Origin of the sequence: Mobiluncus porci (assembly GCF_009695935.1) — a bacterium.
Taxonomy (GTDB): Bacteria; Actinomycetota; Actinomycetes; order Actinomycetales; family Actinomycetaceae; genus Mobiluncus; species Mobiluncus porci.
Map to the genome: position 1 here is coordinate 1 of NZ_VUMY01000020.1, position 41,067 is coordinate 41,067.

Genomic DNA, 41,067 nt, shown 5'->3' on the forward strand with positions numbered 1-41,067 from the left:
AGCACATCACCAGGCGAAGCCTCCCCGGATGGGGCGACGGAATCATCTGGAACGAACTCCACCACACCACCCCCTACAACAACACCTGGGACTAACCGGCCAGACACACAATTTGTCCTTTAACCCTTCTCATCCGGTCAAGTTAGGCCAGAATTTCATGAAGAACAATTATGCTAATAGCGAAATTGCCCTGTCAGGCCGGTCGTGATTCCTCTCACCCTAGCTTTCGCTTCATAATGAAAACTCGCTGATAAACGCGGTTTTAGGATTTTTACGTTCAAGAGATAACTGTCACTTGAGAGTTTTCATTAATTTACTTTAACTCAATTTTTCCCTCTCTTCTTTCAATTCCCAGCCCCAGCACTTCCAAAAACAGCTCGAATTTGTCTAAATTTTTCCTGGTGGTAAGTTGTAAGCAAGCTGAATATAACCTGACAAAATGCTTTGACAAGGACGTTAGATTTGCCGGAAATGTTCAGTCTTGAATGCAATCACTTACAAAAACGGAGAAACTGAATGAAAACCAAGCACGTACTTGCCTCGGTTGCTGGAGCTGCCCTCTTGGGTACCGCCATGATTATTCCGGCAAACGCTGACACTTTCCAGAACTACGGACCGGAAACCGTGATCAACAACGCGAATCTGCCCTTGATCAACACCTACCGCTCCGCGAGCTACTTGAAGCCGAACGTTTTGAACGCCTACCCAGTTTGTAACGCCGGCGAGGATCTTCGCACTGTGGTTTACAAGGTGACCACCGAATTCGAGCCCAAGGGCACGATTTCCTCCACCAACCGCACGGCTGAGGCGATTCCCTTGACCCAGACCTTGTCCAAGACGGAGTCCATCTCCTTCACCTACAAGAGCGAGTTGAACGCGGGCTTGAGTGCCACCGCCTCGACGAATAACGCTCCGGGAACCCCGAATGCCTCCATTACGGCCTCTCTGGCGAAGACCATGGGCTACTCGATTTCCTACGCCCTGTCCTACACCGCAGGACAACAGATTGGCCCGTACATGGTTCCGGCAGGAAACACTGGCGAAGCCACCTACGGTTTCCGCACCATCAAGATGTCCGGCACCCAGCAAGCCTGCAAGCCCAACGGCACGTGGGGACCAGCCTTCGCTTGGTCTTCCAAGGCTCCGGTGAAGAATGAAGTGGTCGTCAAGATGTACGCAACCCCTGACGGCGCTATCGGTGGAGTGGGTGACACCAATCCTTCCGATAATGCAGGCTTCCCGGCTCCGACCGAGCAGTTCCAGGCTTCTACCGAGCTCCCGACTGTGGATCCGAGCAAGGGCGACCCAAGCCTCGATCTCAAGCCGTACTTGACGGTTTCCGCCTTGAAGTCCCCCGGCTTTGCTGGAGCGGTGGCTTTGCGCGTGAAGAACGTTGGTTCCGCGAACTACTACGGCGAGTTCCCAACTGTGTCCTTCCTCGTGAAGGTGCACCGCGCCTCCGGCCCTGAAGGCGTGGATCGTCTCATCACGCCGGGCCAGTTCAAGGGCTCCACCGTAGAAGATTTGGGCTTCGACAAGGCCACTTCCACCCGCACCTTCCGCGTGACGGTTTCCAACCTCATCAAGCCCGGCGACACGATGCTCATTGCTAACTTCAACTTCGGCGATGGCTACATCGGGACGGCAAACGACAAGGACAAGCGTTTGAAGAACTGGATTGAGGTTTCTCAACTCGGTCGCCTCTCCGGAGACGTCTCGGTAACCAATGACCGCAACCTGGATTCTCGCGTGGCGAATCCGGCTGACGCGAAGGACTGGGTTACCACCACCGACTTAGGGAACCGCAACGCCGGTTTGTTCTAAACCATGAAGTTCTAGAACTAGAACACGGACACTTTGGGGATGTGAAGTTTCGACTTCACATCCCCGAAAGTTTTTAACCATGATTTAACGCTTTATCCTCTGCGCTCCGCGAGATTGCATAGCTAAGATGGACTTATGGCTACTACACATTTACAAGGTAATCCCGTCCAAACTGTTGGGGAACTTCCCGCTCTCGGTTCCGAGACTCCCAACTTCATGACCACCAAGTCAGATTTGAGCGATTTGCGCCTAGCTGATTTTGCTGGCAAAACCGTTCTGTTGAACATTTTTCCTTCGATTGACACCGGCGTTTGCGCGGCTTCCGTGAGGCGCTTCAATGTCGAGGCGGCATCCCGACCCGAGGTTCAAGTTATCGGGGTCTCGATGGATCTTCCTTTCGCGCTGGATCGCTTCTGCGCAGCGGAAGGAATCGACCATGTCATCACGACCTCCGCGTTCCGCTCCGATTTCGGCGATGTCTACGGCGTAAAACTCGCCGACTCCCCCATGGCCGGTCTGCTCGCTCGCGCCGTCATCGTGATTGATCCGGAAGGCAAGGTGAAATACACCCAGCTCGTGGATGAAATCACCACCGACCCTGATTTCGACGCGGCCCTCGCGGCGCTCTAGTCTAGCGGGCTGAGTTGTACCTCTAGATCACAGGCATCTGCCACATTGCGATCGTGGGTAACAACAATAAGAGATTTGTGATATTCGTGCTGAAGCTGGAGTATCTCTCGAAGCACGACATTTGCTAGTTTCGGATCGAGTGCACCGGTAGGTTCATCAGCAAGGATGAGCCTACCGGGTTTTAATATGCACCTAGCCAGGGCTACCCGCTGTTGCTCACCACCAGAGAGGGTGAAAACCTTTTCATGGACAATTTGCGATAGCCCGAGCCGGTTGACAGGAGCACCAACGGATAAGCAGCGAGACCGCGCATACACTGGTCCCAGTCACGGAGCGCAACAATATAGATGCGATTATACTGACTGAACCGACTGGCATGACTCTGTAATTTAGGTCCGTTTGTTTTGAGAGTTCTTGATGGCCGTTTTTGGCAGAATGGAGGTCATGGTGAGTAAGCGACGGGGTTATAGTTCGGAAGATGTTGTGAAAGCGCTGGAGAAGGCGGCGTTGAGGGAGTTGGCTGAGGGAAACTTCTGAGCCCGGCTAGGCGCCGGGCGGGCGTGGTTTGTTTGATGGAACGCCTTGATATTAGCGAGGGTAAGGCCTGTAAGCTTGCGGGTTTGTCGCGTAGCGCGTTTCGTCGTAAACCGAACCGGGAACGGGTCGATGACCCGGACAAGGCCCTGCGTGAGAAGCTGCGTCAATGGGCTAAGACTCATCCGCGTCTTGGATAACCGCGGCCCTGTCCTGGGTGGCCACTTTCATGGCCATTTTTGCGCTAGCACAACATCTCGAATTGCTTTGACCTGGGATTATAAAATCAGAGTCCCTATAAATTGGATTCGTTGTGGCCACCCAGAACGCGGATCTGACATTAAGCGCGAGAATGCTGCGCGGAGGCAGTGAGCCAAAGCGCCAGAGTGGCGGCTTGAGTAACATTCAAAGACTCCGCGCGGCCGAACATGGGGATCGACACCAGAGTGTCACAAAGCGCGAGTTCAGCGGCGCTGAGCCCGTGGGCCTCATTGCCCATCATCCACGCGATTTTCTTGTCAGCAAACTGCCGCGCTGTTTCTGGGCCTAGCTCTAGGGTTGCTTCGAGGGCGGTTCCGGCGATCACCCAGCCCTCCGCGTGAAGAACCCCAGCCAACTCAGCGAGGTCAGTAAAACGCGGGGTCGGCAAGTGAAAAACGCTGCCGACCGAAGCGCGGATAACCTTTGGTGAAGTCGAATCGGCAGAATCCGAACCCAGGAAAACCGCACTCGCCCCGCAAGCATCAGCCAGCCGAATCAACGTCCCGACGTTGCCGGGATCCTGGGTGGCCGGCAGGATAAGAGCCAGCCTTCCAGACAGCTCCGAGAGCGCCGGAAAAGCCGAGAGCCTCGCTACCCCAATCCATCCCTGGGCCGCATCAGCCACAGCCTTCGCGACCCGCTCGCTCACAATATGGCCATGAACCGGGGAACTTTCCAATAAGCTCCCGAGTTCAGGATCTCCCAAAAGCGCCGACTCACTCGCGTAGACGTCAACCAAAGACTCCGGCGCAAAACGCAGGGCTTCGCGCAGGGCTTGCGGGCCTTCCACCCTTGTCAGGCCGGTTTTGAGACGCAAAGAGCGCCGCGAGAGGCTCTCGATTTTCCTCATCTTTTCGGAAGTGGGATTGTCAAGAATCTCGCGGCGCTCCAGCATCGTATCGGCCAAAGAAGCCTAGGCGGCTTTCTGGTTCACGTCGGCAGGCAGAGCGTCCTTCGCGACCTTCACCAAAGCGTTGAAAGCCTCGATATCGCTCACCGCGAGCTCAGCGAGCATCCGGCGATCGACTTCTACCTCGGCCAGGCGCAATCCCTGCATGAAACGGTTGTAGGTCATGCCCTCCGCGCGGCACGCGGCATTGATGCGGGTGATCCAGAGTTTCCGGAAATCACCCTTGCGAGCCTTACGGTCACGGTAGTTATAAACGAAAGAGTGAGTGACCTGTTCCTTCGCCTTGCGGTAGAGGCGAGAGCGCTGGCCACGATAGCCTTCGGCGCGCTCCATAGTGGTGCGGCGTTTCTTGTGAGCATTTACTGCGCGCTTTACACGAGCCATGATTTATCTCCTTTTCCTAACTTCCCTTAAATTCCCAAGAGCTTCTTGACGCGCTTGACGTCAGCGGGAGCCACGACCTGATCTTGGCTCAAGCGACGGGTGCGACGGGAGGACTTGTGCTCCAACAGGTGGCGCTTATTGGCGCTTTCACGCATGAGCTTTCCCGAACCGGTAACGCGGAAGCGCTTCTTAGTCCCCGAGTGGGTCTTATTCTTTGGCATTTTTTATTTCTCCTCTGTTTCGGCCTTGGCTGACCTGGCAGCCTTCGGTTTTTCGGTTTTGCCCGCAGTGGACGTTTCGCTCTTTGGGGCAGTCTTTTTGGCGGTGCTTCGAGCCGTGGTTCCGGTCTTCGCGCCCGCAGTCTTAGCGGCGGGTTTCCGCGCCGTGGTTTTCGCGGTGGTCCGTGAAGTGGTGGTCTTCTTGGGGGTCGCTTTCGTTTCCGCGCCCTCCGTGGTCTTTGTTCCAGCAGTTGATTTAGCCGGAGTTTTCGCAGTAGTCCGCGCCGAAGTTCTTGCCGGCGCCGGCTTCTCGGCAGCAGGTTTCTCCGCGGTCTTTTCGGTTGCGTCCGCTTTGACACCAGCAGTCTTCGTCGCTGCGGGTTTCGGAGAGCTCGAAGTTGGCAGAGTCGGTGGAGTGTCACTGGCGGAACTCATGTTTTCCGCCGCAATAGCAGCCGCACCGAGGTTGCCCTCCCCCAACTGTGAGAAAGTCAACGGCTTCAAAACCGGAGCATTGGCCTGTTCCGCGACACGCTGCTGGTTTCGAAGCGCCCGCTCCGCCTTCGCGTCTCGCTTCGCTTGACGCTCATCTTCGCGGCGTTTGCGCTGGGCAGACACCGCGTCAGTCTTCTTCTTCACCGGACCGATGACCATCGTCATGTTGCGACCGTCTTGGCGCGGGGAGGATTCAACAATCCCGTCCTCAGCAATGTCCTCAGCCAAGCGTTCCATAAGCTTAATTCCCATTTCCGGACGGGACTGTTCGCGACCGCGGAACTTGATCATGATCTTGACCTTGTCGCCGCCGTCCAAGAAACGCTTGATGTGGCCGAGTTTCACCTCGTAGTCATGTTGGTCAATCTTGAGGCCGAGACGGATTTCTTTCAACTGGGTGGCAGCTTGATTGCGACGCTGGTCGCGGGCTTTCTGGGCGGCTTCGTATTTGTATTTGCCGTAGTCCATCAGTTTGCAGACCGGAGGATGCGCTTCGGGGGCCACCTCGACCAGGTCCAAACCGGCGTCTTCGGCCATCATCAAGGCCTTGCCGATAGCAACTACCCCGATTTGTTCACCTTCTTTGCCAACCAAGCGCACTTCACGCACCCGAATTTGGTCATTAATCCTTACGTCTGAAATGAGGACTCCTAGTTTGTTTCTTTACCTTTGGAGCGCGCGCAGAGACTCCCCGCACCTTTAGTGCAAGTTCAAGACCATTACCCAAGACGTGCCGAGCACCGGGATGAGGTGGGAAAGAGTTTCCGCTTCGCGCCGACCATCGGCCGGACCGAATAAGTTTAGCAATAAACCGCGGAAAAGCCTAATCGGAGGTTTTTTTCACGACCCTCCAGTCATGAATCGCGGAGATTCCGACAGCCCCGAAATAGAGCGTCAAAAGCACCAAGGCCTGCAAGATGACCGGCCAGGGGGTAGGAAGCGGGTTGGCTATGGCAGAAAAAATGAAGGCGACCATGACCGCCCAGCGCCAGCCTTTGAGCATCTGTCGGGCTTTCAAAACACCCACGAAGTTCAACATTACGAGGATTTCGGGAATCAGGAAAGACACCCCGAAGGCTAATACCAGGTGAATATAGAAACGAATATAGGAGTCCGCCTGGAGATACATGGCAGAGTTAGGTGGGGTGAAAGAAGAGAGAATATCGACCGCGCGCGGCGCAGTCCAATCCCCGAAGACCGCTCCGGCGAGAAACAACACTACCCCGACCAAGCCGAAGATAGCGAGCCATTTTCTCTCGCGCTTCTTCAATCCTGGCCACAGGAATGCCAGTAGCTGGGAGATCCACCACGGGGAAGCCAGCAGAAGGCCGAGCCACAGGGCCACGCGAATTTTCAGGTCGAAAGCAGCGCCAATGGTCTGGAAATTCAGTTCGGCTCCCCCGATGGTTTTCATTGGGGCGGTGATGTGACCGAGCGCCGGGTCGTAGAGGAACCAGCCACCGATGGCGGCCACACCGATGCCGATGAATGCCGAGATGAGACGTTTCCGGAGCTCCTTTAGATGCGCCGCAATCGTCATCACCCCGGGCTGAGGGCTTTTGTCCTCACTCAATTATTCTGCTCGGGAATGGTGGAAGTGTCCGCAGACTGGGGCTTCGGAGCCGCCTGCGTCGGAGATTGCACCTGCGGGGGCTCTTTTTGAGCCGGAGGTGTCTGGGTGGCCTGGGGAGTGTCATCCGTCAAATCGTTTAGCTCTTCTTTGAGAACCTTGGCGGACTTGCCGACATTGCGCGCAATATCGGGAAGCTTCGCGGCTCCAAAAACCACCACCAGAATAAGAATGACAGTAATCCATACCCAGGGGCTCACACTCATCATGACTACGTGCGCGGGGACCATATTTCTCCTTTGAATCGCTTGACTTTCAGTTTAGCTTATTTTCAGTATCGGTATTATTTCCAGTTGAAGTTTCGGTCTCGTCTCCGGTGGGGCTGCCTTCCGCTGCGGCCTGTTCGCTGCGGCGTTTATCTTCCAAAGCCTGAAGCTGGGGCTCGAATAGTTTCAGGCTCTCCGGAATCGTCTTTTCGGGGCTGGATTCGTAAGGGGCGTTCTTGGAAGTTCCGGAAGCGGCCTGCATCCACAGTTCCATTTCTTCTGCGACAGCCTCTTTGACCAAACGCCTGGGGTCATAAAGGCGCGGGTCAAAAGCGGAGAGGTCAACTTTCAAGCCCTCTTCGGTGGCGGTGGTTTCTTCCCTCAACCTAGCAGACCAGCCCCGCAGCGAATCCAGGGCTTTTTTCAACCACATGATTCCCTGGGCGGCATGGCGCGGCCCGATAATGACGACCCCCACGACCAAGATCAAGAGCAGCTCCGAGCCACTAATCCCAAAGAATTCCACGCCTTTAATCCTAAGGATTTTGTGGCGCCCCTCAAAAACACGGTGCGCTAGTGAATTTTTGAGAGCAAGCGAAAAGACTCATTTTCAAAATAGCACAGCAAAGTCCCCCCAGACCCGAGAGGAAAAACTAGACTTAAAACATCGGTAAAGCCCTAGTGAAACGAGGTCAACTGATGTTTGTAGGATTCCCTCTCTTCGGATTTTCTCCCGCGACCACGGATGTGTCGCCAACTGCAGGTGAAATGGGAGGGGGTGAAGCGAATCTCATCTTGCCGGATTTATCCCTGGCTTCCATCCACGGCATAGCCGGCACGACGCTACTGCTGCTTGGTATGTTGGTTTGTGTCGCCGGACTGATTTTCGGGTTCCTCACTTTCGTGAGACTCCGTTCCCTACCGGTCCATAAATCGATGCTGGAAGTCGCGGAGCTAATCTATTCCACCTGCAAGGCTTACCTCGTGAAACAAGGCAAATTCCTGCTGTTGCTGTGGGTGTTTATCACCGTCATCATCTTTATCTACTACAAGCTTCTCGTGGGCTTCACCTGGGGTAAGGTCGCAATCGTTATCGGCTTCAGCCTGCTCGGGATGGGCGGATCCTTCGCGGTCGCCTGGTTCGGGATTCGCGTCAACACTTTTGCCAACGCCCGCACCGCTTTCGCTTCTCTCAAAGGACGCCCCTACCCCGTCCACGTCATCCCGCTCCAGGCCGGTATGTCCATCGGGACCGTGCTGATTTCCCTGGAACTGTTGATGATGCTCGTGATTCTGGTCTTCCTCCCCGCAGACGTGGCCGGAGCCTGCTTCATCGGCTTCGCCATTGGTGAATCCCTGGGCGCCTCAGCGCTGCGTATCGCCGGCGGTATCTTCACCAAGATTGCCGACATCGGTGCGGACCTCATGAAAATCGTGTTCAAGATTGATGAAGACGATCCGCGAAACCCCGGGGTTATCGCCGACTGTACCGGTGACAATGCCGGTGACTCGGTGGGGCCTTCCGCCGATGGGTTCGAAACCTACGGCGTGACCGGCGTAGCGCTTGTGACCTTCGTGATTCTCGCGGTTCCCGATCCGAGCCTCCAGGCGCTGATTCTCGTGTGGATTTTCACGGTTCGCGCCGCCATGATTATCGGCGCGGCTCTGGCCTACGCGATTAATGCGGCGTGGGTACGCGGGAAATACCGCGAGGCTCCCCGCATGAACTTTGAGACTCCACTGACGAGTCTGGTGTGGATTACCTCGCTCATGTGTATCGTTCTCATTTATGCAGTGACCTGGTTCGTTATGGGAGATCAGCCGGATTTGCTTTGGGCTAAACTCGCGACGATTATTACCTGTGGAACCTTGGCGGGGGCGCTTATCCCCGAACTCGTGAAAGTCTTCACCTCCACGAAGTCACATTTCGTGCGTGAAACCGTCAAGTCCTCCCGCGAAGGCGGCTCGTCACTAAACATTCTTTCGGGCATGGTTGCGGGCAACATGAGCGGCTACTGGCTCGGCATGACGATTGTGGGGCTCATGGGGATTGCTTTCCTCATCTCGACAATGGGCTTGGATCAATTCATGGCCGCACCCGCTGTCTTTGCCTTCGGGCTGGTCGCTTTTGGTTTCCTCGGCATGGGACCGGTAACTATCGCGGTAGACTCCTACGGGCCGGTGACCGACAATGCCCAGTCTGTCTATGAGCTCTCCCGTATTGAGGCAGTCCCCGGGATCGAGGGCGAACTCATGCAGGAGTATTCCGTGAACCCGATTTGGGACAAGGCAAAGTTGATGCTGGAGGACAATGATGGAGCGGGAAACACCTTCAAGGCCACCGCTAAGCCGGTTCTGATTGGGACGGCGGTTGTGGGCGCGACCACCATGATTTTCTCCATCATCATGTCGCTCACAAATGCTTTGCAAAACCAAGAAGCCGTGGCGCAACTCTCGCTTCTCCACGCGCCGTTCCTCTTGGGTCTGATTACCGGCGGAGCCGTGATTTACTGGTTCTCCGGAGCCTCTATCCAGGCCGTCACCACCGGTGCGAACCGAGCGGTGGCCTTCATCAAGGACAATATCCACCTGGATGAATCGAGTGAAAGAGCCAGCGAATCCGACTCGCGTCGGGTCGTGGAAATCTGCACCCAATACGCCCAGCAAGGGATGCTGCTTATCTTCCTCGCCGTGTTCTTCGCGACTCTGTCTTTCGCCTTTGTGGAGCCCTACTTCTTCATCGGCTACCTGATTTCCATCGCCATCTTCGGGCTTTATCAAGCCATTTTCATGGCGAACGCCGGCGGGGCTTGGGATAACGCAAAGAAGGTTGTGGAAGTTGACCTCCACATGAAAGGCACCGAGCTCCACGACGCGACGATTGTCGGCGACACCGTTGGTGACCCCTTCAAAGACACGTCATCGGTGGCTTTGAACCCCATCATCAAGTTCACGACCCTGTTTGGGCTCTTAGCGGTGGAACTCGCGGTGAGCCTCACGAACCAGGGACAGGCGCGGCTGGTGCATATTCTCGCCGGTGTCTTGTTCGTGGCTTCGGTCTACTTCGTCTGGGCGAGTTTCTATCGGATGCGGATTCGCGGAGCCTCCAAGGACTCCATGAACGACCACGAGCCGCCGGTTGATACGGCGATTCGGGGCATCCGCAATGTGAAGAGCCTCGTTATTGGGTCTTCTTCCCCGACTCTTCCCTACAGTGGCGTGGATGCCCCGATTGATGCCTCAACTTTGGATGCCATCCCCGATTTGGAGCCAGTGGAGGCGGATTCCGGCTCCAGCATTAGCGAGGGAGAAACTGAAACCAGCTCGAATGCGAGCGAATCGAAAGGAGCCTGAAATGAAACTCGCGATTAAATGGGATGCTGTAAAAATCGATGAAACGGGACGCGTGTCCGGTCACTCTGCCGGAGACACCTTGGTGCGCCGGATCTTGCGGAACTTCCCCGATTCCATTCTTATCGGCAGTCCGGCTCGGCGCGCCGACGGGTTTTCGGTCTCTCCCCTGGAGATTCTTGACCCGAACGAGATTGCGGTCATCAATATGGATGTCGTTGACTCTCCGCGTTTGTGGCAGAAAATGCACGCGGCGGGAGCTAGCAAACCGCGCATCATGAACTTCATGTGGTGGCCACCTCGTGACATGAAAACCGTGGAGGGCATCGCCTCGATGGCGCTTTCTTGCGCCTTGTTCCCGACCTTTGCGAACTCGGAGCGAACCGCCTCGGAAGTGCGGGAAATCGCCCAGAAATGGACGGTGAAACCGCTGCATGAACAGATGCAACTGGGCTGGGTGAACCTCGGGTTCCGCCTCGCTCACGTCCAGCCTCGCCAAGAACCGGAAATTCCCGTTGTCCTCTATCCCTCGATTTATCTCTCCGCGCGCAAACGCCCCGAGATTTTCTTGGAAGTCGTGCAGTGGGTGCGTCGGCAAACCCCGATTCGAGTCGAGATGCGCTTGCACGAGACCCACCTGGTGAGCGAGGCGGCAATGAAGTTCTCCCACCGCGACTGGATTTGGGTCGGGCCCCTGACCGCGACACGACAGTCCTACTGGGAGGCGCTGGCGCGCACTACTGCATTCCTGGCAACGACTTCCGAGGAGTCTTACGGGATTGAGTATGTGGAGGCGCTGGGCGCCGGCGTTATCGGAATTTTCCCCGATCTCCCCTGGGCTCACGCTCTGGTTCCGGAAGGGTATCCGTTCTTCTATAAAACCATTGATGAAGCCAAAAACATGCTGTGGCGGGCGGTCGTGAACCCCAAAGAGGCACGGGCCGAGTTGGATGCTTGCGCCGGAGGCTCGATTCAAAAATGGATCGGCGACCACCACTCCGACGATGCCTTTGATGACGCCCTGATTGCGGCCGTAACCGACTGGCTCGGCGACATCCCCCACGCGTAGCTTCCTCTTGCCGCAACCCCCAAAAGTTAGCTAAAATTACTCCGTAAAACTTAGCTAACTTTTTTGGGGGTGTTTCTTTTGCCAGTCGCAACCGCAACGCAAGTGAAAAACAAATTCGGGGAATATCTTCGGATTGCTGAATCCGGCGAGCCCGTTGTGATTACCCGCAATGGTCGCGAAGTGGCGCGCATTCTTGGCAAAAACCAGGCCCAGGCTTTCTTGATTGATTCTCTTGTCGGAATCGCAAAGGGAGACGTGGATTACGTGCGTGACCGGGACAAACTGCGCGATGAGCGCCTAGCGAAATATCTCCTATCACGGTCTGATGCGGACGGTGAGTAATGGCAACGCCAGGGTTCAGCACCCGATATTCGTTCTTTGTTGACACCAATGTGGTTGTTGATTTGCTTTCAAACAGAGAGCCTTTCGCGGCTCCCGCTCAAGAACTTTTTCATCTGTTTGAAACTGAACAGGCAACAGGAGCAATTTCTGCTCTTACCATCCCAAATTCGGTTTACATACTGCGAAAACTGGTAGATCTCGTGCAAGTAAGTTCCATCGTTAGCGTGCTACAGCGCGTGGTGAATATCGTCGAGTTGAACTCCGAGATTTTGACTAAAGCAACTTCTCTGGGATTCTCAGATTTCGAGGATGCCATTCAAACGGTAAGCGCCATGCAGTTTCAAGCCGACTACATTGTGACCCGAGATAAGCGAGATTCCGTGAAATCCCCAATACCCACGATTCCTCCGGAAACTGCTTTAGAACTTATTAGGGCCGACTTGTAGTCATTCGTTTCCACCTGTTTGAGAGCCCGGAATCAAGCTAATTTCCTCGCGGTTGCCCCCTAGGCTTCAATGCCACTGAGAAAATCTTTGGCGGTTTTGGCAAAGGATACTCCCGGGAAATGCTTGAGGTTCCCGGTCACTAGGGGTGCGCCGGTGGCATAGGCGACTTCGACGAATTTGATGTCGTCCGGATCCGGGAACTGGGTGCGCTTGAATCCCGGAATACGGTCAATATTGCCAGGCTCGATAATAAGCCATCCTTTTTTACGGATTTCCTCAAGGATGACAGTGACTTCGTCGAGGTCGAAGTGAAATTTGGGACGGTTTAATACACTTACATATTCAGCCATAATGCGGCGGTCATAACAAGGAATTAACCGCCCGATTTCGCCCAAATATCCGAGGATTTTTGCTGGTATACCGTTAGGAGACCACAAAGCGGACACGAGAATATTCGTGTCAATCACAACGAGTTTCCCAGGGCTATCAGGCCGCATCGTGCATTTCCTCGCGGGCGGCAGCGATCTCAGCCTCGATTTCTTCATCGGTCATGAACCCCATCGATTCGGCACGCACGCGCATTTTACGAAGTGTCTCGTTGAAACGCACTTGCCGTACTGCCCAGGCTGTTTCTTCCAAAGTCCGCCCATCAACTTTGAACATTAAAGCCGCCGGCTTACCGTTTTTAGTGATGACTGCCATGCCGTCATCCTCGAGATCCTTCCACAGTTCCTTCGGGGTGTTACGCAGTTCTCGGGCAGTATAAAAATTCATTTTGTCCTCCTTTTGCCCTCATTCAGGATACCTTTATCGAGGACAAGAGGTCAATGGTTAAAACGAGAATCGGGGCTGCGAGGCAAAGTCCGCAACCCCCGATTCTTCTAGCGTCCCTCAGCTAACCGTGGTACTTTTCCAGCAACTCACCGAGAGTCGGCAATTCGCTCGCATCATAGGAGGCAAGCCATTCCGATAAGTCTCCGCCCTTGAAATCCGCGGCGTGAGTCGGAATCTTTTCCACCGGCAAGAGCCTGTCATCTGTGATTTTCACGTCGATTACAACCGGGTCTTTCGTGTCCTTGACCTCGTCAATCACCTTGGTGAACTCCGCGCCGCTTCTCACGGTGTACCCTTTCACACCGAAGCCCTCCGCGACTTTCGCGAAATCGACGTCAGACAGGTCAATCCCCGAATGCGGCTGTTTGGTGTCGTCTTGTTCAGCCTCAATAAAACCGAGAGTCTTATTGGTGAACACCACGTTGATGATCGACAGATGCTGTTCCGCCTGGGTGACCAGGTCTTGGCTCATCATCGCGAAACCGCCGTCCCCCGACAGCGTCCAAACTTGGCGTCCCGGGTAGGCCAGGGCAGCCGCAATTCCCGCGGGAAGCCCAAAGCCCATCGTGGCGTATAGCGGCGAGGTCACAAAGCGCTTGTCGTGGTCAAGATGCAGGAAGCGTCCGGTGGCGATATTGACGTTGCCAACATCGACTCCAAAGATTGCGTCATTGGCGGCAACTTTATTGATGGCCTCGTAAATCGGCTCGAAACGGGCGGGAGTGTCGTCGGCACGCTTTGCCTGACGGCTCATCCATTCGTCCCACAGGCGCCGGTTTTCAACATTGGCTTGGTACCAGCCTTCGTGGGCTGTTTTCACATCCGTACCGGCAGCAGCCTTTGCCTTTACCGCCTCCAATAACTGCTTCAAGAAAGTAGGGGCATCAGCCAAAATCCCGACGGTCGCGGTGTGACGCTCCCCCACTACGGTAGGCTTCAAGTTCACGTCGATAAAGGTGGCTTTGGGGTTAAAGGCCGGAAACTCGTAGTTCGTCCCAATAAACAGGACGGTATCCGCAGCCTTCGCCACGTCCACGCCAGGCTTCGTCGCAATCCGACCGGTCGAAAGCATCCATGCGGGCTCATCGCCTTCGAGAATCCCCTTAGCGAGGTAGGTGGAGCCCATCGGGGCGTGCAGCAGGTCAGAGAGTTCCCGCAGTTCCTCGGCAGCGCCACCGACCCCAGTTCCGAAATACAACAGCGGCCGTTTGGCGTTAATCAGCAGGTCAGCAACTTGCTGAACCTTATCTTCGGGAGCAGAAACCGGAGCATACGGGAAGTTGAGCACCCCGTCTTTGTTGACGAAGTTTGTCCCTGCCGAAACGTACCCGTCCTCGATCTCAGCCCAGGCAAGATCTTTGGGAATCGTCACGACCGCGACACCCTTGAGCTCGTAGGCGGCAGCAATAGCTTTGTCGATGACGAGTGGCAACTGCTCGGCAGTCATAACCGTGCGGTTATATACGGAGACATCATCGAACATGGGGTGTTCATCAAGTTCCTGGAAGAAATCCGTGTTCATCCGACTCGTGGGAACCTGTCCGATAATCGCGAGGACTGGAATATGGTCGGTTTTCGCATCATAGAGGCCATTCAGCAAGTGGGCTGCCCCAGGTCCAGCAGAGCCTAAAGCCACCGCTAACTGTCCGGTCAGTTTCGCTTCCGCTACCGCCGCTAAAGCACCGGCCTCTTCGTGGCGCACCCCGACATAGTGGATCGTGTCGCGGAAGTTATAGATCGCATTCATGGTCGAATCGAGCGAACCTCCGGGGAGCCCATAAATACGCTTCACTCCCCAGTCTTTCAACACTTTCATCATGGCATCGCCAGCGGCAATCTTAGTCATTTGGCACTTCCTTCATCCCAGAGTCGCGTTACTTTTGGGCCCTGTATCTTTCAGATTTCCTTTACATGTCTAATAACCTTGAGGACCCGAGTTTTATTCCCCCGCTTGATTTCAAAGTGGTCTCATCAGGAGCTTCTGGGAACAAATGCAAATTTCGCGAAGGCAATTTTTCGTTCCTAGGTCTGGTCTACGCTGGTAGATATGGAATACGAACACGTTGCGGCCCTGCGAAAGGTGCATCCTGCCTGGAAGTTGTTGCGCGCCGATAATGCTGCGCTGATTCTGTGCTTTCTCGGTGAAGTATTTGCCGATGGTAATCGCGGTTCCGTGCCCGCACCTGAGCTCGAGGCTGCCCTTGATGAATTCCTCTACCAGATTAACGACCCCCAAAATCCCGATTATCCCAAGAGCGCTAAGGACTACCTAGCGGATTGGGCGGACGGGAGTGCAGGTTTTCTGCGCCGATTCTATCCTCTGGAGGACGAAGTGCTGCATTATGAAGTGACACCGGCCTTCGAAAAGGCCTATTCCTGGGTGAGGAGTCTGGGGAAAAGAGAATTCGTGGGGACTCAATCTCGGTTGGAAACGGTAGTGGAGATGCTGCGTTCCATCGTTCGCGGGACTGAAACCAGCCCAGAGAAGCGTCTCGAGGATCTGAAAGCCCAAAGAGAAGCCATCAATGCTCAGATTGCTGCAGTGGAAGCCGGAGAACTCGAGTTTATGGATGAAACGAAAATTCGGGAACTCTATCAACAAATCGGTATTACCGCGCGGGAGCTACTTTCCGATTTCCGCCAAGTTGAAGAAAACTTTCGGGAACAATATCGGACGAACCGCGAACATATCGTGAGTTCGGTTGGAAAATCTCAAAAAGAAGTTCTTGATGACCTCGTCAGGTCTCGAAGTGAAATCAATCAAACAGACGAGGGGAAAAGCTTCGGCGCGTTCTGGAAGTTCTCGCTTTCAGCCAGCAGCCAAGAAGAGCTAAGGGATTTACTTGCGAAAGTGTCCGCGTTGTCTGCGGTGGACACGGATCGGAGACTGCTCGCGATTCCCAATGATTGGGCGGAGGCTGCCGACCGGACCCAACGTGCGGTGCGGAAGATGTCCGAGCAGTTGCGGCGCTTCCTTGATGACTGGCTGCGTTTCAAAAATCGACGCGTGCTGGATTTAGCGAATTCGATAACGGCTAACGCCTTGAAAATGCGGGACAATCCGCCCGAAATCGGTATGTACATAGACATTCCCGGAATCGCCATCTCGTTACCTTTTGAACGCCCGCTGTACCAGAAACCAGCCCAGACTTCGGTTGATTCTCAGGGCATCACTGAAGGGGAGCTGCCCGATGACGAAGCGCTTTTCAACCAAATGTTTGTCGACCAGATGCGTCTGCTGGATAATCTCCGTCAAGTCATCCCGCCACGGGCTAGCGCCGAACTGGAAGATATCTTAGAGGTATATCCCATTGAACAGGGTGTCGAGGAAGTTTTGGGTTATATGACCCTGGATGATGATGCCCTGGAGATCGAAATTGAAGCGGAAGAGACCCGGATTCAGGTAAAAACGAACGAAGGCGACTTGAAAACTCTGAAAATGCCGAAAGTGAAGGTAACACGGAAATGAGCGAAACCGTCGATATTGGAGCCACCATCATTAGCCTCATGAGGGGTGTTATCTATCGAGAAGATGATGAAGATATCTGGCTGAATCTTCACGAAAAACGCGGCGCCATCATGGATCATTTCGCCACCATCGGGGTGGAAGTAGTGGTGGATGACGCCGAAGGATACGCCTATCTGCGGGCCCACGAGCCAGCCGAAGGAGAAACCGTACTGCCCCGATTGGTAAGGCGCCGTCCCCTCTCGCGAAATTTGAGCCTTCTGCTGGTCTTGTTACGCAAAAGGCTCATGGAGTTCGAGACCACGGACGAGGGGCGTCTGGTGCTTTCGACCGAGGAGATTCAACAACTGTATTCAGTGTTTTTCCCGAATACATCCAACGAGGCAAAAGAAGCGGATAGAGTAAAACGTCTGATTCGGGATGCGGCCGAGCTCAGATTTTTGAAGCAGCTTAGCTCCAACCCGAATTCGTGGGAAGTGCGTCGCATCATCAAGGCTTATGTGGATGCTGAAACAATGCAAGATTTTGCGGCACGGCTGGAGGAATACGCTCAAACCTATCAGGAAGCCAGTCCCGCCAGTGACTCCATAGAAAGCGCCGGAACGGAGGAAGAAAATGAGTGATGCCTTGTTTTCCATGCTGGAGGTCAGCCCCGCGCAAGCTCCGGGGTACCGGCTAAATCGTTTTGAAGTCTACAACTGGGGAACTTTCAACGGTGCGGTATATGAATTTACTCCGGGCGGTGAGACTGCCCTTTTAACCGGAGATATCGGGTCGGGAAAATCCACTCTTATCGACGGCATCACCACTCTCCTTTTCCCAGCGAATCGGATTTCCTATAACCGTGCCGCCGGCGCAGATAGAGACGAGAGATCCTTGCGAAGCTACGTACAAGGAACCTATAAATCGGAACGTTCCGAGAATGCTTCCCGCAGCCGGAAACGGGGGCTACGGGAAGGCTCCCAATACTATTCGGTTCTACTTGCGGTTTTCACAAATGAGTCTTTAGGCGAAGTGGTGAGCCTCGCCGGCGTGTTCCAACAACGCCAAGATACCGGTCAGCCCTACCGTTTCTATGTCACTTCTAAAGCTGACCTGCGGATTAAACGCGACTTCCAAGATTTCGGAAATGACCTCAACAATCTACGAAAACGGCTGCGGGAACATGACTGCGAAATTCACGATGAGTTCACAAAATACGAAACCACCATGCGCCGGCTGCTCGGAATCCATTCGAAACAGGCTCTGGAGCTCTTCCACCAAACAGTTTCTATGAAAACCGTAGGGGATTTGAATGAGTTTGTGCGCGAACATATGCTCGAACCCAGCAAGGTGGAGGAAAAAATTCGTCCGGTAGTAGCCCACTTTGAGGATCTTAACATTGCCTATGAGAATGTGGTGCGGGCTCGCGAACAGTTGGAAGCCCTGGAGCCTATTGCTGTTGTCAGCGCGAAATATGACAAGACCCTACAGGCGCGGGACTCTTTGGAAAAGTTGAGCGAGGCGCTGGGAGTATATTTTATTGACTTACGGTTGACACTTCTGGACTCAGAGCTACGTGAATTGGCTCTGGAGCAGGCTAAACAGGAGGGTCGCCGCGACGAGTTGGATCGAAAATTAGAACAGCTCTCTTCCCTTGGTGACCAGTTGCACAAGGATTTGGACAGCGCCGGCGGTGGACGCTTGAGCGACCTGGAAGCATTGGAGGCTTCCGCCCGTAAAGAAGAATCCCTGCGGTCAAAGGCTTATGCTTCATTTTCTGGCCTCTTGGAACAGCTTCAGGAAACTCCAGTCAAAAATAGTCGGGACTTTTCGCTATTCTTGCAAGCCCTGCCCAGCAAACACCAAGAGCTCTGGGCACAAAAAGAGGAAAAAAGCCACTTGGGGAATGCTGCCGGTGTGGAGGAAAATCGAGCCCTGGAGAAGGTGAAGCAACTTGAGGCGGAAATCGCGGATTTGTCCTCCCGTACTTCAAACCTGCCAAGCGCTCAGATCCAGATTCGAGCGCGACTGTGTGACGCCCTGGGGCTTAGTCAAGAAGAATTACCCTTCGCGGGAGAACTGATTGATGTCAAAGCGGAGTTTGCGCCGTGGCGCGGAGCTGCGGAAAGAGTGCTGCGGCCTTTTGCGCTGTCGCTTTTAGTTCCCACAGAGTTCTATCCGCAAGTATCACAGTGGGTAAACGAAAACCACCTGGAGTTCGTGGACTCGAAGCAGAGAACCCGTGGAGCGAGGCTGGTCTATGAGAAGATTTCCTCCCGCCAAGTCCCCCTGCAAAGCTTAGAATCAGACAGTTTGTCGGTGGTTTTCGAGGTGAAAGAAGGGCCCTTCGAATCATATTTGCGCAATGCTCTGGCACACCGAGCTGACTATCACATGGCACAAAATCTAGACGAATTCCGTAATCCGGAGATTTCCAGAGCAGTGACCAAAGAAGGTCAGGTACGCGCTAACAATCGCCACGAAAAGGATGACCGGATTGCCGTTGATGACCCCAGACAGTGGGTTTTGGGATGGGTAAACACCCGCAAAGTTGCCGCCTTGGAAGCGGATTTGGTGGCAGCCAAAGCACAACTGGAAAAAGCCAAAGAAAAGGCGAAACAAGCCACCGACGTGTCAAACGAGATTGACGCGAGGCTGCAACTGTGGGCCAAGATTGAGCAGTTTCAAGAATGGGAACAGCTCGACTATGAGTCATCGCGTCAACGTGCCGAAGAGTACGTCGCCGAGCAGGAACAGATTCGCAGGGGTTCCACGTCTTTGAGAGATATCCAAGCGAGGATTGATGCTAATAAGGCCGCACGTAAAACCTTGAGTACCGAACGGGATGAAGTAATTGGGAAACTCACCACAGTCGAAAACCAGATTAACCAGGCACACGTTCAAGAGAACCAGGACCGTAGAGAGCTGGAACAGTTTGGAGAATTGTTAGATGGATTCCGGGAACAGGCCAATCGGCTCAATGAAATTCTAGGTAGTGAAAAACCAACCGCCTCCGGTGGAATTGAGAAGTCACGACGCCAAACCACTGAGCGCATTTCTAGAGACATCGATGCCTGTAACCGCGAAATGAATAGTTACACCAATGCGCTGGGGAAATATATGCAAGAGATGCGTTCGCGCTGGCCAGAGGCGACTCAGGATATGGATACCACGGTTGAATCCCGCGGAGAATACCTCGGTTTCCGTGACCAGTTATTGAGCGACGGACTGCCTCGGTTTGAAAAAGAGTTCCAAGAACAGCTTCACACCAAATCCATTCAAGAACTGGCCAATTTGAACGGTTGGCTAAATCGCCAGTCGGAGTCAATCGGGGATCGTATAGACAAGATTAACGAGGCTCTCCGGGCGGTTCCATACAATCCCAACCGCTATCTGCGACTGGAAAAGGAACGTTCTACTAATCCAGATATTTCAGATTTTAGGGCCTCTTTACGTAATTTGACTGATGATGCGCTTGCTGGAGATACCAATAATGGCGCCTATTCTGAACAGCGCTATCTGGAAGTGAAAGCCATTATCGACCGTTTCAAGGGGCGCGAGGGACACAGCGAGAAGGATAAAGCCTGGACTGCTAGAGTCACCGATGTCCGTAACTGGTTTGTTTTTTCCGCTTCAGAACGATGGACTGAGACTGACGAGGAGTTTGAACATTTCAGTGACTCCGATGGCAAGTCAGGTGGCCAAAAAGAGAAACTCGCCTACACGATTTTGGCTGCTTCCCTGGCCTACCAGTTCGGATTGGAGTGGGGCGCCAAGACCTCCAAGGCGTTCCAGTTCGTTTTGATTGATGAAGCCTTCGGGAGAGGCTCGGATTCTTCGGCCCGCTACGCTTTGGAATTATTTCAAAAACTCGGATTGCAGCTCTTGATAGCGACCCCGTTGACGAAAGTGCATGTGATTGAGCCCTTTGTGAAAGCTATCGGATTTGTGGATAATCCGGAGGGCTCCAACTCCAGATTACATACTTTGACTCAGGAAGAATATCGGCAGCGATCTCAGGCTCGGTCACAAGCCACGACTGTATCCCCGGGAGGTAGCGAATGAGTCCGCTAACTTCCAAAGATATCGCCAAAAAGTTACTCCGCCATTGGAATAACGGAGAGCTGCTATCGCGGTGGGCTCAAAGCGAGGATTTTCCAGTTTTTTCTCTCGGACTCCAACCCCCTAAACCTCGCGAAATTTCACGCGATTTCACCGCCGCACAGTCCTGGGTATCCGAGCTGCGGGAATCCAGCAAGGGCCGTTACCAGCTGGAATATGCCCATATCGGGGGAAGACTCATTGGTGAGAACGAGATTCCCGTTCGGGCCATCGTCAGTTCCTGGGACGAGGCGTGGAAACTATTAGGGGTACAGTCGCAAGTGGCGGATTTTTCCCACATTTTGGAGGAGTCGCAAACCTGCCTAGCCGCGAGGCAATGGGCCGTGAGACATCCGCTAAGAGCCTTGGCTATTAAGGAAGACTTCCCCACATTGGTGCGAGCCTACCAGTGGCTAGACGCCGCACGCGACTCCGGTCGCTATTTGCGAGAAATCGCGGCTCCCGGTTTGGACACTAAATTTGTCGAAAACCACCGGGGAATTCTGGCACAAATGCTTGCTGTCAGCCGCGCTCCCGGGAAATTCGAGACTGATCTGGGTCTGGCGATTCCTCCTTCTCTGATTCGAATTCGCGGGGTAATTCCACTAGCGGGTGCAGCAAAAGCCGGCGAGGTAGCGCTTCGAGAAGAAGACTGGAGACACTGGGAGGTTCCTTCCTGGGTTACGCAGGCTTTGGTAGTGGAAAACCTCGCCACCTATTTGAGTGTTCCCCTACCTGAAAACGCGATAGCGATTTGGGGAAAAGGTTTCGCCGTAAATAAACTCAGTGGCTTCCCTTGGCTCTCTGAGCTCCAACTTTGGTACTGGGGTGACCTGGACGGGGCCGGTTTCGAAATTTTGCACCGCTTACGCATTCATTTCCCCACCGTTCGTTCCGTCTTGATGGATGAGGAAACTCTGCTGGCACACCGAGAGAAATGGGTTAGAGAAACCAAGCCGCCGTCTGGAAAAAATTTGGGTCAGCTCACGGCGAGAGAAGCGGAGGTTTATCGGGCTTTGGTGGAGGATCGTTTTGGGGAAAAGGTTCGTCTGGAACAAGAGCGCCTGAACTGGGAGTGGGCGTTGGATCATTTGCCTTGGAAGTAGGAATCCCCCGCAGCGCGTTGCTCCTTTCTAGACTTCAGCGGGGTGAGAGAAAAATACGCCACCCGAGCCACGAGCTTGTCATCGCGGGAGAGCGCCTTGTTGAAACGGCTCAGCGCCGTGCGGGCCGCGGTCGAACCCGGCGGGACTCGCAGTTTCAAGTTCAGGCCTCCCGCTGGATAGGCCTCTACGGCCTCGATCTCACAGCCGGTATGCGCCGCGGCGCGCTCTAAGAGGCCCGGAATTTCCGGGTCATCCCAAGGCGCGAGCCACTCGTCCCCGCTGGCTAGGGCCGTCAGAGCCGCTCGTCCCAAAAGAATTCCCTTGCAGCAGCCCAGCGGATTGGCCAAAAACGCTGCTTTAGCCAGCGTGGAATTGCCGAAATTTGTTTGTGGATCCAGCCACAAGACTCCGCCTTGAGTTAGCACCGCCAAAGCCACACGTGGCGGATTCATTAGCACAGGTCGATCAAATTCGCTCCCGTACTCCTGCAGAGATGCTGCCGAAGAATAGACCCCTACCGCAGCGCCGAAAGGAGAGAAGAGAACCGGAAAGCTCTGCGAAGCACAGTTTTGTCCGCTACCGTATTCTTGAGCTAACGCGGATAGAATCTCCTCAGTGCTGTCACCGGGCAGTTCACCGACAAAACGGCTATAGGTCGAAAACTGCGCTGGCGAGGGTAGTGGCACGGGCGCGGGCACGACCAAGCGCTCTGTGGCTAACGCCCGGCACAAAGCCACCTGCGCCCCGCCAGCATCTCCCGCATCCGCCAGTTCCAAAGCACGAGCCGTCTGGGGCAGCAACTCACCGGTGTCCCCGGCGTAGCGGCTTTGTGGGATTTGTTTCACTCGTGTTTTCTCCTTCGCGCAGGCTCTATCTCATAGTATTTTCGCCACTAGCCCAGGGTTTTCAGGGCTTGCTCCACGGTAAATCGGCCCTCGTAAATCGCTTTGCCGACAATGACACCTTCGAGGTTTGGGCGTTGCGCCGCTACGTCACGCAGGGCTTCGAGGTCTCCGAGCGTTGATACTCCCCCGCTGGCGACGACTTTCGCCGGTGTCGCTTCGCAAACCCGGGCGAGCAAATCCAGGTTCGGCCCGGTCAAGGTCCCGTCTTTAGACACATCTGTCACCACGTAGCGCGAACACCCGTCGCTATCGAGTCGCGTGAGAATCTCGGTCAACAAGGGGCCCTCGGCTACCCAGCCACGCCCATAGACCCGAGCCCCGCGAACATCGAGACCGACCGCGATTTTTTCACCAAAGCGCGCAATGGTCCCAGCGCACCATTCGGGATTTTCAATCGCGGCGGTCCCGAGGTTGACCCTGGCTGCTCCCGCGTCGAGCATCCGCCCTAGGGACTCCCCGTCGCGCAAACCCCCACTGACCTCTACTTTCAACTCAGGATTCGCCTGAACCAAGGAGGCCACCAAATCCGCATTTGACCCGCGCCCAAAAGCCGCGTCCAGATCCACCAGGTGAAGCCACTCGGCTCCGGCCTCCACAAATTCGCGGGCAACCTCCGCGGGCTCACCGTAGGTTTTCTCCGTACCGGCCTTCCCTTCAGTCAATCGCGTAGCCTTCCCGTTCACGAGGTCGATGGCAGGCAAAAGTGTCAATTTCTCATTCACCAGCCCAGTTTACCGTCTAGCTGGATGGCTGTGCCAAGATCCCCCGCGTCTACAGGGTAGCGAGCCAGTTAGTGAACAGCTTCGACCCCGCTTCTCCGGACTTTTCCGGATGAAACTGGGTCGCCGTAAGCGGGCCGTTTTCGACCGCCGCTACGAAATCCGCCCCGTAGTGGGCCCAGCTCATCAAAGGCGCGCGAAAAAGTTTACTCTCCCCCAGGTCCGCAGCCGGATCGGTTAAACACCCGTAAGAATGCACAAAATAAAACCGTTCCCCGTCCAAGCCCTCCAAAAGCCTTGACCCGGAAGCCGCATGCACGCGCGACCAGCCCATATGAGGCAGCCGCGAAGCGGGTAAGGAGGTCACTGTCCCCGGCCACTGGCCCAGTCCAGTTGTGACAACCCCGTTTTCATCTCCAGACTCAAACATGACCTGCAGCCCGACGCAAATCCCGAGAACCGCACGTCCTCCGGCGAGACGCCGCTCAATCATGGCTCCAGCGCGTTTAGCCAGCAAAGCCTCCATAACTGCCGCGAAAGCTCCGACTCCGGGAACCACGAGCCCGTCCGCGGCCGCGACCTGTGCGGGATCGTCCGACAAAGAAACACTGGCTCCGGCGCGTTCCAAGGCATGTGCGGCGGAGTTCACATTGCCAGAACCATAATCGAGGATGACAATTTTCGGCGCCACGGTCATAGGTCTTCGTCCTTTTCGCGAGCTTCTCGCCTCGCGTTCTTCAAGCCCTTGCCGAGCATCCGCAGGGCCTTCCACCTGGCAATACCCTTGGTTTCCACGGCTCCCTTTTGGTCAATCGCCTCCACTCGCCCCAACACCAAGTCCTCAACTTGCAGCGGCATCTGCGCCACTACTAGACCGGCGGGGAGGTCAGTTTCAAACTCGCCACCCACCCAGCGCGCCGCCAAAACTTGACCGGTTACCCCCGGCTCCATCTCGGTTCCGGGAGCCAACAAGCCCACAATCGCCACGACGGGCATCTTGGTGAGCTGGTTCAACTCGGCGATGATTCCGTCCAGTTTCGGATCGAAGTCCTCCAGAGTTTCCGCCAGGAGAGCCATCCCGAAGGCTTCCTCGTTTATCTCCAGTGTCGAAACTCCCACGGCTCCCACCTCGGTCGGGACGATAACGAGATCTATTCCGCTCAAAGCACACAGCGCGGCGAGAGCCTCCGCAGAAGCGACCGGGGTGAGGAAAACGGCTCGCGCTTGGGGGGAAATGATGAGGGGATCAACCTGTTGGGGCTGGTCAAGGTCTGAACTCCCGGGCTCTGGCTCCAGATCATCTAAGTCTCCGAGCTTGGAAATCAGGTCCTCAAATTGGGCATCGAATTGCGCCTGATCCGCTTGGTCGAAATCAAACCCCGCGTTATCACCGTGCGGTTCCGGGCCACGATTCGCGTCTTCATCGAACAGATTTTTGTCGTTCATCAAGTGACTCCCCGTCTACAGCGCGCCCTTGGTGGAGGGCACCCCAGTCACTCGCGGATCGTATTCTACGGCTTGTTTCAGAGCCCTTGCCACAGCTTTGAACTGGGCCTCCACAATGTGATGCGGGTCACGGCCGGACAAAAGTCTCAGATGGAGGCAAATCCCTGCGTTCAGAGCCAGAGATTCGAAGACATGATAGGTGAGCGAGCCCGTGAAATGCCCGCCAATGAGGTGGTATTGCTGACCTTCCGGTTCCCCTTCGCAAACGACATAGGGGCGTCCGGCAAGGTCGACTACCGCGTGAGCCAGTGCTTCATCAAGGGGCACGGTCGCATCACCAAAACGGCGAATCCCCCGCTTGTCACCGAGCGCTTCTCTGAGGGCTTGTCCGATGACAATTGCAGTGTCTTCCACCGTGTGGTGCACATCGATCTCGGTGTCACCGCTGGCTTCCACCTCGAGGTCAATCAGGGAGTGGCGTGAAAGCGCAGTTAGCATGTGGTCATAGAAAGGCACAGTGGTCGAGATCTTCGCCTCGCCTGTCCCGTCGAGGTTTAGGCGCACCCGCACTTTGGACTCGCTCGTCTCGCGGGTGATTTCAGCGATTCTTGCTTCGTTTGTCATCAGATGACCTCCTTCAGAGCGCTCAAGAAACGCTCGGTTTCTTCCTCGGTACCTACACTAGCCCGCAACCAACCATCGGGGCCGACGGATCGGATTAAAACCCCGCGGTCAAGTAAATCCTGCCAGATTTTTTGGCGGTCTTTGAACTTTCCGAAGAAAACGAAATTCGTGTCGGACTCGGCGACTGTGAGCCCCATTCCGCGCAAGGTCGCAACCATGTGGTCGCGAGTGACCCGCATCCGAGCCACTTGGGCCTGCAACAGGTCCGCTTTGGAAAGCGCGGCGAGGGCCGCTGCCTGGGTCACTGCCGAGAGGTGATACGGCAGGCGCACAATCATGAGCTTCGTCGCCACCTCAGGGTGAGCCGCCAGGTAACCGAGGCGAAGTCCCGCCATCGCGAAAGCCTTGGACATGGTGCGAGAAACCACTAAGTGCTGGTTGTCGGCCAAGAGCTCCAAGGCGGAAGGCACGCCGTCGCGCCGAAACTCACCGTAAGCCTCATCAATCACGACGACGGTTGCGGCTCCATCCGGACCGGTTTCTCGGGTCTCTGCCAAGATTTCGTGAATATCATCTTGCGGAAGGTGCGTACCGGTCGGGTTATTCGGGGAAGCCAACACGAGCAATGCCGGGCGGAGTCGCTTCACTTCAGCAAGAAGCGCTGGAACATCGACTGAGAAATCCTCGCGCCGCGGCACGTCAAAGAGTTCCGTCAGGGTGTTGCGGGCATATTCGGGATACATTGAATAAGTCGGACTTGACGAGAGCGCGGGATGCCCCGGACCGCCAAAAGCCGTGAACAAATGGTGCATGACCTCGTTTGATCCATTCGCTGCCCAAATCCATTCCGGAGGAACTTTTACCCCGGACTCTCCCGCGAGATAATCCGCCAGAGCGCCCCGCAAAGCCGGAAAATCCCGATCCGGGTAGCGATTTAACCCCCCCGCCACCTCGCGCACCGCTTGCGTGATGGCCTCGATTACGGGTTCGGGAACCGGATAGGGATTTTCGTTCACATTAATGGTCACCGCGACATCCAGTTGCGGCGCCCCATAAGGCTCCATCCCCGCCAAGTCCGCCCGCAGCGGCAACTTCAAGCTGGCATTTACTGCACTCATCAGTTTCCCTCCCGGCGGGCGAGCAGCGACGCGCCGTGACCCTCGAGGTCTTCGGCGCGGGCGAAAGTCACCAGACGATCGGTAAGTGCGTCGGCGGCCTCGCGGGTGTAGTGAATCTCCTGCACTGATTTGAGGAAGGCGTGGACATTCAACCCGGAGTGGTAGCGCGCAGTGCCACCGGTCGGCAGGACATGGTTCGAGCCCGCGAGGTAATCCCCGAGCGGCACGGGAGTGTAGTCTCCGACAAAGATGGCTCCCGCGTTGTGGATTCTCCCTGCAACCGCAGCGGCGTCCTCGGTTTGGATCTCCAGGTGTTCGGCAGCGTAGGCGTTAGCGACCTCGATAGATTGTGCCACGTCGCGGGTGAGGATTGCGCCGGACTGCTGGCCAGTCAAAGCGGTGTGAATGCGTTCGTGGTGGTCACGCAGCGGAACCTGGCATTCAAGTTCGTCTTGCACCGCCGCTACCAAGTCGCGCGAATCTGTAATCAGCACGGAGGCCGCGGCCGGATCGTGTTCGGCTTGGCTGATGAGGTCTGCAGCAACAAAGGCCGGTTTTGCCGAAGCGTCGGCAATAATGGCAATCTCGGTCGTGCCAGCCTCCGCGTCGATGCCACATACTCCAGAGACGAGGCGTTTTGCCGCCGCCACATAGATGTTGCCCGGACCGGTCACTACGTCCACCGGGTCAAGCAAGACATCTCCGTCCTCAAAAGTCTCTCCGCGGGCTCCGTAGGCGAAAGCCCCAATCGCTCCCGCCCCGCCCATCGCGTAGACCTCGCTTACCCCGAGCAAAGCGCAGGTCGCCAGCACGGTTGGGTGTGGCAGCCCCCCGAAGGCCTCTTGGGCCGGAGAAGCCAGGGCAATCTCTTTCACCCCGGCAACTTGGGCGGGAATGACGTTCATGATGACCGAGCTCGGATAAACCGCAAGCCCGCCAGGGACATAGAGACCCACGCGCGTGACCGGAATCCAGCGCTGGGCCACGGTTCCGCCGGGGATAATCTCACGGGTGGCCGCGTTTGGTAGCTGCATTTCGTGACCGAGCCGGTTATGGACTATGGAGGTCTCAATAGCCTCGCGCAGCGCCGGGTCAAGCTCGCGCAGAGCCTTATCAATCTCCGCCTGGGGCACGCGTAGGTACTTCGGGCGCACCTGGTCAAACTTTTCCGCCTGGTCACGCAGCGCCTTCGCGCCTTCCGCTCGAACCGCTTCAATCAGCGGGCGCACCGCCTCGAGAGCCTTCTCAACATCGACTTTAGCGCGGGGCATCTTCTCCCGCAGGGTCGCCGCGTCAAAAGAACTATCCGTGAAATCTAAAACATTCAACACCTCTCAATCTTAACGTCTGAAAGCCGCGCCCGAAAACGTATCCGCGCCGAGCAAAGGGGAACCGTACCCGACCTCTCCGCACGAAGCCACCGAGACGGAGCGTAGCCAAGCGGGTCAGACCTCTCCGGTGTAGTGACCGAAGGGAACGGAGCCGGAAGGGTCTGACCCGCTTGGTTCCACACGAAACCGTCCCTGATTGCTCCTAACTACCGGAAATGTCGAATAAGGACGCGCCGGGCTCCTCGTCCTCGGGCGAAGTGTTTTTGATGGGCAGAGTCACCACCGGCGCGGCCTCGGCTTTCTCGACCACCGCGAAGGGGTCGGTTCCAGGGGGAATAATCGAGTCATAGCCGAGCATCGCCCGAAGTTCTGCCAAAAAGTCCGGACCCGCATTGACGCATTTATCCTTGCCGAGATCCAACACGGGCGCGCTCTTCCCGTCCCAGACGTGCAAGCGCACCGGAGCCTCCCCCGGGAAACGACGAATCAAATCCGCGAACGCATTCATGGCCTCGAACGTGCAGCGTTCGGAGGGCAGCAGCAAATCGACTTGCTCAAGATGGTCAAGTCGCGCCGCCACATCCGGCACCGTCATATCCTGGGCGTAAACCGAGGCATTCTCGTCCTCGCGCCTAAGCTTTCCCCCGACCGTAATGATTCGGTCCTGTTCGAGTTCGGCGCCAACCGTCTCATAGGTTTTCGGGAAGAAGAGGACTTCTATCGAACCGGTCATATCTTCCAAACGTACAATCGCCCAAGGTTGTCCGGTTCGCTTCGAGGTTTTATGGGACACGGAAGTAATCAGTCCCGCAATCCGCACCTCGGAATCGCTGGCTTTCCCCTCTTCACTGGTCAGATCGATAATTCTGTCCGGCGCCAGTCGGTTCAAAACATTCTCCATCCCCGACAGCGGGTGGTCAGACACGTAGAGCCCCAGCATCTCCCGTTCGAAGGCGAGCTTGTCTTTCTTCGGCCACTCTTTCAGGTCGGGAATCTCCACCGCAAATCCGTCAAGGAGATCCTCCCCCTCAGAATCAAGAGAAGCGAAGAGATCAAACTGGCCTTTGGACTCTTGGCGTTTAGTGGAAACGACCGCATCCACGGCTTCTTCGTGAATCGCCACCAAGGCGCGGCGCGGCACTCCGAAGGCGTCGAAAGCGCCGGCTTTGATCAGGGACTCAATCGTGCGCTTGTTACAGACTGCCGTCGGCACTTTGTTCAAGAAATCCTGGAATGACGTGTAGGCGCCTTTTTCGCGGCGCGCCTGGATAATCCCCTCCACCACGTTTTCTCCGACGTTGCGGATAGAGGCGAGCCCGAAGCGAATGTTCTTCCCATCAGGGGCGAAAGTCGCCTCCGAGAAGTTTACGTCCGGCGGCAGGACGCGGATACCCATGCGGCGCACTTCGTTCAAATACATCCCAAGCTTGTCTTTGTCGGTTTGGGTCGTGAGCACCGCCGCCATGTATTCGGTCGGGAAGTTTGCTTTCAGGTAAGCCGTCCAGTAAGCGATTAGCCCGTAGGCCGCGGAGTGGGACTTGTTGAACGCATAGTCAGCAAAAGGCACCAAAATGTCCCACAGCGTCTGGCAGCATTCCTCGGAATAGCCGTTAGCAATCATGCCGTCGTGGAACTTCACGAACTGCTTGTCCAAGACGTCTTTCTTCTTCTTACCCATGGCCTTACGAAGAATATCCGCTTGGCCAAGCGTGAATCCCGCGACTTTCTGGGCGATGGCCATAACCTGTTCTTGGTAAATAATCAGACCGTAGGTGTAGCCGAGAATGTCCTTGAGGGGTTCCTCGAGCTCCTTATGGATCGGCTGGATTTTCTGCATCCCGTTCTTGCGAAGGGCATAGTTCGTGTGGGAGTTCGCGCCCATAGGACCGGGGCGGTACAGTGCCACCAACGCGGAAATATCCTCGAATTCGGTGGGACGCAGTTGCTTGAGGAGCGTGCGCATCCCCCCACCATCAAGCTGGAACACCCCGAGGGTCTCCCCCGTGGACAGCAACTCGTAGGTCGCCTTGTCATCCACATCAAGGGTCTCCAGATTCGGCGGAGTTCCGCCGTTTATCTTGATGTTCTCCAAGGCGTCGGAAATGATCGTGAGGTTTTTGAGCCCCAAAAAATCCATTTTCAGGACACCCAAATGCTCACAGGTCGGGTAGTCGAACTGGGTGATGGTCGCCCCGTCCTGCGGGCGTTTCATCATCGGAATAATGTCGGTCAAAGTGTGGGAAGACATAATGACTGCGCAGGCGTGAACGCCCCACTGGCGCACCATGCCCTCCACGCCGGAGGCGAGTTCGAAAATCTTTTGGTTGAAAGGATCGGAGGCGACCAGTTTCCGGAACTCCTCGGCCTCCTTGTAGCGCGGATGGTTCGTGTCATAAATCCCCGACAAGGGAATATCCTTACCCATCACCGCTGGTGGCATCGCTTTGGTGAGCCGTTCCCCGACGGAAAACTCCGCGCTCGAGATGCGCGCAGCGTCCTTCAAGGCCTGTTTGGTCTTGATGGTTCCGTAGGTGACAACCTGGGAGATTTTGTCCTTGCCGTATTTCTTCGTCACATAATCGATGACTTCCCCGCGGCGCCTATCGTCGAAGTCCACGTCGATATCCGGCATGGAGACGCGCTCTGGGTTCAAGAAGCGCTCGAACAACAGGCCGTGCTTAATCGGATCCAGATCGGTAATCCGCAGCGCGTAGGCGACCATCGAACCTGCTCCGGAGCCACGGCCCGGTCCGACCCTGATGCCGTGTTCTTTCGCCCATTGGATGTAATCGGAGACCACGAGGAAGTAGCCCGCGAAGTGCATCTGGAGGATGATTCCGACCTCGTAGTTCGCGCGTTTGCGGACGTCGTCGGGAATTCCATTCGGATACCGGTAGTTCAGCCCGCGCTCAACTTCTTTGACGAACCAAGATTCCTCGTCTTCCCCGTCCGGCACGGGGAATTCCGGCATATAGGACACCCCGTCGTCAACCGTTTGGAACTTCACCTCACATTGTTCCGCGACCAACAAGGTGTTGTCACAGGCCTCGGGGAGTTCCGCAAAAAGCTCACGCATCTCGTTAGAGGGCCGCAAATAGTAGTCCGTGCCGTCGAATTTGAACCGATCCGGATCGCTTAGGTGCGCCCCAGAGTTGATGCACAACAGGGCGTCTTGAACCGAGCGGTCTTCTTTGTTGACATAGTGGGAGTCATTGGTGGCGATTAGCGGGGCATCAATGGCTTTTGCGAGTTTCAACAAGTCGGAACGCACGCGCCGCTCCAAAAGGAGACCGTGGTCCATCAGCTCGACATAGAAATAGTCCTTGCCAAAAATAGCCTGCAACTCTCCCGCGGCACGAAGCGCTTCGTCATATTGACCGAGGCGGAGCCGCACTTGGACTTCCCCGGAAGGGCATCCGGTTGAACCGATTAATCCCTCGTGATACCGCTCCAGCAACTCCCGATCAACCCGCGGCCACTTGCCCATTTGTCCGTCTAAGGACGCAAAGGAACCAATCCGAAACAGGTTGTGCATCCCCTCCGAAGTGCGAGAAAGCAAGGTCATGTGGGTGTAGGCGCCACGCGCGGAGACGTCATCGCCGGCTTTCTGCTGTTCCGGGGTGCCCCAGTGGACGCGGGTCGTGTCAAAACGAGAGGTCCCGGGGGTCACATAGGCCTCAAGTCCGATAATCGGTTTGATGCCAGCGTCGGTGGCCTCCTTGTAGAACTCATAGGCGCCGAAAAGATAGCCGTGGTCAGTAATCGCGACCGCCTTTTGTCCATTCTCCTTAGCCTTGGCGACGAGCTTCTTAATCTTCGCCGCGCCGTCCAGAATCGAGTAATCAGTGTGGACATGGAGGTGGACAAAATCGGTCGAAGGCATGAAACAATCTTAGTCCATTTAAGCGTGGCGGAGAGAGTCGAGGGCGGAGGCGAGGTCGGGGGGAAGCGGGGATTCGACGGCGACTTCAAGACCGGTGCGCGGGTGCTTGAAAGCCAGCCGTGAGGCGTGGAGCCACTGGCGATTGAGGCCAAGCTTCGCGGCGAGCTTCGCGTTCGCGCCATATTCCGTGTCGCCGAGCAGCGCGTGGCCGATGGCGGAGAAATGTACGCGAATCTGGTGGGTGCGTCCGGTTTCGAGCTGGATCCGCGCGAGAGTCGCGCCTTTGACGTTCTCGATGGTGTCGTAGTGTGTCACCGCCGGTTTTCCGCCACTTACGACCGCCATCTTGAACTCTCGACCCGGCGCGCGCCCAATCGGGGCATCAATAGTGCCGAGCGGTGGTTTCAGCTCCCCCGCGGCCAAAGCTAGGTAAATCTTTTCGACCCGATGATATCTGAACTCGTTTTTGAGTTTCCCGTAGGCCAGCTCCGATTTCGCCACCACCATTGCACCGGAAGTCCCCGCATCAAGCCGATGGACAATGCCCTCGCGCTCCACCGGGCCACTTGTGGAAACCCTCACTCCCGCGGCCCGCAAAGCACCAACCACGGTCGGCCCATCCCAGCCCGGGCCGGTATGGGCCGCGACCCCGGCGGGCTTGTCGACCACGATTACGTCGGCATCTTCGAACAGAATCCCGAGCCCCTCCACTGGGGTAATCTCCGGAACATAGCCGATCGGTTCGGGAAGGCCGATTTCGAGGATAGCTCCAGCGACAAGTTCATCGGATTTCTTTAAAGGGTTTCCGCCCAGGGTCGCGCCACCGTTTGCGATGAGCTCCCCCGCTTTGGATCGTGTCAATCCGAGTAAGCGGGAAAGCCCGACGTCGGCACGCGTTCCCGCGAGACCTTCCGGCACCGGCAGGAAACGGCTCACTGCCCGCCCTCCGAGTTGTCCCTTGCTGAAGCCAAATCTGTGGAATCGCCGGCACTAGCTGAGTTGTCACTTACTGAAGCATCCTCAAAAACCCAGATGACCTTGCCGCGACCGGTGTTTTCTGCCTTGCCTTGCGACTCCAAAGTGGCAATCTGCGCCTTACTCAACCACAAAACATCGAGCGGCTTTTTACGGATTATCAAAACGAAAACCGCCACCACGCCGAGAACCACGAAGATGTCGGCAACATTGCCGACGAAGAAACCAAAGTAATCGATGAAGTCGATAACCGCGCCGGTCCCCCAGGGTTCCCCGCGACCGCGATCCATAAGGTTGCCCATTCCGCCCCCTGCTATCATCGCGAGCACGCCCGCCCAGGAGCGGTGCGGGGTCAACAGGGCAGCGAACAAGACAGCGAACACCAGGATGACGCTGATGGCGGTGACCACCAAAGTCTTGGAGTTGAGCAGAGACAGAGCCGCGCCGGAGTTGTGAGTCAGGTGCAGGGTGATGAAGTTGCCAATCAGCGGCACGGCGTCGGCCGGATTCTCGGGGAGGTAGTCTTTCGCAATGGCTTTGGTGAGTTGGTCAAGGACCGCGACTACCACGCAAATTAAAAGAACGAAGAACCAACGCCCGAGCTTGTTTTGAGCCCGGAACGTCGGTTCATCGTCAAAGTGTATAGCGAGCGGCAACTTACTCAGTCGGAGCCGAAGCCGCCAAGTCAGAGAGGATTCCTTCGAGGAAGGAGCTCATCTTGGCACGGTATTCGCTTTCGAAGGTCTTCAACTCTTCAATCTTGCGCTCCAACATGCCGCGCTCTTGCTCCAACTGAGCCATGACGCGGGAGTGCTCTTGCTCCGCTTCGGCAACAATCTTGTCGGCTTCGACGCGGGCCTTGGCGATGATTTCTTCGCCTTCTTGCTGGCCGTTCTGGACGTATTCGTCATGGAGACGCTGCGCCATGGTCAGCATGGAGACCGCGGAGGTGGATTCGGGGACTTCCACCGGAGCCGCCGCAGCCACAGGCTCGGGCTGAGGTTCTTCCACCACGGGTTCCGGTTCCGGCTGGGACTCGGGTTGTGGTTGTTCCACCGGAGCCGCCACCGCGCCACCAGCCTCGAGCTCGGCAATCTTCCGGTTCGCTTCTTCAAGCTGTTCTTTCAGGTTGTCACGCTCTTTGGTCAGAGTGTCGAGGGTATTCACCACCTCGTCCAAGAAATCATCAACTTCATCCTGGTCATAGCCTTCGCGAAACTTCGTCGGCTGGAACTTCTTATTGACGATGTCATCTGTGGTGAGCAGCGCCATATTTGTCACCTCGTCCTGTCAGGGGCCGCAGCCCGTTTTCCAAACTTTGGAGCAATCGCACGATTCGTACGTCCCTATTGTTCCACATTTTCTGTTACTTATGTGAATACTGAGGTTTTAAACTTACCGCGAAACAGGGACAAACTGGTAATCCGAACGGTCCTTGAGGTGAATTTTCGCCAAATTTTTGAACCCACGCGTCGTAATTTTCGAGTATCTGTCAAGCCAACACATTAAAAAACAGCCAAACACACAGTCGTTGTCCCACAATCAGCAGGATAAATAAGACAAGGAATCCCAGGTCAAGAGCGATTCCACCGATTCTCAGCGGCGGGATGAGCCTGCCAAAGAACCGTACCGGCGGGTCGGTAAGGGAGTAGACGAAGTTCGCAATAACGAGAATTGCCCCTTTGGGGCGCCAATCGCGGGAGAGAATACTAATCCAATCCAGTACTACGCGCATCATCAGAATGAACATGTAGACGGAAAACGCGTAATAGATAATGAACCCTACTGTGTACACCCCCTTATCCTACTGGGTAGCGAGGGAACTTAGCCAAACGAGAGGCTTCCCTTAGTGGTGCTTTCCCTCGTTAGGGGTGCGCAAAGTCGGTCAACTGCGGGGCAGCCGACCGACTGGGCATTTGCGGAATGTTTAATATTTCGAAGGCAGGAAAGACGAACGCTGCGGCGTGTCGTTTACCGTCTTGATGTTCTTCGGAGTCAAGAGGAACACGCGATCACTCACGACTTCGAGTTGCCCTTCTAGGCCGTAACAAAGACCCGCCACGAAATCGACCATCCGCTGGCCTTCCGGCTTATCCATGTGGTTCAGGTTCAAGATAACCGGAACATTTTCGCGCAGGTAATCGCCGATTTCTGGGGCATCAGAGTAGCTCATCGGCTTGGAAGTTTTAATGCGGTCAATGACCTGAGCCGGAGCCGGAGCTTCCGTCACCGCAACGTCCGGTTTTTCCGGCGCTTCTACCTCTGTAGAGCGCGGAAATTCGTGAACTTCCCCTAGCGGGGCATCTTCCATTTCTTCGTATTCATCTTCATAATCAGCGGCGGTTGGCTCACGCAGCCCCACCTTTTCAAGCACATTGCGAAGTGCACTACCCATATTCTCTCCCCTAGGTTGTTGCCGAAATATTTGGTAACTGTCATTGAGATTAGGGCATCAGGTCGAGTTTTCCGCGGAATTCCTCTCGGAGTGTCGCTTTTTCCGCTACCAAAACCGCGCAGCCGCTGAACTTTCAACAGCTGCGCGATTTTTAGGGAGGGAGAGAGGAAAAGCTTTATCTCAAGAAGTCCGGTATGTCTAACTCATCATTCGAAGTGATGTCATCAAACACCTGCGGTAGGCGCAGAGCCGGAGCAGTCTGTTCCCGCGAAGAATCCACATAGTTCGGCACCGTGGAAGCATCGGGAGAAACCGGACGAATCCCGCTCGTCACGGCCAAGGGCTCCTTTTTCGCATCGGGAATTCCCGCAATACCGGTGAGTTTCACTTCTGGTTTGTGGTGAGATTCTCCCCCAGTCTTTTGCTTTCCAATAGGTTCGGAACCGGCGGGAAATTTCGGAACCCGCAAATCCGGAACTTTAGGAATAGAACCCGTTTCCGGCGCAGAATCCACGGGAGAAGCGGAAGACTCGGGGGCAGCGGGCGTCACGTCCGCAGGTGCGGCAGGCGCTTCCTTGGCGCGGTGTTCTGCCAGGCGAGCGGCCACGGAATCAACGTTTCCCTCTGTCGCGGCAGACGGCTTAGCGGCCTGACCCGTGGAAGTCGGAGTTGCCGCGGCAAGTCGCGGATCTCCCCCACTGTGAGGTCCAGGCACGGCGTGACTAGGAGCCGCCGCCACCGGCTTGGCCGGACGGACGCCAACACTAGAAGTTGCCCCAGTTGCGGCAGTGGACTTTGCGGACGGCTCGTCTTTCCCTTCGAAACCGGCAGCAATCACGGTTACTCGAATTTCGTCGCCGAAAGTCTCATTAGTGGCAAAGCCGACAATAACGTTGGCCTCCGGGTCGGCAAGTTCCCGCACCAACTGCGCAGCCTGGTTCAACTCGCCCATACCGAGATCGGAGCCACCCTGGAAGAACATGAGGATGCGGTTCGCGCCGTTCATGGAAGTTTCCAGCAAAGGCGAAGATATCGCCATTTCCACCGCGTCCAAGGCGCGCTCGGGTCCGGTGGCGGTGCCGATACCCATCAAGGCGGTCTTCGCGTCTTTCAGCGTCGTGGTCACATCCGCAAAGTCGACGTTTATCGTTCCGGGGATGGTGATGATTTCGGTAATACCTTGGACGGAGGCTTGCAGCACCTGGTCAGCAGCGCGGAAGGCCTCCAACACGGAGAGGTTGGCCTCGGTCGAATCGAGCAAACGTTCGTTCGGAATCACAATCAAGGCATCGACTTGTTCGCGCAAAGCCTCGATTCCACGTTCGGCTTGCTGCTCACGGCGACGTCCCTCGAAGGAGAACGGGCGCGTCACGACACCAATGGTCAAGGCGCCCAACTCGCGGGCGATTCCCGCCACAATCGGGGCACCGCCGGTACCCGTACCGCCGCCTTCACCGGCAGTGACGAAGACCATGTTGGAGCCTTCGAGAACCTCACGAATCTCATCTTCATGGTCCGAGGCAGCCTTCTTGCCGACCTCAGGATCCGCGCCGGCACCGAGACCGCGGGTGTGCTCGCGACCGATTTCAAGTTTCACATCAGCATCGCTCATTAAAAGCGCTTGGGCGTCCGTGTTCACCGCGATGAACTCGACGCCGCGAAGATTGGCTTCAATCATGCGATTCACGGCATTTACACCGCCGCCGCCGACCCCGACGACACGAATAACTGCCAGAGGTGCTGCTTCCATTTTTCTCCCCTTCCAACTTTAACCTTCAACATTAGGGTTAAAGTCTGGTAGCCCTGTTGACGCAGGAAATTTAGTGGAGTTTCTCTCGAAACAGGCCGAAGCAAGCCGGTGTGTCGCGAAATGCGGATTTCAAAGACTTGGTAAGAAGAATATAGACTTCCCTTATCCAGACCCTTTATTGAAAGAGAAAACAATTATGAGTTTGAAGAAGATATCAGCGCTCTTCGGCGCCGCGATTCTGGCTGTGACTTTGAGCGCTTGTGGCGGAACTGGCGCCGACAACAAGGCCGACTCCAACAACAACGCGAACGGAAAAACCGCAGCCAACACTGCGAAAGCCGAAGGCGATAACTTCACGGTCGGCTTCGACGCTAACTTCCCTCCCTACGGCTATAAAGACGAAAAAACCGGCGAATACGTTGGATTTGACCTTGACCTCGCCGCGGAAGTAGCGAAGCGTAACGGGTGGAAACTCGTAAAGCAGCCCATCGACTGGGATGCGAAGGATATGGAGTTGAACTCCGGCACTATTGATTGCCTCTGGAACGGCTTTACCATCAACGGCCGAGAGGACAAATACACCTGGTCAAAGCCCTACGTGGATAACTCGATTGTTTTTGTCACCAAGACGGCTGACAAGATTGCCGACACTAAGGGGCTCGCAGGTAAGAATGTTCTCGTACAGGCCGATTCTTCCGCTCTAGCCGCACTCAAAGATGAGAACAAGCAAGATCTCGTGAGCTCTTTTGCGAGTTTGACCGAGGTTCCCGACTACAACCAGGCCTTCATGAATATCGAGGCTGGCGCGGCTGACGCGGTGGCGGTTGACGTGGGCGTAGCTAAGTACCAGCTCAGCCAGCGCGAAGCAGGTCTGTTCACGATTATGGAACCGCCTTTCAGCTCCGAACAATACGGTGTCGGTTTCAAACTCGGAAATGAGGCGCTGCGCGACCAGGTCCAGAAATCCCTTGATGAGATGATTTCAGACGGCACGTTTATGGAACTGGCTAAGAAGTACGAGCTCGAAACTGCGGTTATAGCCAAGTAGATGAGCGACTGGTCCTTTCTTCCCGAGCTGGCCCTGGGGTCGGTGAACAGCGTCCTTATCTTCGTGTTGACTTTGGCGCTGTCTCTGCCCCTGGGTCTGCTCGTGTATGCCGGGCGGGTCTCGCCGTTCAAACCGCTGGCTTGGCTCGTCCAGTTTTATATCTCCGTGATGCGCGGCACCCCACTCATGTTGCAGTTGATGGTGGTGTATTTCGGGCCGTATTACCTCTTCGGGATCCAGATTTCCGCAGCCTACCGCTTCTATGCCGTCATTATCGCTTTTGCGATTAACTATGCCGCTTATTTTGCCGAGATCTACCGCGGCGGGTTCCAGGCCATTCCCGTGGGGCAATCGGAGGCTGCTTTCGTGTTGGGATATTCACGGGCGCGCACGTTCTTTACGATTAAACTTCCACAAATGTTTCGCACGGTCCTGCCTTCGATTACCAACGAGGTCATCACTTTGGTCAAGGACACCTCGCTGGCCTTCGCAATCTCTTACGCCGAGATGTTTACCTTGGCGAAACAGTACGCTTCCACTACTGCGTCAATGTCGCCGTTTATTGCCGCGGCAGTGTTTTATTACGTGTTCAACATCGTGGTGGCTCTATTTATGGATTGGTTTGAAAAGCGCGTGAGCAAGTACGCGATTTAGGGGTGAACAGGGTAGATATGGACGCACTCAAGATTTCCAATATGCAAAAGTCCTTCGGGGATCTGGAGGTTCTCAAAGGGGTTTCTCTGGCGGTTTCGCCGGGCGAGGTTCTGGCTGTGCTGGGACCGAGCGGGTCGGGAAAGTCGACTTTACTTCGCTGCGCGACGTTCTTGGACCAGATGGACTCAGGCGAGGTTTCGTATTTCGGCGAGGTCGCTTTGGCAAAGGAAAACGGCGTGAAGACTTCGAAAGGCGATGAGAAGCGATTCCGCCACGATTTCGGACTTGTGTTCCAAAACTTCAACTTATTCCCCCACTGGACCGTGATGCGCAACTTGATTGACGCGCCGGTGAAGGTACAAAAGCGCGATGCGTCCGAGGTTCGGGAGGAAGCCCAAGGGCTGCTGGCGCGCATGAATCTCGCCGACAAGGGCGAGTCCTATCCTTCGGAACTCTCTGGCGGGCAAAAGCAGCGGGTGGCGATTGCGCGGGCTCTGGCTTTGCACCCGAAGATGTTGTTTTTTGATGAACCGACGTCTGCTTTGGACCCGGAACTTACCGGCGAGATTCTCGCGATTATTCGGTCGTTGGCCGAGGAAAAGATGACGATGGTGATTGTCACTCACGAGATGGAGTTCGCTGCCGGCGTCGCGGACCGCGCCGTGTTTATGGATGGCGGGCGGGTCCTCGAAGAAGGCCCGGCTGATGAGCTCATTCACCACCCCACCCAGGAGCGCACCAAGCAGTTCTTGAACAAGCTCCGCGGCGAAACGAGACGGGCGTAGAGACACCAATTCGATGAAAGTATTAATTAATACACTTCCTGTGCAGTAATTATGACACGATTACCTCAATAAAGCACTCCTATTTCGCCCAGGTGATTTCGACGCGGCCGTCAGGCGTAGCCTACTTGGCCCAAGTAATCTCCACGCGGCGGTTCAGCGCCTTGCCTTATGCACAGCACCGATTCTTATCCCCGCCAATCCATTGTTAACTGGTAGATTTGAGGAGTGAGCCCTTTAGAAGAAAGCCCGTTTGAGCGCTAAAACCGCGAGTCAGGCGAGCGAGCTCGGCGAGCCTATTACTGGGCAACCGCGGTAGGGCTCCAAGACGTGGATCACCTTGAAACCAGCCAATATCTTGAAGACTTGGCTCGTCGCCACATTGAAGGCGAAGTCTCCTCCGCTCAAGCAGGCGAGCTCATTGAAAGCTATTACCGCGAAGAGTCCCGGCACGAGACTGGTGATGCGACACAAGCAAGCCGCGAGCGGGAAGCGGATCTCGTGGCCACGCGCATCACGCGGCTTTTAGAAAAGAGAAACTTCACCTTTTCGAGCGATTAATTATTCAAAATTCACCGCGAGTTATTCACCGAGATTTACGACTTTGCCGGGCGCCCGCGAGGCTTCAATATCGTTAAATCCGAGTGGGTTCTTGACGGCGACACCGTCACTTACGGGGACGCGCCCGCAATTGAGGAAACCCTCGATTACGACCTGGCTCGTGAGGCAAATTTTGATTACAGCGGTATCGGCAAGTCCGAGCGGATTGCCCACCTCGCAAGGTTCGTCGCGGACCTGTGGCAGATTCACCCCTTCGCCGAGGGCAACACCCGCACCGTCGCGGTTTTCTTCATCAAATATCTGGACGTCCTCGGGCTCGGTGTCACTAAGGACACTTTCTTGAAACACTCCTGGTTTTTCCGCAGCGCCCTGGCTCGCGCCAACTATCGCAACCGCCTGTTGAATAATGAACCCACCGACGAGTTCCTGGTCTTGTTCTTGCGCCATCTCTTTGGCGAAAACGGATTGGATCTCTCAAACCGAACCATGCATATCAGCGGGGCATGGAACAGCGCAGCGAGCAGAAAACCGGACATTGGAGAGGAAAAACCGGACATTGTCGACCTGTTCCCGAGGCTCGCCACTTTCCACAGCAACACCCGTCAACACGCCTTGACGCTTTTTGAAACCTTCGGGAGCGAGGGGATTTTTGGTCGCGGTGCCGTAATCGAGCTTATCGGGCTCTCGCCTTCCGCGGCTTCAGAACTACTGGCGAAACTCCGCAACGCGGGTGTGATTATTCCCGTCAACGGTCATGGCAAAAGCAAATATCGCTTCGCTATTTAACCCAGGTGATTTCGACGCGGCGGGCGTAGCCGGCGGGGTCGAGCGTAGCCACCGGGTCGGACCTCTCCGGTGTAGTGAGCGCAGCGAACGTAATCGGAAGGGTCTGACTCCGTGGTTCCAGCGCCGTAGATTAGCGATCCTAACCCAGGAGAATATCGCCCGCAGTGGAAATAGTGCGGTGTCAAGTGGTGAGTGCAACATTGAGTGCTTCGGCGGGGTTTTGCCAGCCGAGGGTTTCGCGGGGGCGGATGTTTAGAAGGTGTTGCATTTCTGTGATGTCGTCGTCGCTGATTTTTCTGAA

Annotated in this window: 40 protein-coding genes and 2 pseudogenes; 17 read left to right on the forward strand and 25 right to left on the reverse strand. The window is 55.7% G+C overall.

The genetic code is table 11. The features are described from left to right. The first annotated feature begins 516 nt into the window (after positions 1 to 516). Both FYJ63_RS09590 and tpx read left to right on the forward strand, forming a co-directional pair. Complete coding sequence (locus FYJ63_RS09590; protein WP_154546150.1) at positions 517 to 1,824, forward strand: hypothetical protein; 1,308 nt, start codon at positions 517 to 519, stop codon at positions 1,822 to 1,824. A 135-nt stretch (positions 1,825 to 1,959) separates the two neighbouring features. After that, positions 1,960 to 2,454 (forward strand): thiol peroxidase, encoded by a 495-nt coding sequence (gene tpx / locus FYJ63_RS09595; RefSeq protein ID WP_154546152.1) that lies wholly within the window; start codon positions 1,960 to 1,962, stop codon positions 2,452 to 2,454. Here the strand turns inward: tpx and FYJ63_RS11530 are convergent. Beyond that, positions 2,451 to 2,771 (reverse strand): ATP-binding cassette domain-containing protein, encoded by a 321-nt coding sequence (locus FYJ63_RS11530; RefSeq protein ID WP_420846023.1) that lies wholly within the window; start codon positions 2,769 to 2,771, stop codon positions 2,451 to 2,453. The genes tpx and FYJ63_RS11530 overlap by 4 nt on opposite strands. Before the next feature lie 175 nt (positions 2,772 to 2,946). Between FYJ63_RS11530 and FYJ63_RS09605 the strand changes: the two are divergent. After that, positions 2,947 to 3,185: pseudogene (locus FYJ63_RS09605) on the forward strand (IS3 family transposase); the annotation flags it as partial. Between the two features lie 143 nt (positions 3,186 to 3,328). Here FYJ63_RS09605 and FYJ63_RS09610 read toward each other — a convergent pair. From FYJ63_RS09610 to FYJ63_RS11255, 7 genes are all read right to left on the reverse strand, one after another. After that, complete coding sequence (locus FYJ63_RS09610; protein WP_229770115.1) at positions 3,329 to 4,156, reverse strand: TrmH family RNA methyltransferase; 828 nt, start codon at positions 4,154 to 4,156, stop codon at positions 3,329 to 3,331. Between the two features lie 6 nt (positions 4,157 to 4,162). Further along, positions 4,163 to 4,543 carry a 50S ribosomal protein L20 gene (rplT, locus tag FYJ63_RS09615; RefSeq protein ID WP_154546156.1) on the reverse strand — a complete coding sequence of 127 codons (381 nt, stop codon included), beginning with the start codon at positions 4,541 to 4,543 and terminating at the stop codon, positions 4,163 to 4,165. Between the two features lie 26 nt (positions 4,544 to 4,569). Next, entirely contained in the window at positions 4,570 to 4,764 is a 195-nt protein-coding gene (gene rpmI, locus FYJ63_RS09620; protein ID WP_154546158.1) for a 50S ribosomal protein L35, read from the reverse strand. A gap of 3 nt (positions 4,765 to 4,767) precedes the next feature. Continuing rightward, positions 4,768 to 5,898 carry a translation initiation factor IF-3 gene (infC, locus tag FYJ63_RS09625; protein WP_277028424.1) on the reverse strand — a complete coding sequence of 377 codons (1,131 nt, stop codon included), beginning with the start codon at positions 5,896 to 5,898 and terminating at the stop codon, positions 4,768 to 4,770. Positions 5,899 to 6,079: 181 nt separating this feature from the next. After that, a complete protein-coding gene (tatC, locus tag FYJ63_RS09630) occupies positions 6,080 to 6,829 on the reverse strand; it encodes a twin-arginine translocase subunit TatC (RefSeq protein WP_229770116.1) in 750 nt (249 codons plus the stop codon). Then, entirely contained in the window at positions 6,826 to 7,116 is a 291-nt protein-coding gene (locus FYJ63_RS09635) for a twin-arginine translocase TatA/TatE family subunit (RefSeq protein WP_154546160.1), read from the reverse strand. The genes tatC and FYJ63_RS09635 overlap by 4 nt, the downstream gene beginning before the upstream one ends. A 25-nt stretch (positions 7,117 to 7,141) precedes the next feature. Next, entirely contained in the window at positions 7,142 to 7,618 is a 477-nt protein-coding gene (locus FYJ63_RS11255; protein ID WP_277028360.1) for a twin-arginine translocase TatA/TatE family subunit, read from the reverse strand. Between the two features lie 242 nt (positions 7,619 to 7,860). Here FYJ63_RS11255 and FYJ63_RS09645 point away from each other — a divergent pair, with 242 nt between their 5' ends. From FYJ63_RS09645 to FYJ63_RS09660, 4 genes are all read left to right on the forward strand, one after another. Continuing rightward, entirely contained in the window at positions 7,861 to 10,446 is a 2,586-nt protein-coding gene (locus FYJ63_RS09645; RefSeq protein WP_229770117.1) for a sodium-translocating pyrophosphatase, read from the forward strand. 1 nt (position 10,447) lies between these two features. After that, entirely contained in the window at positions 10,448 to 11,512 is a 1,065-nt protein-coding gene (locus FYJ63_RS09650) for a glycosyltransferase family 1 protein (RefSeq protein ID WP_154546164.1), read from the forward strand. A gap of 78 nt (positions 11,513 to 11,590) precedes the next feature. Further along, on the forward strand, positions 11,591 to 11,854 hold the full coding sequence (locus FYJ63_RS09655) for a type II toxin-antitoxin system Phd/YefM family antitoxin (protein WP_195839378.1): 264 nt from the start codon (positions 11,591 to 11,593) through the stop codon (positions 11,852 to 11,854). Beyond that, positions 11,854 to 12,300: a type II toxin-antitoxin system VapC family toxin gene (locus FYJ63_RS09660; protein WP_154546168.1), complete on the forward strand. Its 447-nt coding sequence runs from the start codon at positions 11,854 to 11,856 to the stop codon at positions 12,298 to 12,300. The genes FYJ63_RS09655 and FYJ63_RS09660 overlap by 1 nt, the downstream gene beginning before the upstream one ends. 59 nt (positions 12,301 to 12,359) lie before the next feature. Here FYJ63_RS09660 and FYJ63_RS09665 read toward each other — a convergent pair whose 3' ends face one another. The 3 genes from FYJ63_RS09665 to spxB all read right to left on the reverse strand — a co-directional run bounded on the left by FYJ63_RS09665 (position 12,360) and on the right by spxB (position 14,980). After that, a complete protein-coding gene (locus tag FYJ63_RS09665) occupies positions 12,360 to 12,797 on the reverse strand; it encodes a putative toxin-antitoxin system toxin component, PIN family (RefSeq protein ID WP_195839379.1) in 438 nt (145 codons plus the stop codon). Beyond that, complete coding sequence (locus tag FYJ63_RS09670) at positions 12,787 to 13,074, reverse strand: type II toxin-antitoxin system Phd/YefM family antitoxin (RefSeq protein ID WP_154546172.1); 288 nt, start codon at positions 13,072 to 13,074, stop codon at positions 12,787 to 12,789. Before FYJ63_RS09670 ends, FYJ63_RS09665 begins: the two co-directional genes overlap by 11 nt. A gap of 121 nt (positions 13,075 to 13,195) precedes the next feature. Further along, positions 13,196 to 14,980 (reverse strand): pyruvate oxidase, encoded by a 1,785-nt coding sequence (gene spxB / locus FYJ63_RS09675; RefSeq protein ID WP_154546174.1) that lies wholly within the window; start codon positions 14,978 to 14,980, stop codon positions 13,196 to 13,198. Between the two features lie 201 nt (positions 14,981 to 15,181). Here spxB and FYJ63_RS09680 point away from each other — a divergent pair, with 201 nt between their 5' ends. Genes FYJ63_RS09680 through FYJ63_RS09695 form a run of 4 tightly spaced genes read left to right on the forward strand, consistent with a single transcriptional unit; the run spans position 15,182 to position 21,789 of the window. Further along, a complete protein-coding gene (locus FYJ63_RS09680; protein WP_154546176.1) occupies positions 15,182 to 16,603 on the forward strand; it encodes a DUF3375 domain-containing protein in 1,422 nt (473 codons plus the stop codon). Continuing rightward, entirely contained in the window at positions 16,600 to 17,223 is a 624-nt protein-coding gene (locus tag FYJ63_RS09685; RefSeq protein WP_154546178.1) for a DUF4194 domain-containing protein, read from the forward strand. The genes FYJ63_RS09680 and FYJ63_RS09685 overlap by 4 nt, the downstream gene beginning before the upstream one ends. Further along, the gene (locus tag FYJ63_RS09690; protein WP_154546180.1) at positions 17,216 to 20,647 is read left to right on the forward strand and encodes an ATP-binding protein; all 3,432 of its coding nucleotides are present in this window, start codon (positions 17,216 to 17,218) and stop codon (positions 20,645 to 20,647) included. The genes FYJ63_RS09685 and FYJ63_RS09690 overlap by 8 nt, the downstream gene beginning before the upstream one ends. Then, positions 20,644 to 21,789, forward strand: coding sequence for a Wadjet anti-phage system protein JetD domain-containing protein (locus FYJ63_RS09695; RefSeq protein ID WP_154546182.1), 1,146 nt, complete (start codon positions 20,644 to 20,646; stop codon positions 21,787 to 21,789). Before FYJ63_RS09690 ends, FYJ63_RS09695 begins: the two co-directional genes overlap by 4 nt. Here FYJ63_RS09695 and FYJ63_RS09700 read toward each other — a convergent pair. The 14 genes from FYJ63_RS09700 to ftsZ all read right to left on the reverse strand — a co-directional run bounded on the left by FYJ63_RS09700 (position 21,771) and on the right by ftsZ (position 36,935). Continuing rightward, entirely contained in the window at positions 21,771 to 22,634 is an 864-nt protein-coding gene (locus FYJ63_RS09700) for an SseB family protein (protein ID WP_277028371.1), read from the reverse strand. The genes FYJ63_RS09695 and FYJ63_RS09700 overlap by 19 nt on opposite strands. A 47-nt stretch (positions 22,635 to 22,681) precedes the next feature. Then, a complete protein-coding gene (gene priA, locus FYJ63_RS09705; protein WP_338106906.1) occupies positions 22,682 to 23,416 on the reverse strand; it encodes a bifunctional 1-(5-phosphoribosyl)-5-((5-phosphoribosylamino)methylideneamino)imidazole-4-carboxamide isomerase/phosphoribosylanthranilate isomerase PriA in 735 nt (244 codons plus the stop codon). A gap of 49 nt (positions 23,417 to 23,465) precedes the next feature. Then, positions 23,466 to 24,110 (reverse strand): imidazole glycerol phosphate synthase subunit HisH, encoded by a 645-nt coding sequence (hisH, locus tag FYJ63_RS09710; protein WP_154546186.1) that lies wholly within the window; start codon positions 24,108 to 24,110, stop codon positions 23,466 to 23,468. Further along, the gene (locus FYJ63_RS09715) at positions 24,107 to 24,859 is read right to left on the reverse strand and encodes a hypothetical protein (RefSeq protein WP_154546188.1); all 753 of its coding nucleotides are present in this window, start codon (positions 24,857 to 24,859) and stop codon (positions 24,107 to 24,109) included. Before FYJ63_RS09715 ends, hisH begins: the two co-directional genes overlap by 4 nt. 15 nt (positions 24,860 to 24,874) lie before the next feature. Further along, positions 24,875 to 25,483, reverse strand: coding sequence for an imidazoleglycerol-phosphate dehydratase HisB (hisB, locus tag FYJ63_RS09720; protein ID WP_154546190.1), 609 nt, complete (start codon positions 25,481 to 25,483; stop codon positions 24,875 to 24,877). Then, entirely contained in the window at positions 25,483 to 26,601 is a 1,119-nt protein-coding gene (locus tag FYJ63_RS09725) for a histidinol-phosphate transaminase (RefSeq protein WP_154546192.1), read from the reverse strand. The genes hisB and FYJ63_RS09725 overlap by 1 nt, the downstream gene beginning before the upstream one ends. After that, entirely contained in the window at positions 26,601 to 27,932 is a 1,332-nt protein-coding gene (gene hisD / locus FYJ63_RS09730) for a histidinol dehydrogenase (RefSeq protein ID WP_287848117.1), read from the reverse strand. Before hisD ends, FYJ63_RS09725 begins: the two co-directional genes overlap by 1 nt. A 202-nt stretch (positions 27,933 to 28,134) precedes the next feature. Further along, positions 28,135 to 31,815 carry a DNA polymerase III subunit alpha gene (dnaE, locus tag FYJ63_RS09735; protein WP_154546194.1) on the reverse strand — a complete coding sequence of 1,227 codons (3,681 nt, stop codon included), beginning with the start codon at positions 31,813 to 31,815 and terminating at the stop codon, positions 28,135 to 28,137. Between the two features lie 18 nt (positions 31,816 to 31,833). Further along, positions 31,834 to 32,751, reverse strand: a complete 918-nt coding sequence (locus tag FYJ63_RS09740) for an RluA family pseudouridine synthase (protein WP_287848120.1) — start codon at positions 32,749 to 32,751, stop codon at positions 31,834 to 31,836. Further along, positions 32,748 to 33,359: a signal peptidase II gene (locus tag FYJ63_RS09745; protein WP_338106907.1), complete on the reverse strand. Its 612-nt coding sequence runs from the start codon at positions 33,357 to 33,359 to the stop codon at positions 32,748 to 32,750. The genes FYJ63_RS09740 and FYJ63_RS09745 overlap by 4 nt, the downstream gene beginning before the upstream one ends. Before the next feature lie 88 nt (positions 33,360 to 33,447). Further along, positions 33,448 to 34,062, reverse strand: a complete 615-nt coding sequence (locus FYJ63_RS09750) for a DivIVA domain-containing protein (RefSeq protein WP_154546198.1) — start codon at positions 34,060 to 34,062, stop codon at positions 33,448 to 33,450. Between the two features lie 220 nt (positions 34,063 to 34,282). After that, positions 34,283 to 34,585: a YggT family protein gene (locus tag FYJ63_RS09755; RefSeq protein ID WP_277028379.1), complete on the reverse strand. Its 303-nt coding sequence runs from the start codon at positions 34,583 to 34,585 to the stop codon at positions 34,283 to 34,285. 132 nt (positions 34,586 to 34,717) lie between these two features. Further along, positions 34,718 to 35,185, reverse strand: a complete 468-nt coding sequence (locus FYJ63_RS09760; RefSeq protein WP_154546200.1) for a cell division protein SepF — start codon at positions 35,183 to 35,185, stop codon at positions 34,718 to 34,720. A gap of 175 nt (positions 35,186 to 35,360) precedes the next feature. Then, entirely contained in the window at positions 35,361 to 36,935 is a 1,575-nt protein-coding gene (gene ftsZ, locus FYJ63_RS09765; RefSeq protein ID WP_154546202.1) for a cell division protein FtsZ, read from the reverse strand. Between the two features lie 196 nt (positions 36,936 to 37,131). Between ftsZ and FYJ63_RS09770 the strand changes: the two genes are divergently transcribed. The 6 genes and pseudogenes from FYJ63_RS09770 to FYJ63_RS11270 all read left to right on the forward strand — a co-directional run bounded on the left by FYJ63_RS09770 (position 37,132) and on the right by FYJ63_RS11270 (position 40,766). Further along, positions 37,132 to 37,983 carry a transporter substrate-binding domain-containing protein gene (locus FYJ63_RS09770; RefSeq protein WP_154546204.1) on the forward strand — a complete coding sequence of 284 codons (852 nt, stop codon included), beginning with the start codon at positions 37,132 to 37,134 and terminating at the stop codon, positions 37,981 to 37,983. Continuing rightward, positions 37,984 to 38,637: an amino acid ABC transporter permease gene (locus FYJ63_RS09775; protein WP_154546206.1), complete on the forward strand. Its 654-nt coding sequence runs from the start codon at positions 37,984 to 37,986 to the stop codon at positions 38,635 to 38,637. It abuts the gene before it with no gap. 17 nt (positions 38,638 to 38,654) lie between these two features. Beyond that, complete coding sequence (locus FYJ63_RS09780) at positions 38,655 to 39,422, forward strand: amino acid ABC transporter ATP-binding protein (protein WP_154546208.1); 768 nt, start codon at positions 38,655 to 38,657, stop codon at positions 39,420 to 39,422. A gap of 327 nt (positions 39,423 to 39,749) precedes the next feature. Next, complete coding sequence (locus tag FYJ63_RS11260) at positions 39,750 to 39,980, forward strand: hypothetical protein (RefSeq protein ID WP_229770118.1); 231 nt, start codon at positions 39,750 to 39,752, stop codon at positions 39,978 to 39,980. A gap of 33 nt (positions 39,981 to 40,013) precedes the next feature. Beyond that, positions 40,014 to 40,223 (forward strand): annotated as a pseudogene (locus FYJ63_RS11265) (Fic family protein); the annotation flags it as partial. Between the two features lie 96 nt (positions 40,224 to 40,319). Beyond that, positions 40,320 to 40,766: a helix-turn-helix domain-containing protein gene (locus FYJ63_RS11270; RefSeq protein ID WP_229770119.1), complete on the forward strand. Its 447-nt coding sequence runs from the start codon at positions 40,320 to 40,322 to the stop codon at positions 40,764 to 40,766. Positions 40,767 to 41,067: the final 301 nt, after the last annotated feature.

Bases quoted from the DNA above. Each gene is read 5' to 3' on its own strand.
- ftsZ (WP_154546202.1), bottom strand. From the start codon at position 36,935: ATGGAAGCAGCACCTCTGGCAGTTATTCGTGTCGTCGGGGTCGGCGGC.
- tpx (WP_154546152.1), top strand. From the start codon at position 1,960: ATGGCTACTACACATTTACAAGGTAATCCCGTCCAAACTGTTGGGGAA.
- FYJ63_RS09670 (WP_154546172.1), bottom strand. From the start codon at position 13,074: ATGAATTTTTATACTGCCCGAGAACTGCGTAACACCCCGAAGGAACTG.
- hisB (WP_154546190.1), bottom strand. From the start codon at position 25,483: ATGACAAACGAAGCAAGAATCGCTGAAATCACCCGCGAGACGAGCGAG.
- FYJ63_RS09685 (WP_154546178.1), top strand. From the start codon at position 16,600: ATGAGCGAAACCGTCGATATTGGAGCCACCATCATTAGCCTCATGAGG.
- FYJ63_RS09680 (WP_154546176.1), top strand. From the start codon at position 15,182: ATGGAATACGAACACGTTGCGGCCCTGCGAAAGGTGCATCCTGCCTGG.
- rpmI (WP_154546158.1), bottom strand. From the start codon at position 4,764: ATGCCAAAGAATAAGACCCACTCGGGGACTAAGAAGCGCTTCCGCGTT.
- FYJ63_RS09715 (WP_154546188.1), bottom strand. From the start codon at position 24,859: ATGAACGACAAAAATCTGTTCGATGAAGACGCGAATCGTGGCCCGGAA.
- FYJ63_RS09775 (WP_154546206.1), top strand. From the start codon at position 37,984: ATGAGCGACTGGTCCTTTCTTCCCGAGCTGGCCCTGGGGTCGGTGAAC.
- FYJ63_RS09690 (WP_154546180.1), top strand. From the start codon at position 17,216: ATGAGTGATGCCTTGTTTTCCATGCTGGAGGTCAGCCCCGCGCAAGCT.
- FYJ63_RS09590 (WP_154546150.1), top strand. From the start codon at position 517: ATGAAAACCAAGCACGTACTTGCCTCGGTTGCTGGAGCTGCCCTCTTG.
- hisH (WP_154546186.1), bottom strand. From the start codon at position 24,110: ATGACCGTGGCGCCGAAAATTGTCATCCTCGATTATGGTTCTGGCAAT.
- FYJ63_RS09780 (WP_154546208.1), top strand. From the start codon at position 38,655: ATGGACGCACTCAAGATTTCCAATATGCAAAAGTCCTTCGGGGATCTG.
- rplT (WP_154546156.1), bottom strand. From the start codon at position 4,543: ATGGCTCGTGTAAAGCGCGCAGTAAATGCTCACAAGAAACGCCGCACC.
- spxB (WP_154546174.1), bottom strand. From the start codon at position 14,980: ATGACTAAGATTGCCGCTGGCGATGCCATGATGAAAGTGTTGAAAGAC.
- FYJ63_RS09650 (WP_154546164.1), top strand. From the start codon at position 10,448: ATGAAACTCGCGATTAAATGGGATGCTGTAAAAATCGATGAAACGGGA.
- FYJ63_RS09770 (WP_154546204.1), top strand. From the start codon at position 37,132: ATGAGTTTGAAGAAGATATCAGCGCTCTTCGGCGCCGCGATTCTGGCT.
- dnaE (WP_154546194.1), bottom strand. From the start codon at position 31,815: ATGCCTTCGACCGATTTTGTCCACCTCCATGTCCACACTGATTACTCG.
- FYJ63_RS09645 (WP_229770117.1), top strand. From the start codon at position 7,861: ATGGGAGGGGGTGAAGCGAATCTCATCTTGCCGGATTTATCCCTGGCT.
- FYJ63_RS09635 (WP_154546160.1), bottom strand. From the start codon at position 7,116: ATGGTCCCCGCGCACGTAGTCATGATGAGTGTGAGCCCCTGGGTATGG.
- FYJ63_RS09665 (WP_195839379.1), bottom strand. From the start codon at position 12,797: ATGCGGCCTGATAGCCCTGGGAAACTCGTTGTGATTGACACGAATATT.
- FYJ63_RS09695 (WP_154546182.1), top strand. From the start codon at position 20,644: ATGAGTCCGCTAACTTCCAAAGATATCGCCAAAAAGTTACTCCGCCAT.
- FYJ63_RS09760 (WP_154546200.1), bottom strand. From the start codon at position 35,185: ATGGGTAGTGCACTTCGCAATGTGCTTGAAAAGGTGGGGCTGCGTGAG.
- FYJ63_RS09750 (WP_154546198.1), bottom strand. From the start codon at position 34,062: ATGGCGCTGCTCACCACAGATGACATCGTCAATAAGAAGTTCCAGCCG.
- FYJ63_RS09725 (WP_154546192.1), bottom strand. From the start codon at position 26,601: ATGAGTGCAGTAAATGCCAGCTTGAAGTTGCCGCTGCGGGCGGACTTG.
- FYJ63_RS09660 (WP_154546168.1), top strand. From the start codon at position 11,854: ATGGCAACGCCAGGGTTCAGCACCCGATATTCGTTCTTTGTTGACACC.